Here is a 48,810-nt window from a genome sequence, read left to right on the forward strand (position 1 = left end):
CCAATCAGCTGTTTTTGCTGCGGTTCAGGTAATCGCTCGAGCATGGTAACGATCTGTTCGCGGGAAGCCTTTTCCAGCGGGATCAGAATTTCACGCCCGAAGTCGGTGAGGTGTAATTGCGCAGCGCGAGCGTCCGTGGGCGACGGGACTTTCTGGATCAGGCCGCGCTTCTCGAAACCGCTGATGATCCGGCTCATGTAGCCGGCGTCCAGGCCGAGCATCTGGCGCAGATCAGCGCTGGTCAGGTCACCGCGCGACGCCAGCTCATACAAAATGCGCAACTCGGTCAGCGAGTAATCGCTTTGCAGCAGATGCTCCTGCAATACGCCGATCTGATGGGTGTAGAAGCGGTTGAAGCCGCGCACAACGTCGGCTTGTTCGAGGAGATGGCTGCTGGACATGGCAGATACTCAAGTAGTTGCTTAAGGCAACTATATATTTGCCTGAAGCAACCATGTCAACAGAAAGCTATCGGCACTTGGCCAACACCACCTGACAGGTATCCGGCGTGCCTCCAGAGCGACCGGCATAGCGGATGCAGTTGTTCATCGATTTCTGCCGGGCCATGTTCAAACTGGAGCCCCAGGCCAGACCGCCCTCGCCGACCGACGGCAAGGCTTTGGCGTAGCAGGCGTCCCCGACACCGGAGGGTGGAGAGTGTTTGCGGCTTGAGCAGCCTGCCGTCAGCGCCAGGCTGAGGGCGATCAAGGTGAGTAAAACCCCACGCGAGCATCGGTTGAGCATCGTATTTCACCTGTCGCCAAAGGGGTCGTAACCTGCTGAGTCTAGCCCCCTCACCTGCACAAATCTTCTAAACGTCGATGGCCATTGCGCGGTATTTTATCGGGCCGCACCTTTCAATGGCGAACTCTGGAGCCTTCGTGGATAAACGCAACTGGATCGAGCTGTCCCAGGATGTCGACACCGGGATTGAATCGATTCGCGCTCACTTTGAGGGCCATGCCTACGATCCGCACTGGCATGACAGTTTCCTCGTCGGCATTACCGAGCAAGGAGTGCAGCAATTCAATTGCCGCCGTGTGCGCCATCGCAGTACGCCGGGCAACGTGTTCCTGCTGGAGCCGGGGGAAATCCACGATGGGCAAGCGCCGACCGAGGAAGGTTTTACCTATTCGATGCTCTACCTCGATCCGCACTGGCTGGAGCGTGAAATGCACGCGCTGTTCGAAGACGCCCCGGCCGACAGCCAGCCCGGTTTTGCCGACACACTGAGCCAGGACCCGCGTCTGGCCACAGCGATCAGTCACGCTTTCCATGCGTTGCATGACGGTGATCTGCGCATCGTCCGGCAGACCGCCATCGATGGTTTGCTGAGCTCGCTCACGCGCCATCTCGACTGGCGCAAGCGGCAGGTTTTCGATCCGCGCCTGCCATTGGTGGCACAACTGGCGCGGGATTATCTGCACGCGCACACCTATGAAGATATCGGTCTCGATGATCTCGCGCGGGTCTGCGGAGTGGATCGTTTTCGTCTCAGCCGCGCCTTCAAGTCGGCTTTTGGCCTGGCCCCGCACGCGTATCTGATCCAGTTGCGCCTGGCCAAGGCGCGGCAGTTGCTGGCCCGAGGTGAAACGCCGGCGCAGGTGGCCAGCGTGCTCGGTTTTGCTGACCAGAGTCATCTGGGCCGCTGGTTTCGTCGAGCTTACCAACTCACCCCCGCCGACTACCGCAAGCGCTGCTCAAACCTTCCAGACTGACGAAAGCCGACTGGTGATCATGGATGCCTGTTTTCATTTTCAGGAAATCCGGATCATGGCGTCATTACTGCCCTTTCTGCTGTTTGCTTTCGTTGCCTCGATCACGCCGGGGCCGACCAATATTCTGGTATTGAGCCACAGTTCGCGCCAAGGCTTGCTCGCCACTCTTCCAATCATTTTTGGCGCCTGTGCGGCGGCGGCTTTGATTGTATTGGTGGTTGGCCTCGGGGCCGGCGAAACCTTGCTGCGCTACCCGCGCGTGCAGCAAGCCATGGCCTGGGGCGGTGTGCTCTGGTTGAGCTGGCTGGCGTGGCAGATCTTCCGCAGCACGCCGCCATCGCTGGACCCGACGGGTACGCAGGAAGAAGGTTTCAGCGTGCTGGGCGCGGCCCTGTTGCAACTGGTCAATCCCAAGGTGTGGATGATGGCCGTGGCGGTGGTCAGCGTGTTTGTCGGCGGTGGCGACAAGACCTTGCGACTGCTGGTGCTGTCGCTGGCATTCCTGTTGGTGTCGTTGCCGTGCATGACGTTCTGGGCGTTACTGGGTGTGGGCAGCGCGCGGTTGATGGGATCGCCGAAAGCGTTCAAGCGGATGAACGCGACGCTTGCCTTGTTACTGCTGCTCTCGGCATGGCTGACTGTCCTGGCTTAACGCCCTCGTAGGAGCTGCCCAAGGCTGCGATCTTTTGATCTTGATCTTAAAAAACAAAATCAAAAGATCGCAGCCTTCGGCAGCTTCTACATTGCTTCTCAGTGCCATTTCATCAGGGTGAGGTGGCCTGCCGATACTCGCGCGGAGTAAACCCGGTCGACGCCTTGAACTGGCGGGTAAAAGCGCTGTGATCGGTGTAGCCGCATTGCAGCGCCACGTCGGTAATCGGCAGGTCGGTGTGTAGCAAGCGGTGCGCGTGTTCGAGGCGCACTTTCTGGATCATCTGCCGTGGCGTCAGGTGGAACACGCGTTTGCAGTAACGCTCCAGTTGCGCAACTGAAATACCGGCGATTCGCGTCAGTTCACCGAGGGTCACGCGGCGATTGAAATGCGCGCGGATGTGCTCATCGACGGCCGCCAGCCGTTCAAAGGCCGGATGGGTTTCGCTGGCCGATTGCAGGTCCACCGAGATCCCCGCCAGGCCAATGATCACCCCATCGCGGTTGTACAGCGGCTGCTTGTGCGTCAGGCACCAACCCGGTTCGCGGCTGCCGTACAGATGCAGTTCAAGCTGATCCTCCAGCACAAAGCCCTCCTCCAACACTTTGCGATCCTGCTCGGTGTAGCCCGGCCCGAGTTGCGCCGGGAACACCTGCGCGCTGGTTTTGCCAAGTAGCGGACGCAGATCCTTCAAGCCACAGCGTTGCACCAGCGTGCGGTTGGCGAGCACGTAACGGGCCTGCACATCCTTGATGAAAATCGCCGCGTTAGGGATCACATCGAGCATCGGCAGCAGCAGCGCCGCGCCGGCCAACAGCTCCTCAAGTGTCTGCGGACGATGCCCATCAATGCCTTGAGACAGGATCGAGAACGCCTGCTGCATCAAACAATCCCCTCGTAACGTGGATGGACGAAGCGCCCGCCATGCGGCCTTCGCGTGCAGATTGCAGCATGGCTCAAGGCATGTCGAGGGCCACGTTTACTCAGCGCGACTGTGCTGATTTCGTCATCGAAGCCGCCGCAAAACATCAATCGCCACAGCGTCGACACGTTCAAAGTCTGGGCGTCCCAGTGACACAACTGCCTATCCAATAACTCACAAGAAGGCGATGCCATGTCAGGCCAAGGCAAGTTCAAAAAACAGCTTTCACTGATCGACCTCACATTTATCGGGCTCGGTGCGATTTTCGGCTCCGGCTGGTTGTTCGCGGCCAGTCATGTGTCCGCCATCGCCGGGCCGGCGGGGATTTTCTCCTGGCTGCTGGGTGGTTTTGCGGTGTTGTTGCTGGGCATCGTCTATTGCGAACTCGGCGCCGCACTACCCCGTGCCGGCGGCGTGGTGCGTTATCCGGTTTACTCCCACGGGCCGCTGCTCGGCTACCTGATGGGCTTCATCACGCTGATTGCGTTTTCCAGTCTGGTGGCGATCGAAGTGGTTGCCTCGCGCCAATACGCGGCGGCATGGTTTCCCGAGCTGACCAAGGCGGGCTCTGGCGATCCGACGATCCTCGGCTGGCTGGTGCAGTTCGGCCTGCTCTGTGTGTTTTTCCTGCTCAACTACCGCAGCGTGAAGACCTTCGCCAAGGCCAACAATCTGGTCAGCGTGTTCAAGTTCATCGTGCCGCTGCTGGTGATCGGCGTCCTGTTCACCTTCTTCAAACCGGCCAACTTCCACGTGCAGGGCTTCGCCCCGTTCGGCTTGTCCGGTATCGAAATGGCGGTGTCGGCGGGTGGCGTGATTTTCGCTTATCTGGGGCTGACGCCGATCATCTCCGTGGCCAGTGAAGTGAAGAATCCACAGCGCACCATTCCCATCGCACTGATCCTCTCGGTGCTGCTGTCGACGTTGATTTACGTGCTGCTGCAAATGGCCTTTCTCGGCAGCATCCCGACCGAAATGCTCGCCAATGGCTGGGCCGGGATCAGCAAGGAGTTTTCCCTGCCGTACCGCGACATCGCCCTGGCACTCGGTGTGGGTTGGCTGGCCTATCTGGTGGTCGCCGACGCGGTGATCTCGCCAAGCGGCTGCGGCAACATCTACATGAACGCCACCCCACGCGTGATCTACGGCTGGGCGCAGACCGGGACCTTCTTCAAAGTCTTCACCCATATCGATGAGAAGTCCGGCATCCCGCGACCGGCGCTGTGGCTGACCTTCGCCCTGTCGGTGTTCTGGACCCTGCCATTCCCATCATGGGAAGCACTGATCAACGTGGTTTCCGCTGCGCTGGTGTTGAGCTACGCCGTGGCGCCCGTAACGGTGGCCGCGCTGCGCCGCAATGCGCCAGACATGCCGAGGCCGTTCCGGGTCAAGTGCATGGGTCTGCTCGGGCCGGTGTCGTTCATCATCGCCGCACTGATCGTTTACTGGTCGGGCTGGAACACCGTGTCGTGGCTGCTCGGCCTGCAAATCCTGATGTTCGTGGTCTATCTGCTCTGCGGTCGTTTTGTGCCGACCGCCCACCTGAATCTGGCGCGTCAGGTGCGCTCGTCGGCGTGGCTGATCGCCTTCTACGCGGTGACCATCGTCCTGTCGAAACTCGGCACCTTCGGCGGCCTCGGCATCCTCGCCCACCCGTACGACACCCTCGTCGTCGCGGCCTGTGCCACCGGTATTTATTACAGGGGCGCGGCGACCGGTGTACCGGCGCACCTGCTGCGTTTGGAAGAGGACGATGAGGAAAGCGAAGTCTCCGCCCCGGCCTCGACCGTGTCTGCGCGCCCTGCCGGCGCCTACTGAAATCATCCAACGGGATCTATTCATGAAACAACTACACGTCATCGATTCCCACACCGGCGGTGAACCGACGCGCTTGGTGATGAAAGGCTTCCCCGGCCTGCCCGGCAACAGCATGGTGGAAAAACGCGACGCACTGCGCACTCAGCATGATCAATGGCGCCGCGCCTGCCTGCTGGAACCGCGCGGCAACGATGTGTTGGTCGGCGCCCTGTATTGCGAGCCGGTCTCAGCGGACGCTACCTGCGGGGTGATCTTCTTCAACAACGCCGGTTATCTCGGCATGTGCGGCCACGGCACGATTGGTTTGATCAATTCGTTGCAGTACTTGGGAAAAATCCAACCGGGCATCCACAAAATCGACACGCCAGTCGGCACGGTCAGCGCCACGTTGCATGACGACGGAACCGTCACCTTGGGCAACGTCCCCGCTTATCGCCACCGCAAACAGGTGCCGGTGGAGGTGCCGGGTTACGGCCGCGTGTTGGGCGATATCGCCTATGGCGGCAACTGGTTCTTCCTCGTGTCCGAGCACGGCCAGACATTGACGATGAACAACGTCGAACACCTCACCGCGTACACCTGGGCCATGCTCAAGGCCCTCGAAGATCAGGGCATTTTCGGCGAAGACGGTGCCGTCATCGATCACATCGAACTGTTTGCCGATGACGACGAAGCCGACAGCCGCAACTTCGTCATGTGCCCCGGCAAAGCCTACGACCGCTCACCGTGCGGCACCGGCACGAGCGCCAAACTCGCCTGCCTCGCCGCCGACGACAAGCTGCAACCCGGCGCCACCTGGGTGCAGGCGAGCATCACCGGCAGCCAGTTCGAAGGCCGCTTCGAATGGGACGGCGAGCGCATTCGCCCGTTCATCACCGGCCGCGCTTACATGACCGCCGACAGCACCTTGCTGATCGACGAAGCAGACCCGTTCGCGTGGGGCATCTGAGTCACCGCGCTGACTTTTCACCTTACTTTGAATGATGTGCCAAGGAGTTAAAACAATGAGCGACAACATCTTCACCGGTTGCATGCCGGCCCTGATGACCCCGTGCACCGCCCAGCGCAAACCCGACTTCGACGCATTGGTGGCCAAGGGTCGCGAGCTGATCGATGTCGGCATGAGCGCCGTGGTTTATTGCGGCTCGATGGGCGACTGGCCGCTGTTGACCGAAGCCGAACGTCAGGAAGGCGTGGCGCGTCTGGTCGCCGCCGGGATTCCAACCATTGTCGGAACCGGCGCAGTGAACTCGCGCGAAGCGGTTGCCCATGCAGCGCACGCAGCGAAAGTCGGCGCGCAAGGTTTGATGGTGATTCCGCGTGTACTGTCCCGTGGTGCTTCGGCGACCGCGCAAAAAGCCCACTTCGCAGCGATTCTGCAAGCCGCACCAAACCTGCCGGCAGTGATCTACAACAGCCCCTACTACGGCTTCGCCACCCGCGCCGACCTGTTCTTCGAACTGCGTCGCGAGCACCCGAACCTGATCGGATTCAAGGAATTTGGCGGTGGTGCCGACTTGCGTTACGCCGCCGAGAACATCACGTCCAAAGATGAAGACGTGACCCTGATGGTCGGCGTTGATACACAAGTGGTGCACGGTTTCGTCAACTGCAACGCCACCGGCGCCATCACTGGCATCGGCAACGCCCTGCCCCGCGAAGTGCTGCAACTGGTGGCACTGAGCAAGCAAGCGGCCAAGGGTGATGCCAAGGCCCGTCGTCAGGCGCGAGAGCTGGAATCGGCGCTGGCAGTGCTGTCGTCGTTCGATGAAGGCTGCGACCTGGTGCTGTACTACAAGCACTTGATGGTGCTCAACGGCGACAAGGAATACACCCTGCACTTCAACGAAACCGATGCGCTGAGCGACTCGCAACGGCGTTATGCCGAGAAGCAGTATTCGCTGTTCCGTCACTGGTACGAGAACTGGTCGGCGGAACAGAATTTCGCCTGACATCGCAAGCCTCACCTGCCGCGATGCGTTGTGCTACGCGGCAGGTATTTCCCTCTTTATCAGGAAGACACCATGACTCTGAAGGGCCACATGCTGATCGGGCAGCACACGGTTGCGGGCCATCGCGCCGCCATTCGCGGGATCAATCCGGCTACCAATGAAACGCTGGAGCCAGCGTATGGCGGTGGAGCGGCCGAGCATGTCGAACAGGCCTGCGCGCTGGCCTGGGCAGCGTTCGATGTTTATCGCGAGACAGCACTGAATCTCCGCGCCGAATTTCTGGAAAGCATTGCTGGAGAAATCGAAGGGCTCGGCGATGAACTGATCGAGCGTGCCCACGCCGAAACCGGGCTACCGCGTACACGTTTGCTAGGCGAACGCGGGCGTACTTGCCAACAATTAAGAATGTTCGCCCGCACCGTGCGCGCCGGTGAGTGGCTGGATGTGCGCGTCGATAGCGCGCAGCCGCAACGCCAACCGCTGCCGCGTGCCGATCTGCGTCAACGGCAGATTGCACTGGGGCCGGTCGCGGTATTTGGTGCGAGCAATTTCCCGTTGGCGTTTTCGGTGGCGGGCGGTGACACCGCTTCGGCCTTGGCCGCCGGTTGCCCGGTGATCGTCAAGGCGCACAGTGCCCATCCCGGCACCAGCGAACTGGTAGGTCGCGCAGTGGCGCGGGCAGTGAAAGCCTGTGGTTTGCCGGAAGGCGTGTTCTCCTTGCTGTACGGTTCCGGCCGTGAAGTGGGCATTGCGCTGGTCACTGATCCACGGATCAAAGCGGTGGGCTTCACCGGTTCGCGCAGTGGTGGCCTGGCGCTGATTCAAGCGACGCAAGCGCGGCCCGAGCCGATTCCGGTGTACGCGGAAATGAGTTCGATCAATCCGGTGCTGCTGTTTCCGGCGGCGCTGGACAATCGCACGCAAGCGTTGGCCGAAGGGTTTTTGGCTTCGCTGACGCTGGGCGCGGGTCAGTTCTGCACCAATCCGGGTTTGGTGATTGCCTTGAAAGGACCGGCGCTGGACAAGTTTGTCGCCGCCACCGCCGTAATCATTCAACGCAGTTCGGCGCAAACGATGCTGACACCGGGCATCTTCAGCGCTTACCAATCCGCGGTGAATGCACTGGCCGAGAATGCCGCAGCACGCCTCAGCGGTGTAGGTCAGATCGGCAACGGCCCGAATCAATGTCAGGCCCATGTATTCGTGACCGAGGCCGCTGACTTTCTCATCGATCATTGCCTGCAAGCGGAAGCATTCGGGGCGGCGGCGCTGATCGTGCAATGCAGCACTGATGCCGAGATCCACCAAGTCACCGAGCATCTGGAAGGCCAATTGACCGCCACGTTGCACCTGGATGATTCAGACATTGAGCAGGCACGCGCATTGCTGCCGACGCTGGAACGCAAGGCCGGTCGCTTGCTGGTGAATGGCTGGCCGACCGGGGTCGAGGTGTGTGACGCGATGGTGCATGGCGGGCCGTTCCCGGCCACCTCGGACGCGCGCACGACATCCGTCGGTACGGCGGCGATCCTGCGTTTCCTGCGCCCGGTGTGCTATCAGGACTTCCCCGACAGCTTGTTACCTGACGCATTGAAACAAGGTAATCCGCTGCAATTGCGACGCCTGCTCGATGGGCAAAGGGAAGCGCAGCACCATGACCAATAACGTCTCCCACGACATCGCCGTGGTCGGCGCCGGCATCATCGGCGTCGCCTGCGCACTGCGTCTGGCTCGCCAGGGATTGCACGTGGTGGTGATCGATCAGCAGCCACCCGGCCACGGCGCCTCGTTCGGCAATGCCGGGCATCTGGCGACCGAGCAGGTGTTTCCAATTGCCGACGCATCCATCCTCAAGCGCCTGCCCGCCATGTTGATGGACCCGATGGGGCCGTTGCGGCTGGACTGGAAATACCTGCCGCGCGCCTTGCCGTGGTTTACGCGCTTGTTGCTGAACCTGCGCCCGGCGCCGTTTCAGAACACCGTGGCAGGCTTGCGCGCGCTCAATGAACGCAGTCTGGAGGCCTGGCAGCGCTTGCTCGGCGACATCCAGCGGTCTGAGCTGCTGAAGGTCGATGGCTCATTGCTGGTGTTCGAACGCCCCGAATCGCGTCAGGCAATTCAGGCATTACAGGCTCGACTGCATCAGCAGCAGGTGCCGGTCGATTACTGGCAGGCCGGCACCCTACGCGACACCGCGCCGCAACTCAGCGAACAGATTCAGGGCGGCCTGTTCTTTCCGCGCACCGGGCATTTCATCGACCCGTACCGCGTAGTGTGTGAATTGGTCGAAGCTGCCAAGGCCAGCGGCGTGAGCTTCGTACAGCAGCAGGTTCAGGGTGGCTATGTGCAAGAGCACGGGGTGACGCTGACCACCGGCGATGGCAGCCTGGCCGCCAGCCGCGTGCTGATTGCCTGCGGCGCACACTCGGCGAAACTCACCGCCGCCCTCACCGGCAAAAAAGTACCGCTGGACACCGAGCGCGGTTACCACCTGATGCTGCCTCAGGAACACGACCGACTGCCCTTCCCCGTGACCTCGCTGGAACGCAAGTTCATCATGACGCCGATGTCCGAAGGGTTGCGTCTGGCCGGCACCGTCGAGTTCGCCGGGCTGGAAAAGCCACCGAGCATGGAACGCGCGTGGCAGTTGCATCGGTTGAGTCAGGGCTTGTTTCGCAAGGATCTGAGCGCTGAAGCGGCGACGCCGTGGATGGGCTTTCGACCGTCGTTGCCGGATTCGCTGCCGGTGATTGATCAGGTGTGTGAGGGCAAGGTGTTGCTTGCGTTCGGGCATCAGCATCTGGGGCTGACGCAGGCGGCGGTGACGGCGGAGATGGTGGTGCGGATGGCTTTGCCTGCGACTGCAAAAGATGCCTGCGGGCTGCCACTCAACGAACCGTACAGGCTCGATCGTTTCTGAAAGGAAGTCTCTGACCCACAAGCCTGCTTTCCGGCGCAGGCTGGTGGCCGCGCACTGGCAGATCGGCAGGCGCTACAAAGGGATTAACCAGTGGCGCTCAGTGGTCCACCCCAGAAAAATCCTCGCGCCCTCATCTTTCTGGCGACTCAACGTCAGCCAATGCCCGGCAGCGGCAACACGCAAGCCAATCACGGCAGGCAGAAACCTTTCGCGGAATTCGCTGGATTGCGCTGCGAAATGAGACTCGAGGCTGTCGAGCGCAGGACGCAACAGCTCGCCATCCAGCATCGACAAGTAAAACATCATCTGACGCCAGGCATACGCCGTGTTCTTCAACATCACCAGACGCGCATGGTAATGCGTGATGTGCATTTGTTGCCGCTTGCAAATCCACTCGAAGCACGCCAGCGCCAGCGCGCTCAAACGATGATGCAGCAGTGTTTTCAGGTTCAATTCGCCGAACAGGAGCGCGAGGTTTTGCGTCGTCAGAATCTGCTGCTGTTCGAGTATCGTGCCGTTGACCGCTGGCCGCCACGTGCCAAAGGTGGCGTTTGCCCGCTGTGCGCACAGCGTCGCCAACGCATCACGGCTGTTGCTTCTGCGCCGAGATCGGCGCTGATCGGGAAGGCCTGCCAGGCGATCCGTATCAATGTCGTAATAACGAGCGTAAAGCGTTCCGGCTATAAATCTGGCCGATTGCCTGGCGGCTCTCGTGAACTTGTTCGAGAATGCCCCCATAAAAATGTCAGCCGCCACCTCATCGACGAAAGGAAGATCCAGCTTCGCCGTTTCAGCCAGTGAAACAAATTCCTGTAGCAGCTTGTTCGGAAGAATGGCCTGCGGAAACGCCGACAGGGTCATTGCAGAGGCCTCGACCAACGCTTGCCTGGCACCCGTGGCGGAGATAGCACTCGCCTCACGCTCACCCTCTACGGCCGCGACCCACGGCAGCTCGGCAATTTTGACCTGACTTTGCAGGTTAAGCAGCAGCAACGAGCGCCGACGACGGAAGGCGCGATACGTTGCACCCGCCAACGACTGCAGCATCCCGTCCCGGTATACGCTGCTACAGATTTGCGCTGTCATTGCAGGCAGAACCTGCGCCACGGTATCGGCGGATGAGATCAAGCCATGATCAATCAACTCGGCAATGGTCCCCTTGCGGCAACGCTCGAGACGGCGGCGAACCGCAGGCGGAATCATCACACCAAGGGTCAGCTGGTGACGCTTCGCCTCCTCATCGGTGATCGGTTCAAGCAACGGCGAAAAGTCACTGACGCCGTCCGAACCCGGGTAACTAGCCAAACGTGCCGAGACAGCCCGAGCGATCAAATGATGCCCGGGGGCCGCCACATGTTGGCGCTGCTCTGCTCGTTTAAGGGAATGTGCGGCGGAATCGGGATGCCCGTGTTTGGCCACAAAGTCATCAACAATGCGCCGGATGCGACCGACTTGGCGGCCCGTCAATGATGCTTGATCGCGCAAACACTGACCGAGCAACGCAAACAGTTCCGCCGCCCGGGTTTTGAAGGAACCGTTGCTGCGGCGTTCAACACTACAGTTCCGAGCGATCTGCGCCTCGAGTGCCGTTGCGCGTTCGAACCAGCCTTCAGGATAGTGTCTGCAAGGCCAGCCATCCTGACAGGTCAAAAGAAACAGTGAGACCGCAGCGTCGTAGAGAGGCAGACGATTTTCAATCACATGCTTTTGGATGGCCAGACGCGGTTGAGCCAATTGCCGGTTCAGCCGTTGCCTGACACTGGCGCTATCAAAAACATGCACCTCAGCCGTGGAAATCGGCGGCTCGTCAACGGCAGTTGGGAAGAAACGCAGGCGATCGAAGAAAGGTACGATCTGCTCGATCAGCGTTCGCGCCTCGTCAGTACGTTGATGCCGCAAAAGCCATGACACTGTCAGCAGTGCGGCTTCCTCCGGAACATCAATTTGATAGGTGCCGCTCGCTAAACGCTCTTGCAGCGTTGCGACGCCCACATCGGAGAGGTGCCAGACGTTGAGATCGAACCGTTCATGCCCGGCACGAATGCCGGGGATCGACACGGCTAACTGGCGCTCATAGGCAGTCAAAGCGCCACCGGCCAGAAGTTGCCCGGTGGCAAATCCACCCATCGCCACGTCCAGCGTGATCCACGGCGGCAAATCGGCGAACGGCACGCGTGAACCGAATTGTGCGCTGCCCTGCATCAGGTGTTCGACCACCCGCTGCCAGCGCTCGACTCGCTTGCGTGCCTGAGGATCAGCGTCGCGCTGTGTAGCGATCAACGCTCGTGAGAGCTGGAACACTGCATAACCTGCATTCACGCCATCGTGCTCGCCGAACTCACCGTCGTCCCTGGACATACTTCCTTGTGACCCTGCAATGTAATGGGTCCGGGGGCTGGATTCGAACCAGCGCCCACCCGGTTAAGAGCCGAGTGTTCCACCGCTGAACTACCCCGGAACAGAGCGCGCATTGTCGACCAGCCACGAAGGAATGTGAAGCCTGGTGTCTGTTGCGAGACAATTCGCGCACACGAGCTGAAACGAGCACGCCGTTACTCTCTTCGGGGACCGGTCCTGTCACTCTTGACCACGTATCGAGGCGCATCCGTCATGGCAGTCTTTTTCTGTTTAATGGCGTCCGTCGTAGAAGTTCAGCCTGATAGGAATAGGCAATGCTCAAAGATAAACCGGCATAGGTGCGCCGTTTGTTGATCGCTACCATGGCCTCAGACCTGACCCAATGGGAGCTCGACATGACTCACACTAAAACCCTGTTCATCACCGGCGTCAGCAGCGGTTTCGGCCATGCACTGGCCAAGGAAGCCCTTGCCAACGGCCACCGCGTGATCGGTACTGTGCGCAATGAAACCGACCTGAAAAACTTCCAGGCACTGTCCCCGGACAACGCTTGCGGCGTGCTGCTGGATGTCACTGATTTCGAGCGGATCGACAGTGTCGTTGCGCAAGTCGAAGCCACGCACGGTCCGGTCGATGTGCTGGTCAACAATGCCGGTTACGGTCACGAAGGCATTTTTGAAGAATCCCCGCTGGAGGACATGCGCCGTCAATTCGACGTCAATGTGTTCGGCGCGGTCGCCATGACCAAGGCCTTCCTGCCCTACTTCCGCCAGCGTCGCGCCGGCCATATCCTTAACATCACCTCCATGGGCGGCACCATCACGATGCCCGGCATCGCCTATTACTGCGGCAGCAAATTTGCGCTTGAAGGGATCTCCGATACCCTGAGCAAAGAGCTGCGCCCCTTCAATGTCTTTGTCACGGCGGTGGCCCCTGGCTCGTTTCGCACTGACTGGGCCGGCCGCTCGATGCAACGCACCGCGCGCACCATTGCCGACTACGACGCCAGTTTCGACCCGATCCGCCAAGCCCGGGAAGCAAAAAGCGGCAAACAGCTCGGCGACCCGCAAAAGGCTGCGCAAGCGATGCTGCAGATCATCGATTGTCCCGAGCCTCCCGCCCATTTGTTACTCGGCAGTGATGCGTTGAGACTGGTGCGTGACCGACTGCAACAGGCGCTTGACGAGATTGATCAATGGCAAGCGCTGAGCTGCTCCACCGATCACTGAGAGAGAAAAAAATGACGCCGGCCGATCGCAGCACCGCGCGCATGGTGCAACTGATGGAAGCCCTCGCGCCGGTCGAGGGCTACAACCTCAGCGCGCTCGATGACGTGCGCTTCCTGCGCTCGAATCGCCCACTGACCCGCACCCCGGTGTTGTACGACCCCGGCATTGTCATCCTCTGCCAGGGTCGCAAGCGCGGTTATCTGGGTGAGGACACCTACGTCTATGACGCGCAGCATTATCTGGTGGTGTCCGTGCCCATCCCCTTCACCATGGAGACCGACGCCACGGCAGCCGAGCCGATGCTCGCGATTTACATGCAACTGGACTTTCAGTTGGCCAGCGAGTTGATGTTGCAAGTCGATGAGGTGCATGGCGTCAGCGATGCTGAGCCAAAAGGCATGTACGCCTCGCCGATGGACGACGCGCTGCGCACCACGACCCTGCGTTTTCTCGAGACGATAAGCGTCGCCGGTGAAGCGCAAATTCTCGGGCCGGCGCTGGTACGTGAGATCTATTACCGCATTCTCACAGGCGAGCAAGGTGGATCAATGCGTGCTGCGCTGCATCGTCGCGGGCATTTCGGCAAGGTGAGCCGGGCGATCCGCAAGATTCACAGCTGTTATCAGCAGCGCCTCGACGTCGAACAATTGGCCCACGAAGCGAGCATGAGCGTACCGAGTTTTCACCTGCACTTTCGCAGCGTGACCGATACCTCGCCGATGCAATACCTGAAGTCGACACGCCTGCATCAGGCGCGGCTGCTGATGCTGCGCCAGGCCATGAGCGCATCGGCGGCAGCGTTCGACGTCGGTTATGAAAGCGCCTCGCAATTCAGTCGCGAGTTCAAACGGTTTTTCGGCCGGACGCCGCGAGCGGAGCTTGAATGGATGAAGGCGACGTACTCATTGCCGCCGCCGACAACGCCTTCCGAATTCGTTTCGTCGCACTAGACCAGTCATTTCACGGGATGAAGCGCCGCGCTATGGTGCATCGCCAAATGTCCGGTCTTGTCACTTTTGACTTCGTACTGCGGCTCGTCCTTTGAAGCAGGCCGATGACGGCCCATGAACTCGACATCCCGGGTGTGCACCTTGACCACCTTGCCGCGAATCTCGCCAGCCTCGCTGTTCCAGTGAACCGCGTCGCCGACCTTGAATGACGTGCTCATGGCCTGTCCCCCACACTTTTCAATCCGGTCATTGCGACTCGGGATGCTCGCTCGACACCGAGTTGTTGGCCGCCACATCCGTCATGTCTTCATCGACCGGCGACTCTTCATCGGCGGGCAATGGAACCTCGGGCGGGTTGCGTTTCGGATCATGCCCCGTCTCATTGTCCGTCGTCCGTGTCACGTCTTGCTGTGACCGGTTGCCCGGTGCATTTTCATCGATGTCCATGCTTGTTTCTCCGTTTTTGTACGCGGGATATCCGCGCTTAAACGTGAGAGGCAACGGCACAGCGCAAGTGCCGGGCAATGGACGAACGGTGCTCCAACGAAAAAAGCCTGCCGTTCAAGGGCAGGCTTTCGCTTGGCGACTGAAATAACCGTGCCGGGCCAGCCGGCCTTTAATCGTAAAACGCCTCAACCAACACCCGACTGCCGACAAAAAAACTGTCCGCCACCAAGCGCAACGGCTGCACATCCAGATCGCTGGCCTTGTCGCCAATCAACTGCTGAAAATGCCGATACACCGCTGCGTACTCGCCCTCCTCCGACACGGCCTGGCGCACACCGTCAATACTCAACAATGCGCCGCCGTTATCCAGGCGCAACACGCCTTCAGCGCAACGCACCTCGATACTCCACAACTCATCATGTCCATGGTCGAAGTCGAACTCCGCACGCACATCGAGTTGATGCGCATCAGCCATTTTGATCGACGCAGCGATTGGCGACTGGCAGTTGCTCGGCACGCGCAGTTCAGCGGATTCGACAAACAGCGGCAGCGCCAGCAGGTGGGTGACGATCGACAAGGCATTGATGCCCGGATCAAATACGCCGAGGCCGCCGGGTTGCCAGATCCAGGTCTGACCGGGGTGCCATTTGCGCACGTCTTCTTTCCAGTCGATCCGTACGCTTTGCAGCGTGCGCGAGGCGAGCCAGTCGCGGGCGGCTTCGATACCGGGCGCGTAGCGTGAATGCCAGGCAAACAAGGCGCTGACGCCGTGCTCTGCGGCCTGATCGACCAAGGCCAATGCCTCACCCAACGTGGCACACGGCGGCTTTTCCACCAGCACATGTTTGCCGGCGGCCAACGCTTGCTGCACCAGTGCAAAACGCCCTTGCGGCGGCGTGCAGAAGGCAATCGCATCCACCGGTGGACCGTTTTCCAGCAACTCACTCAACGATTGGAAGTTCTCCACGCCGGCGCAGGGCTTGCCTTGAGTGGCGACGGAGACCAACTGGAAAGCGGGATTGGCGTTGATCGCCGGAACGTGTTGATCCTGGGCAATCTTGCCGTAGCCCACCAGACCGAGACGGATTGGTTGCATCAATGACTCCTGTTTTGATTTTGTTGTCGTCAGTGAACCGGGAGATTACCTGCAAACGCCACGAGCGTCTGTCCGCGCAATGTCACAACAACGCACAGGATCAGGCAAGGATTGCACAGGAATGCACTAGTGCCCGAAGCGCCGGAAAAGAAACAATGCCTTACGACAAACCGATCGAGGATGTTCCCATGCTTGTACAAGCCTACGGCGCCCACGCGGGCGACAAACCCCTTGAACCGATGCAGATAAACCGCCGCGCGCCGGCCGCCCATGATGTGCAGATCGATATCGCCTTTTGTGGCATCTGCCATTCGGATCTGCACCAGGTGCGCGCGGAATGGGCCGGTACACAATTCCCATGCGTACCGGGGCATGAAATCGTCGGTCGCGTTTCCGCCGTCGGCGCACATGTGTCGGACTATAAGGTCGGTGATCTGGTCGGCGTCGGTTGCATCGTCGACAGCTGCAAACATTGCGATGACTGCGAAAGCGGTCTGGAAAACTATTGCGACGGCATGATCGGCACCTACAACTTCCCGACCCCGGACGCACCGGGCTGGACGCACCGGGCTGGACGCTGGGTGGCTATTCGCAAAACATCGTCGTGCATGAACGCTACGTGCTGCGCATCCGTCATCCCGAAGCGCAACTGGCCGCCGTCGCGCCGCTGCTGTGTGCCGGTATTACCACCTACTCGCCGCTGCGCCACTGGAACGCCGGCCCCGGCAAGAAAGTCGGCGTGGTCGGCATCGGTGGTCTCGGCCACATGGGCATCAAACTGGCCCACGCCCTGGGCGCTCACGTGGTTGCATTCACTACGTCAGAATCCAAACGCGAAGCGGCCAAAGCGCTGGGCGCCGATGAGGTGGTGGTATCGCGCAATGCCGAAGAAATGGCCGCGCACGCCAAGAGTTTCGACTTGATCCTCAACACCGTCGCCGCGCCGCACGATCTCGATGCATTCCTGGTGCTGCTCAAGCGCGATGGTGCCTTGACGCTGGTCGGCGCACCGGCCACCTCGCACCCGTCGCCGAACGTGTTCAACCTGATCATGAAGCGCCGCACGATTGCCGGTTCGATGATCGGCGGCATTCCGGAAACTCAGGAGATGCTGGATTTCTGCGCTGAGCACGGCATCGTCTCCGACATCGAACTGATCCGCGCCGACCAGATCAACGACGCCTACGAGCGCATGCTCCAGGGCGATGTGAAATATCGTTTTGTGATCGACAACGCAACGTTGGCGAGCTAAGCGCAAACGGCTGATGGGCAGCCCGGCGTTGCCAATCAGCCGTTGGATTCCGTCGCCGGGATTTGACAGGCCCGACGTTGCTCGCCAGAGTCGCACCCCTTTGCCTGCCATCGGGCCGCAGGATTGTGTTGAACAGGGGTTGCCGTTGAACGAACATTCATTGTCCATGCGCCTTGAGCGCGTGGCTGCCCACGTGCCGGCCGGTGCGCGACTGGCGGATATCGGCTCGGATCACGGCTATCTGCCGGTGGCCCTGATGCGCCGTGGCCTGATCAGCACGGCCGTGGCTGGCGAAGTCGCGTTGACGCCGTTCCACGCGGCTGAACGCACCGTGCGCGAGAATGATCTGCAGCAGTGCATCAGCGTGCGCCGGGCCGATGGTCTAGCAGCAATCAAACCTGACGACGGCATCACCGCCATCACGATCTGCGGCATGGGCGGCGAAACCATCCGCGACATCCTCGACAGCGGCAAGGCCCACCTCAACGGCCAGGAACGCCTGATCCTGCAACCCAATGGCGGCGAACAACCGCTGCGCCAATGGCTGATGGAAAACGGCTACCGCATCCTCAGCGAAGAACTGCTGCGGGAAAACCGCTTCCACTACGAAATCATCGTCGCCGAACGCGCTGAACCGGTGATCTATACCGACCAGGAACTGTACTTCGGCCCCTTGCAGATGCAGGCCCGTAGCCCCGAGTTTCTGCGCAAATGGCAGCACAAACTTCACCATAAGCAGAAGACGCTGAGCCAACTCGCCCATGCGCAGCAGGGTTTACCGGATGGAAAGGTGCAAGACCTGACGCAACAGACACGCTGGATTAGCGAACTGCTGGCCTGAGCGCCGGCACTTCGCTGGAAAGGCGCGCGCCTCATTTGATACACCACATCACAAATGAAGTACCTCAAACCCCATTTATCAACTCCCACCCCTGCTCTTAAAGTTCTCTCCAACGGCCGCCCTTCACTCCGACGGGCCGGCGACTGGAGAGTCCTCAAATGCCTTTCATCAGCGTACGCATCACCCGTGACGGCGTGACCCGGGAACAGAAAGCCCAAGTCATCAAGGAAATCACCGAAACGATGGAGCGGGTGCTGCACAAGGACCCGAAACTCACCCACATCGTGATCGAGGAAGTCGACACCGATAACTGGGGTTATGCCGGCATCACCACCACCGAATATCGCCAACGGTTGGCGGACTCGCAGTCATGAGCCGCACCGTGAAAATCGACTTTGTGTCGGATGTCGTTTGCCCCTGGTGTGCTTTGGGCGCCACCGCTCTGGAGCAGGCGATCAAGAACCTGGCGGGCGAAGTCGACGTGGAACTGACCTACAAACCGTTCGAACTGAATCCGGACATGCCCGCCGAAGGTGAACACGCCATCGAGCACATGATGCGCAAATACGGGCGCAGCGCTGAGCAAGTGGCGGATCGCAACGCGATGATCATCAAACGCGGCGAGCAGATCGGCTTTCACTTCGACCTGGAAAAACGCAGCCATTTCCACAACACCTTCGATGCCCATCGATTGTTGTTCTGGGCCGCCACACAAGGACGTCAGCGTGAGTTGAAGCAAGCCTTGCTCAAGGCCTACTTCACTGACGGCAAGAACCCGAATGACCACGCCACGCTGCTGACACTGGCAGAAGCAGTCGGACTCGATGGCCCGCGTGCGCAAGAGGTGCTGGCCAACGCGGAGTTCAGCCAGGCCGTGCGCGAGCTCGAACGGTTTTATCAGCAACGCGGAATCGACTCAGTTCCGGCGATGGTTCTCGATGACAAACAGGTCATCCCCGGTTCCCAGTCCATCGCTTATTACGAGCAAGCATTACGTCAGGCCGCGCAGGTTGCGGCGCACGCCTGAAAACCGAAATTCGTTTATTCAAACCATCCAGATTGCATGAGGAAACATCATGAACACGTCCAAAAAAGTTGTAGTGATCACTGGCGCCTCGCAAGGCATTGGCGCAGGCCTGGTCAAGGGTTTCCGTGAGCGCGGCTATCAGGTTGTCGCGACCTCGCGCTCGATCAAACCGTCCACTGACCCGGATATTCTCGCCGTCGCCGGTGATATCGCCGACCCGCAGACCGCCGAGCGCGTGATTCGCGAAGCCGTTGCACGTTTCGGGCATATCGACACGCTGGTGAACAACGCCGGGATATTCGTAGCGAAACCCTTCACCGAATACAGCAAGGAAGACTACGCACAGGTCGTGGCGACCAACATGAGCGGCTTCTTCCACATCTCGCAATTGGCCATTGCTGAAATGGAGAAAAACGCCAGTGGCCACATCGTCAGCGTCACCACCAGTCTGGTCGATCACGCGATTGACGGCGTGCCGTCGGTGCTCGCGTCGCTGACCAAGGGCGGCATCAATGCAGCGACCAAATCCCTCGCCATCGAGTACGCCAAGCGCGGCATTCGGGTCAACGCGGTGTCGCCGGGCATCATCAAAACGCCGATGCACGGCGAAGAGACGCACGCCGCCCTCGGCAGCCTGCACCCGGTCGGCCATATGGGTGAGATCGATGACATCGTGCAAGCGATCCTTTACCTGGACGGCGCGAACTTCGTGACCGGCGAAATCCTCCATGTCGACGGTGGTCAAAGCGCTGGGCATTGATACCTCCCCGCAGCACTGCCGGTGTGTACCGGCGGTGCCGCTTCATGAGATAAGCCTGAAGATGAACCCTCAGTTGATCCTCAGGCTTATCCCATGAAGCGCCACTTTGAAGACTTGCAGTTGGGCAGCATCGAACTCTTTTGCCTCGCCGCTGAAGCCGGCAGTTTCACCGCCGCCGCCCAGCTCGCGGGCGTGACGCCGGCCGCCGTGAGCCGGTCGATTCTGCGTCTGGAACAACGCTTGGGTTCGCGCCTGTTCGCGCGAACCACGCGCAGCATTCGCTTGACCGAGGCCGGCAGAAACTTTTTCGTCCAGTGCAGCCAGGCCCTGACCCAACTGGTGGAAGCGCAACAAGAAGTCATGGGCGCACAGTCGTCACCTTCAGGGCTGTTGCGCATCAGCCTGCCCACCACTTACGGGCATCACCGTATCCTGCCGCTGTTGCCGAAATTCCGCGCGCTCTATCCCGACGTCACCGTCGACATTCATTTGGGCAACCGCAATATCGACTTTGTCGGCGAAGGCTACGACCTGGCGATCCGCGTCCGCGCGCAACCGGACTCGACCATGGTCGCGCGACTGCTGGAGGACGCAAAACTGGTGGTGGTCGCCTCGCCCGACTATCTGAAAAAGGCTGGCACACCGCAGACGCTTGAGGATCTGGTGCAACACGAATGCATTCAGTTCGAACTGCCGAGCAGCGGGCGGCGAATATCTTGGCTGTTTCAGGAAGACGGGCAGGATCGTGAAGTGTTTTCCGACGGTGGTTACTCGTGCTCCGACGATGTACTGGGCGGCGTCACGCTGGCCAAACATGGTGCCGGGGTCTTTCAGACTTACAAGTTCATCGTCGAAAAGGAGCTGGCCGACGGCAGCCTCGTCGAAGTTCTCCAGCCGTACGCCGGCCGCTCGCGTCCCTATACATTGTTGTACCCGCACGGCCGCTATGTGCCGCAACGGGTCAGGGCGTTTGTTGATTTTCTGCTGCAGTTTCGTGATGAGTGGGCCGGGAATTAGCGCTGAAGCCCACGTGGTGGCAGTCACTGCAGTTCAGTGCCGCAGCAACTTGCGCAGCGGCACGCCATCCTTGAGTACGGGCGATTTGATGACGATGTAACTGAAGTACTTGGAAATGCCGATATTCTTGTCCAGCAAGCTTTCGATCACCTCCTGATAATGCTGGATGCTGCGGGTCATGAAACGCACCAGATAATCGTAGCCACCGCTGATCAAATGACATTCAAGCACTTCGTCGACCAAACGAATATTGGATTCGAATTTGGCGAAATCCTCGCGTTTGTGATCGCTCAAGGTGATTTCGGTAAACACCGTGACCGAGTCGGTGATCTTCGCCAGATTCAGGTGCGCTTTGTAGCTGGAAATATAACCCGCCGATTCCAGTCGCTTGACCCGTTGCAGACAAGGACTGGCCGACAGCCCGACGGCATCGGCCAGGCTGACGTTGGTCATGCGGCCATCCTTCTGCAACTCGACAAGAATGCTGATGTCGATCCGGTCCAGTTTTACTATCCCTTCCATTGCATACCTCTGACTGCCATTTGTAGGACAATCTTCTAGCAAAATCAGCGCCGTAATGACAGCTGATGCTGAGTCACCAGGTCTGCCATGCTGTTGATGCAGTATTGCGCCGAGCAGGGCGTGGGTTGCCTGCCCCGATCACGACTGATCAGGCACACGTCATTCTCCGACCCTCGGCGCGCACCTGCGCGCGTGATATGGAGAATGTCGCCCGGTGCCAGTGCGTTGGCGATCAGCCAATTGGCGTCCTGCAACGGTGCGTCGGCCAATGAAATGAAGTCGTCGGCATTGATCCCCAAACGCTCGCACAGCGGGCCACGATCTTCGGCATCGCGGTCACCCTGGACCAGCAGGCGGTAGAACTTGCGCAGGTACAACATCGCACCTGGCGCGTCTTCAAACAATGACCATGCCGCCACCGACCGGGCGAAGCTCATGCCCTCCTCCCAACTGGCATTCAAGCACCAGCGTTCGGCGAGTTGACGATGGGCGAAACACAACATGCCACTGAAGCCTAGCTCAGCGAAACGCGGATACAGCGCATGCAGCACTTCGCGGTATTCAGCCAGCACCTGATCCTTGTCCGGCTGACCACCCCGACTGACCAGCAGCGGTAGCAATGCCGTCCAGACCCCCGAGTCGCGGTCGACCAGCGCTTCATCGCAATCAATGAGCAACGCTCGATAATCAATCAGTCCCATGGCGTGCGAAGCCTCCAATGATGCATTCCATCCGTCCATGCTCCACAAATGCTCACAAGCGATGCGCTGGCGCACCGCCGCGAGCGCACAGGCACTCAGTTCAAGACGCGTGCCAAGGCGCTGTCGAGAATCTGCAAGGCTTCGTCGATCTGCGCCGGCGTGGCCACCAGTGGCGCGAGAAAACGCAGAACATTGCGGTGCACACCGCACTTGATCACCAGCAAGCCGCCCTTGCGCGCCTCATCGATCAAGCGTTGATTCAGATCCGCGTCGGGTGTACGTGCGTCGTCAGGCTTGATCAACTCGATCGCCAGCATGAACCCCGTACCGCGCACGTCGCCGATTTGCGCGTAGCGGCTCTGCAACTGCAACAAGCCTTGACGCAAGTGCTCGCCCAGCGCCTCGCCGCGTGCCAGCAACTGCTCCTCCTCAAAGGCCTCGATCACCGCCAGCGCCGCTGCGCATGACAACGCGTTGCCGCCGTAAGTGCCGCCCAGACCTCCGGGCAACGGCGCGTCCATGATGGCCGCTTTACCGACCACCCCCGACAGCGGCAAACCACCGGCCAGACTTTTCGCCACGGTTACCAGATCCGGCTGGATGCCCGCGTGCTGGAAACCGAACCATTTGCCCGTGCGGCCGAACCCCGTCTGGATTTCATCAAGAATCAGCACGATGCCGTGTTTTTCGGTCAGCGCGCGCAGGGCCTGCAGAAACTCGGACGGTGCCGCAAGAAAGCCGCCGTCGCCTTGCACGGGTTCGATGATGATGGCAGCCACCCGCTCAGGCGCCACTTGCGTTGCGAACAGTTCCTCAAGGGCCTTGAGCGCCATGTCACTGGTCAGGCCGCGATAGGCATTCGGGTAAGGCGTGTGAAAAACCTCCGGTGCAAACGGGCCGAAGTTCTGTTTGTAAGGCTGGCTCATGCCGGTCAGCGTGGTGCCCAGCAAGGTACGACCATGGAAGCCGCCACGAAAGGCAATCACCGCCGAACGGCCGGTGTGAGCCCTGGCGATTTTCACTGCGTTCTCGACCGCTTCGGCGCCGGAGGTGAAGAACGCGGCCTTATAGGCTTGCTGGCCACCGATCATTTCACACAGACGCTGGGCCAGATCCAGATAAGGTTGATAGGCGACCACCTGGAAGCAGGCGTGCGAAATCTTGTGTAATTGCTGCTGCACCGCCGCCACCACTTTGGGATGGTTGTGACCGATGTTCAACACGCCGATGCCGCCGACAAAATCCAGGTAGCGCTTGCCGTCCACGTCCCACAACTCGGCGCCCTGGCCGCGATCAATCACCAATGGGTGAGCGGTAACCAGGCCACGCGGCACGAATTGATCGCGCTGACGGAGCAAATGAGGGGTGTCGTCGACTTTGCTATTCATGGCATTTCCCATCGTGAGTCCGGCAACCTGGAGGTGGTTGCAATGGTGTTCAGATTAAGGCTTGTGCGAAACGAACTACGCCGAACTTCCCCCCTGAGAAATTCGGATCGACTGTTTTGACCCTGCCAAACGGCAGATTCCTTCAGCCCGACGAATCTGCCGCCGTTGCGTTCATCGAGCGTGACGCAGACCGTTTGCACCGACGCTTTCGACAGATCCTGCGCCGGCATTGCGCGATCATGAAAGCACCTACCCCTTTCAGGAATTGCTCATGGCCCTGCTTTATAAAGCTGACCCTGTACGCGGCGAACAGTGGCAAGCGTTGTTCGCCGAACACGCCCCGGACATCGAATGGCGCGCCTGGCCAAATATCGGCGATCCGGCCGACATTGATTACCTGGCTGCGTGGCAAGCGCCGGACGATCTGGCTGCGGTGTTGCCAAACCTGAAAGTGTTGTTCGCGCTGTCGGCCGGTGTCGATCAACTGGATCTGAGCCGCCTTCCACCCAGCCTGCCGGTGGTGCGCCTGCTTGATCCCGGCATCACCCGTGGCATGTGCGAATACGCCAGTTTCGCCGTGCTCAGCCTGCACCGCGACATGTTGCGATACCGTCAGCAACAAAACGCGCGTTGCTGGCAGGCGCACATGCTGCAACCGGCGCACACGCGGCGGGTCGGGGTAATGGGGCTCGGTGCGCAGGCGCAACAGATTCTGGCGACGTTGCAGCCGCTGGGGTTCGCGTTGAAAGGCTGGGCACGCAGCCGCCATCAAATTGCCGGTGTGGATTGCTTCGCGGGTGACGCGCAACTGTCGGCGTTTCTCAGCCAGTGCGACATTCTCCTGTGCGTGTTACCGCTGACCGAACAGACCCAAGGGATTCTTGATCGTGACGTGTTCCGGCAACTGCCCCACGGTGCGGCGCTGATCAATATGGGCCGTGGTGGGCATCTGGTGGAAAGCGATCTGTTGCAAGCACTGGACAGCGGACAGCTCAGTGGCGCGGTGCTTGATGTATTACAGGAAGAACCAGCTCCGGCGGATCATCCGTTCTGGGCGCATCCAAAGATTCTGCTGACGCCGCACATTGCGGCGATGACGCAACCGCAAACCGCATTTGCGGTGTTGCTGGAAAACATTCGCCGGTTTCAGCGCGGGGAGCCAATGGCGGGCCAGATCGACCGCCAGCAGGGTTACTGAAAACATCAATAACCCAAGTGTGCGAGCCTGCTCGCGATGTGCATCGTCAGTTGATCATCTCTGGGCTGACACCGCTTTCGCGAGCAGGCTCGCTCCCCCAAGCGGAATTGATGTGGGCTCAAAGGATGTCGGCGATGGCTTTACCGACGTCTTGCGTCGCGCCTTTTCCGCCGAGATCCGGGGTAATCGGCCCGTCGGCAATCACCTGCTCGATTGCCCGCAATATCCCGTCATGCGCAGCCCGATAACGCTCATCACCGTTGCCGAGAAAATCGAGCATCAACGCACCGGACCAGATCATCGCAATCGGGTTGGCAATGTTCTGCCCGTAGATATCCGGCGCCGAACCATGCACCGGTTCGAACAACGAGGGAAAACGGCGCTCAGGATCAAGGTTGGCCGAAGGCGCAATGCCAATGGTTCCGGCACACGCCGGCCCCAGGTCGGACAGGATGTCACCAAACAGATTAGAGGCCACGACCACATCAAATCGATCCGGTTGCAAGACGAACCGTGCGCAGAGGATATCGATGTGTTGCTTGTCCCAGGTAACTTGCGGGTAGTTCGCCGCCATCAACGCGGTGCGCTCGTCCCAGTAGGGCATGCTGATGGAAATGCCGTTGGACTTGGTCGCCGCCGTCAGACGCTGGCGCGGACGGGTCTGGGCCAGATCGAAGGCGAATTTCAGAATTCGGTCGACACCGCGACGAGTGAACACTGACTCTTGCAGCACGAACTCATGCTCGGTGCCTTCGAACATTTTTCCGCCTACCGAGGAATACTCGCCCTCCGTGTTCTCGCGGATCACCACGAAGTCGATGTCGCCCGGTTCGCGCCCGGCCAGCGGGCACGGGACACCGGGAAACAGGCGCACCGGACGGATATTCACGTATTGGTCGAAATCGCGGCGAAACTTCAGCAGTGATCCCCACAGCGAAATGTGATCGGGCACCTTGTCTGGCCAGCCGACGGCGCCGAAATAAATCGCGTCGAAGCCCTTGAGCTGCTCAAACCAGTCATCGGGCATCATCTGCCCATGCTCCAGGTAGTAATCGCAGTTGGCCCATTCAAGAACTTCAATGTTCAAGTCCAACTGCCATTTGCTCGCAGCCTTCTCCAGCACCCGCAAACCTTCGGGCAACACTTCCTTGCCAATGCCGTCGCCGGCAATCGCGGCGATCTTGAATGCCTTGCTCATTGAACCTGCCTCCCCGTGCATGTGAATTACAGCCCGCCGATGTGGAAGGCTTTGACTTCAAGGTATTCATCCAGGCCGTACTTGCTGCCCTCGCGGCCCAGCCCTGATTGCTTGATACCGCCGAACGGCGCGACGTCCATGGAGATGATTCCGGTATTGAGGCCGACCATGCCGAACTCCAGCGCTTCGCCGAACCGCCAGGAGCGGCGCAGATCCTGGGTGAAATAGTAGGCACCCAAGCCATACGGCGTGGCATTGGCCAGGGCGAGCGCTTGCGCCTCATTGTCAAACCGCATCAACGGCGCCACCGGGCCGAAGGTTTCTTCGTTGGCCAGCAGCATGCCGGCATGGGCATCGCCCAGAACGGTGGGTTGCACGAACTGACTGCTGGCATCAGGCATGCCGCCACAGAGCAATCGCGCGCCCTGGGTCAGCGCATCGTCGATGTGCCGCGCGACTTTGTTTACTGCGGCCGGGTTGATCAGCGGGCCAATCGTGACGTCAGCCTCCAGGCCATTACCGACCTTGAGCTTGCCGACCTCTTCCACCAGTCGCTGAGCGAAGCGTTCATAGATGCCGTTTTGCACAAGGATGCGGTTGGCACACACGCAAGTCTGGCCGGCATTGCGAAATTTGCTGAGCATGACCCCGGCCACGGCCTGCTCCAGATCGGCGTCATCGAAGACAATGAAGGGCGCGTTACCGCCCAACTCCAGACTCAAGCGCTTGATATGCTCGGCGCTCTGGCGCATCAGCAAACGCCCTACAGGGGTCGAGCCGGTAAAGGAAATCTTGCGAACTGTCGGGTTGCCGGTCAGCTCTTCGCCAATGCCGGCGGGCATTCCGGTCACCACATTGAACACACCGGCCGGAATACCGACACGCTCTGCCAATACCGCCAGCGCCAGCGCCGACAACGGTGTGAGATCCGACGGTTTGACAATGATCGGGCAACCCGCCGCCAGCGCCGGCGCGCATTTTCGGGTGATCATCGCATTGGGGAAGTTCCACGGCGTGATCGCCGCGCAGACGCCGACCGGTTGTTTCAAGGTCAGCAGCCGACGGTCGCCGCCAGGTGCCGGCATGGTTTCGCCGTAGACACGGCGGGCCTCTTCAGCGAACCACTTGACGAACCCGGCACCGTAGCGGATTTCGCCTTTGGCCTCGTTCAGCGGCTTGCCCTGTTCGCAGGTCATGATCAGTGCCAGATCATCGAGGTTGTCGACCATGGCCTGATACCAACGCTCGAGCAAAGTGGCGCGCTCGGCGGCCGGGCGCGCACGCCAGGCGGGCCAGGCCTTGTCGGCGGCCTCGATGGCGCGGCGGGTCTCCGCGCCTTGCATGGCCGGCACCCGGGCAAGCAACTGACCGCTGGCCGGATCAATAACGTCAATGGTCGCGGCGTCATCGGCGCCGATCCACTGCCCGTCTACATAAGCGAGTTCTGCCAAAAGGCTGGAGTCTTTCAAACGATTCTTGAGCATGGTCGAGTCCTGATTCGAGACAGGCTCCAGTCTAGGGAGGTACTGCGGGGGAGGATGCTGAAAGCGCTTTGAGGACGGCGTCGGATGCTGAAATTTTCGCCGCAACAGCAGATCAACACAAAATCCTGTAGGCGCGAGCCGCGCTCGCACCTACAGACACCGTCATTGTTTCAGCGACCCCAGCAAACCCTGAAGAAAGCGTTCCCCGGCCTCCATCTGACTGACCTCGATAAACTCATCGGGCTTGTGCGCCTGCTCGATCGAACCCGGCCCGCACACCACCACCGGCACATCCAGACGCTGCTTGAACAAACCGCCTTCCGTGCCGAAAGACACCTTGGACACACCGGTATCCGGCGCGGCGAAGTTTTTCAGAAAGCGCACGGCTTCGACGCTCGGATGCGTGTCGAGCCCAGGATAGACGTTCAGCGTTTCGATCTCGATGGCGGCGACGCTCGACAGTAAACGCGCCTCGCGCACGATCAGCTCGGCGCGCTCCTGCATCTGCGCGAGAAACTGGTCCAGATCATCGGCCGGCAAGTTGCGCACCTCGAAGTCCAGAGTGCACAGATTGGGCACGATATTCAGGGCCCGCCCGCCACCAATCTGACCGACATGCACCGTGGTGTAAGGTACGTCGTAATCCGTATCCTGTGCGCCCTGCTCCTGCAATTGGCGCTGACTGTCGCGCAGTGCGGCGATAAAGTCGCAAGCCACGTGAATCGCATTGACCGAGCGAGGCGCCAGTGAGGAATGCGCTTCCAGGCCACGACAGTAGGTGCGATAGGAGCCCTTGCCCTTGTGCCCGAGTACGAACTGCATGTTGGTCGGCTCGCCAATCAGGCACAGAAACGGGCGCACCGGAGCCAGATGCAAAACGTCGAGCAAGCGCCGCACACCGACGCAGCCGGTTTCTTCGTCGTGGGACAATGCCAGTTGCAAAGGCCGGTTCAGCGAATGGTCGGCAGCGTCGAGCATCGCGTCGATGGCCAAGGCAATGAAACCCTTCATGTCGCAACTGCCGCGCCCGTAAATTCGCCCGTCCTGCAGCGTCGCCTGAAACGGCTCAAGCGTCCACGCCTGCCCTGCCGCCGGCACGACGTCGGTGTGCCCGGACAGCAGGATACCCGGCAAGGTTTGCGGGCCGGTGCTGGCGAACAGGTTGGCTTTCTTGCCGGTTTCGTCTTTGACGATCAGCGACTCGATGCCCTTGCTCAGCAGCAATTCGCGGACGTAGTCAATCAGGGCCATGTTCGACTGCGAAGAGACTGTGTCGAACGCCAACAAACGCTTGAGAATCTCCAGTACGCGCGGCTTCATGAGGCTTTGCTCCGTTGCTCGGTCAGGGTGGCGAACCGGCGGATGGAGAACGGTTCAATCGAAGTGCTGGTGCTGCCGGTGCTGATCAGTTCGGCCATGACGTCACCCACGCCAGGGCCAAGCTGGAAGCCGTGACCGCAGAACCCGAAGGCATAGAACAAACCGTCAACCGTGCCGCTCGGTCCCATGATCGGCAAGGAGTCCGGCAGATAACCTTCAATGCCACTCCAGACGCGGATGATGTTCAGATTGCCGACACCTGGCAGCAGGCGCCGCATCTGTGCCATCTGATTGAGCAGACTGCGCGGCTCGAAATAGGCGCGGCGATTGAGCATGTCCGGCTTGCTGCGGTAGCCGCCACCGATGACGATGTTGCCGCGCGGAATCTGCCGAAAATAGATCACTTCCTCGGCGATCTTGGTGTAAACGCCAATCACCGTCGGCAACGCGTACGGCACCGGCTCGGTCACGGCCATTTGCGGGCCGTGGGTGTCCAGCGGCACCGGTTCGCCGAACTGTTGCGACAGCTTCTGTCCCCACGCACCGGCAGTAATCAACAACTGTGCCGCGCTGAACTGGCGGCCATCGGTGGTGCTGACGCGAAAATCGCCAGCAACCTTTTGCACTTCGGCCACTTCAGTCTGTTCTTCGATCCGCGCCCCCAGACGCCGTGCTGCCCGGGCAAAGGCCGGTGCCGCCAGGCGTGGATTGGCGTGACCATCGTGCGGAGCGTAAGAGCCGCCCTTGACGTCCGGACCAAGGAAGGGAAAGCGCTCATGCAACGCTTGGCCACGGTAGATTTGCAGATCCAGCTGCGCTGCTTCCGGCGCGTCGGCATACGCCTCCAGTTCGGCAATTTCGTCGTCGCGATAACACACGCGCATGTGCCCGCTGGCGATGAACTCCAGGTCGTCATCAATCAGTTCCGGCAAGCGCTTCCACAATGCCCATGAACGGTTGGCCAGTTCCAGTTGCCCCAGATAGCGGCCCTGACGACGGACATTGCCGAAGTTGACACCGCTGGCGTACTGGCCGATCTGGTCACGCTCAAGCAGGATCACCGAGTGCCCGCGACGACGCAGGAAAAACGCTGCCGCCGAGCCCATCAAGCCACCGCCGACAATCACCACATCAGCTTTTTCAACAGTCATGGCGACACCTCCTCGGTGAACATCGAAAGCGGTTTGACCGGCGCCTGGCCGCGTTGTCGACCGACCTGCTGCACGCTGACCCCCGCCGCTGCCGCGATCACCTCGGCCCCGGCCTGGGAACAATAACGGCCCTGACAGCGGCCCATGCCGACCCGGCTGAACGCTTTGGCACGGTTGACCTCACAGGCGCCCTTCTCGCTGACAGTGCGGCGCAGCTCACCGGCGCTGATCATTTCGCACCGACAGACAATGGCAGCGTCCGGCAACGCCGCGGCTTGCTGCGCAGGCCAGGGAAAGGCTTGCGCCAGGCCAAGACGAAACTGATCCATCACCACCAGCGCCTGCCGTTGTTGGTCACGCAGACCGGCGTTTACCGGTTGGTTCAAATCTTCCAGCAAGGCCATGGCCACCAGTCGCCCGGCGTGCTCAGCCGCATCGGCACCGCGAACCTTCGCGCCGTCGCCGGCAGCGTAGACACCGCTGACCGACGTGCGCCCCGCGTCGTCGACCGCCACCCACCACTGGCCGGACGCCTGGTCAAACACCATCCGGCATCCCGCCAGATCCGCCAGTTGAGTTTCCGGACGCAAGTGATAACCCAGCGCCACGGCGTCGCAATCCAGACTCAGCGTTTCACCTTTACCGGTGCGTATCCGCACGCCGCTGACGCCGCTGGCTGCATCACCCAGTACCTGCAACGGCTCGACGCCGAGATGCACCGGTATCTTTGCCCGATACAACTGCGCCAACAATTTCATCCCGGTCCACAGCACGCCGGGGCGCGCGAGCAATTTCGGCAGTGCGCCGATACGCTTGTGCAGCGGCGAGGTGTCCAGCACCGCGGCCACCGTCGCCCCGGCTTTCACATACTGACTGGCCACCAGATACAGCAACGGCCCGCTGCCCATGAACACAACGCTGCGACCAATCGACACCGCTTGCGACTTGAGCGCAATCTGCGCCCCGCCAAGGCTGTAAGTGCCCGCCAGTTGCCAGCCTTCAATCGGCATCAGCCGGTCAGTGGCGCCCGTGCAGAGCAGCAACGCGTCGTAATCCAGCGTCGAGTGCCGGCCCTGACTGACGCAGCACAATTGTCCCGGCGTGAGGTTCCACACCAGGGTGTCCGGGCGATAGTCGATCCGCTCGCGCAGGCGATCAAAGCTCTCATGCAGGTCTTGCGCCTTATGCGCTTCGCTGCCGTACAGCGTGGCGTAATTGCGGGTGAATCCCTCGGGCTGGCGACGATAGATTTGTCCGCCGTCGCGGCGATTTTCATCGATCAGCGTCGGTTTGAAACCGGCCGCCACCAGCGTTTCGGCACAACGAATGCCCGCGGGCCCAGCGCCGACAATGACTATGCGTGCAATGGCCATTTTGCCTCCGGTTGCGTGGTGACAATGTCCAGGCCTTCACGCACTTCATTGGAACAGGCGCGCAAACGCTCGCCGCTGCGCGTCCAGACCCAGCAATCCTGGCAGGCGCCCATCAGGCAAAACCCGGCGCGTCGACCTGAATCAAACTCCGATTGACGCAAGGCATTGCCGTGAGTCAGTACGGCAACCATCAACGTGTCACCCTGCAACGCTTGCACCTGCGCACCATCCACCGTCAGGTTGACGCTAGGTCGCCCCTGTTCGGCCAGCCTTACAAAACGCCCGCTCATGCATAGGCTCCCTGACTCAGATTGATGACATCGCGCTGGGTTTTCAGCAGTTCGACGCTGTCGTGGTGACAGAGAATTTCACTGCCGCCGTCAATGCTGTGACGCGGCGGCGCGCTGCGATTGCACAGACCATCGACCCGCACCGGACAGCGGTTCAGGAACGTACACAGTTCCGGTTCGTCGGATCTGGCCCCCACCGGCGGCAGTTCCCCACACGTCGTGCCGCAGTTCTCCAGCCAGCCCTGGCGCAGTTCCGGGACAGAATGAATCAGCAAGTCGGTGTAGGGGTGAAACGGCGGCTGGGCAAACGCCTGACGCGTTCCGGCCTGAACTTTGTGGCCGCTGTACATCACCACAATGTCATCGCACAGCGCGCGCACGGTGGAGATGTCGTGACTGATAAACAGGTACGAAACGCCCAGTTCCTGACGCAGATCGCGCAACAGTTCGAGAATCGCCGCACCCACCACCGTGTCCAGTGCCGAGGTCACTTCATCGCACAGGATCAAGTCCGGTTTTGCCGCCAGCGCACGCGCCAGGTTGACCCGTTGTTTTTGCCCGCCGGACAGTTCATTCGGCCGACGTTCGGCCAGGGTTCGGGGCAGACGCACCAGATCGAGCAGTTCGCCGATTCGTTCGTGCAACGCCGCGCCCTTGAGGCCGAAATACATTTTCAGCGGCCGACCGAGGATGGTGCTGACACTGTGCATCGGGTTAAGCGCGGTATCGGCGTTTTGAAAGACCATCTGTATCCGTCGAAACTGCTCATCGGTGCGCTCGGACAGGCAGCCGCCGAGTGGCTGACCATCGAAGGTCAACGCGCCCAGCGCCGGACACAGCAACCCCGCCACCACCCGCGCCAGCGTCGACTTGCCGGAACCGGACTCACCGATCACGCCGATGGCCTGCCCGCGACGCACGGTCAGATCAATGTCTTCCAATACGCGGATCGCCGGCATGCCGTGCGTGTTCTTGTTGCCGTAGCCTGCGGTCAGGCCTTTGATGGTCAGCAGCGGTTGCTCTTCGGCAATGCCGCAGGGTGGCCGGATCGAAGTGTCCGGGCGCGCGGCGGCCAACAAGCTGCGGGTGTATTCATGGGACGGCCCCTTCAACAACGGCGCGGTAGCGCTCTGTTCGAAGATCTGGCCGCCATTGAGCACCACAATCTGGTCAGCCATTTGCGCCACCACCGCCAGATCGTGGGACACGTAGACAGCGGTCGCACCCCGTTCGCGAACCACCCGCTTAAAGGCACGCAACACGTCGATCTGGGTGGTCACATCGAGGGCGGTGGTCGGTTCATCGAGGACCACCAGCAGTGGATCGCTGATCAGCGCCATCGCCGCCATCACCCGTTGCAATTGCCCGCCCGACACCTGATGCGGATAGCGTTGGCCGATGCGCTCAGGGTTCGGTAATGCGAGGTCGCGAAACAACGCGATGGCTTTGGCCTCGAGCACCGCACGGGTGCCCAAACCGTGAATCAATGCGCCCTCCACCACTTGATCGAGCAGTCTTTTGGCCGGATTGAACGCCGCCGCCGCGCTTTGCGCGATGTACGACACACGGTTGCCGCGCAGTTTTTGCAGTTCTTTTTCGCTGAGGGCCAGCATGTCGTGCTCACCGACCTGCACCACGCCGCCGGACAACCGGCAGCCACGCCGGGCGTAACCGAGCAAGGCCAGGGCGATGGTGGTTTTGCCCGACCCGGACTCACCGATCAGCGCCAATACTTCGCCTTTTTCCAGGGCGAAACTCACGCCTTTGACGATTTCGCTTTCACCGCGCTCGCCACACGCGACCACCCGCAGGTCTTCGACTCGAATCAATTGGCTCATTTCAATGACCTCCCGAACGGCGACTGCGGCGAGACGACAGCCTGTCGATAAACAGATTCACGCCAATGGTCAGGGTGCCGATTGCCAGTGCCGGAATGACGATGGCCGGGGCGCCCTGATTGAGTCCACCGATATTTTCGCGCACCAGCGAGCCAAGGTCGGCGTCGGGTGGTTGCACGCCCAACCCAAGGAAGCTCATGCCACTGAGCAGCAACACAATAAAGCCGAACCGCAGGCCCAGATCGGTCAGCACCGGGTTGAGCATGTTCGGCAGGATTTCCACACAGGCAATGTACAGACGCCGTTCGCCACGGGTACGCGCCACTTGTACGTACTCCAGAGCCTCGATGTTCACTGCCATGCTGCGGGCAATGCGAAAGGCCCCGGGGGCGAAGCTCAGCACGGCGGTGCATACCAGCAACATCACCGACGAACCAAACGCCGAGACCATGATCAGCGCGAGCATCTTGCTCGGGATCGAGATGAACGCGTCCATCAGGCGACTGATCACTTCGTCCAGCCATTTTGGCGACACCACCGACAGCAGCGCGCAACTGGTGCCCAGGCCACTGGCCAATATCGCCGCAATCAACGCCAGGCCCACCGTGAAGCGGGCGCCGACGAGCACGCGGCTGAGCATGTCACGGCCCAGATAATCAGTGCCAAACGGGTACAGGGCACTGATGCTGTCAAAGACATTGTCCGACACCACTTCGCCCACCGGGTGGGGTGCCAGCCACGGGCCGAACATTGCCACCAGCAACCACAGAAGGCACATCGCAGCGCCGATCAGACCTAGCCAGGCCGGGCCATGGGACACCTTGCCCACCGACAGGTCGGGCGCTGAAGGCGTCGATTTCACAATGAGATTGTTCATTGGTTTCTCAGCCTCGGGTTGGACAGGATGGCACACAGGTCAGCGAGCAGCACCAGCCCCAGATACGCTGTACAGAACAACATGGTGCAGGCCTGAACCAGTGCCATGTCACGGTTGGTCACGGCATCGACCATCAGGCTGGCGATACCGGGATAGTTGAAGATGGTCTCGACGATGACCACCCCGCCCAGCAGGTATGAGAGGCTCAGGGCGATGGCGTTGGCAATCGGCCCAATGGCGTTGGGCAAGGCGTGCCGCAGTACGATACGGATCGGGCTGACCCCTTTGAGCCGGGCCATTTCCACGTAAGGGCTGTCGAGTTGATCGATCACCGCTGCGCGGGTCATGCGGGCCATTTGCGCGACGATCACGCAACACAGGGTCATCACCGGTAAAGCGTAAGTGCGCATGAATTGCCACGGTGAAGTGATGTCGCTGGCATAGGACAGCGCCGATAACCAACCCAGGTTTACCGCGAAGATCAACACCGCCAGGGTCGCCACCAGAAACTCCGGAACGGCGACCATGGCCAGGGTGAAAAAGCTCAGCAGGCTGTCGAGTCGCCCGCCCCTACCCATCGCCGAACCGATGCCCAGAATCAGCGCCACCGGTACCGAAACCAGTGCGGTAGCGCCGGCCAGCATCAAGGTGTTGGGGACGCGCCCGGCCATCAACTCACCCACCGGCATGGCGTTGGAAACCGACAGGCCCATGTCACCACTGAGCAAGTTCATCAGCCAGTGCAAGTAGCGCAACACGCCGGGCTGATCGAGTCCCAGTTTCAGGCGCAACGCCGCGACCTGCTCCGGCGTGGCGAACTGCCCCAGCGATTGTTGCGCGGCGTCGCCCGGCAATACCGCCGTGATCGCGAACACGACCATGGACACAATCAACAACGTCACGATCGCGGCGCCCATGCGCCTGCCGATCAACCACAAGGTGTTGCTGTTCATCGCCTGTCCTCCTGCACTGTTACTGCCGCTCAAACCGACGGCTTATCAAGCGTCCAGCCAGACCTGCTCGGCGAACATGTAACCCATGAAGCCGCCCAGCGGATTGCTGCTGTAGCCTTTGATGCGCTGGTCAACGCCATCGATGTTGCTGATGAACACTGGCACGCCGATGCCGCTGTGGTCGTGCACCAGCGTTTGCATATCGGCGTACATCTTGCTGCGCTTGGCGTCGTCGGTTTCGGCGCGGGCGAGCATCAGCAATTGGTCGAACTGATCGTTCTGCCAGCCGGACTCGTTCCACGGCGCTTTCGACTGGAAGAACTGCGAGAACATCACGTCGGCATTCGGCCGCGGGTTGATGTTGCCGAAGCTCAGCGGGTGCTTCATCCAGTGGTTGGACCAATAGCCATCGCTCGGCAGACGGTTGACGTCGAGTTTGAGCCCGGCCTGTTTCGCCGATTGCTGCAACAGCACCGCGATGTCCACTGAACCGGTGGCGGCCGGCGATGCGACCAGCGGCATGCTGATGTTTTCCATCCCGGCTTTCTTCAGCAGGAACCGGGCTTTTTCCGGGTCATAGACGGTTTGTGGCAGGTCGGCGTTGTAATAGCGCGAACCCGGCGCAATCGGATGGTCATTGCCGACCACGGCAAAGCCACGGAACACTGCCGATTTGACCTGCTCGCGGTCGAGCAGATACTTCATCGCCTGGGTGAATTCGGCGCTTTTGCCGGGCATCTGATCCTGACGAATGATCAAATCAGTGTAGTTGCCCGACGGCGCATCAACGACCCGATGCTTGGCACTGGCCTTGATACGGGCGGTAGAACGCGGATTGACCTCATTGATCATGTGTACGTCGCCGGAAAGCAACGCGTTGACGCGCGACGGTTCGTCACCAATGGCGATGAACTCGATTTCGTCGAGGTATGGCAGGCCTGGTTTCCAGTAACCGGTGTTGCGCGCAGCCACCGAACGCACGCCCGGTTTGAATTCCTTGACCTTGAACGGCCCGGTGCCGATGCCCTGATTGAAGTCGGTGGTGCCTTCGGGAACGATCAGCAAGTGCGACACCGCGAGAATCGACGGCAGCTCTGCGTTGGGTGCGCTCAGACGGATCTGTACTTCGTTGGTGCCGGTAGCCTTGATTTCGACGAACTGCTCCATCAGCGGCATGACTTTCGAACCGGTGAGCGGGTCCTTGTGTCGCGACAACGAAAACACCACGTCGGCGGCGCTCAGGGTCTTGCCGTTGTGGAAGGTCACGTCTTTGCGCAGGGTGATGGTCCACACGGTGGCGTCGGTGTTATCGATACGCTCGGCCAGTTCCAGCTGCGGCACCAGATGCGAGTCGAATCGGGTCAGGCCGTTGTAGAACATGTAGTGGCGCACATAGTCGGTGGACAACGCGCCTTTGGCCGGGTCTAGGGTGTCTGCCGTGGAACTGGACATCCCGGCGACACGAATGCGCCCGCCCGGCTTGCCTGTGCCCGGTGTTGCCGCTTCATCGGCGAACAGCTTGCCGGCGGCGCCAAACAGGCTGCCGGCGCCCGCCGCGGCAACACCCGCCACACCGAGCATTTGCAGGGCATGACGGCGTGACATGCCGCGATTGAGGCCCTCGAAAACCCGCAGGCTTTCTTCGCCGGAAATCAGGGGTGAGTCGTTTTTGTTGTCAGTCATATCAGTGCTACCTGTCGAAGATGAGAAGGCTCGAGTGTTCCGGTTGACCGGAACGTCCTGAAACGCAAACGACGGTGACGCCACAACAGCAACTCAATGCAGATAATCCTGAAAGCGGTAATACGCGCCCACGAACGGCAAAAACCATGGCTTGCCGAAATGCCCGGGGATGGCTGGCCATTCAAGTTCGCGCCACGGATTGGCCTCGACGTTACCCGCCATCACCTCGGCCATGACCTGGCCCATGTGCACCGACATCTGTACACCGTGGCCGCTGTAACCCATGGAGTGAAAAACCCCGCCATGCTGACCGGCCCGAGGTAGCCGATCGGAAGTCATGTCGACCAGTCCGCCCCAGCAGTAGTCGATCTTCACCTCGGCCAATTGCGGGAACATCTGCACCATGGCGGCTTGCAGAACCTTGCCGCTCTTGGCGTCGTTGACGCTGTCGGACATGGCGAACCGCGCGCGGCCACCAAACAGCAAACGGTTGTCCGGGGTCAGGCGAAAGTAGTTACCGATCATGCGGCTGGTGACATAGGCACGACGACATGGCAGCAATTGGTCGAGCAACGCGTCTGGCAATACCTCGGTAGCGATGACGAAACTGCCGACCGGCACGATGCGCCGCCGATACCAGCTCAAGCCGCCGTGCTGACAGGCGCCAGTGGCGAGCAGCACCTGCCCGGCGTGCAGCGAGCCCTTACTGGTATTGACCTGATAGCCGCCGGCCTTGGCCTTCCAGTCCAGCACCGAAGTGCCTTGATGGATCAGGGCACCGTGCCGCGCCGCCGCTTCGGCAAGACCGACGCCGAAGCGGCCGACGTGCATTTGCACGCCGTTGCGTTGCAGCAGAGCGCCGTGAAACTGTGCCGAATTCACTTCAGCGCGGGTCTGCTCGGCGGACAACAACTCGACATCGGCATCGACCTCACGACGAATCAGCTCACAAGTGCGCGCCAGGCCTTCGTAGTGCATGGGTTTGGCGGCCAGTTTCAGCTTGCCGTTGCGGATCAGGTCGCAGGCAATCTGCTCCTGCTCCACCAGTGAAACAACACTTTGCACTGCTCGCTCATACGCCTGGTAATAGGCGCGCGCCTTGTCCGCACCGAGGCTGGCACTGAGGCCAGCGTAATCCTGGGCCACCCCGGTGTTGCATTGCCCACCGTTACGCCCCGAGGCTTCGCCGATCACTCGCCCGGCTTCGAGCACCACCACACTGGCCCCCTTGAGCGCCAAGGCGCGGGCCGCCGCCAACCCGGTGAAACCACCCCCCACGACGGCCACATCGACCTGCGCGGGCAATGCGCCGAGTTGCCCACCGGTGAAGGCCGGTGCGGTGTCGAGCCAGTAGGATTCACTGCCCATGTCCGATTCGCCTATGCCAGAAAAAATGCCGATGCCGATGCAACTCAGAGTCCGACCAGCGCCGGCAGCCCGCCGATGTCAGTGATCTGCTGATAGCCGTAAAACGCATTGCCCGGGACTTCGTGACCGCGGGCGACGAAGGCCTTGTTCTTGATCTTCATGTCGTGTGCCGGCATCAAGTCGTAACGGAAGCTGGAGGACACATGCAAGATGTCTTCCGGGCCGCAGCCAAGGTTGTCGAGCATGAACTCGAACGCCGCCAGGCGTGGCTTGTAGGCTTGTGCCTGCTCAGCGGTGAAGACCTTGTGAAACGGCGCGCCGAGTTTGTCGACGTTGGACATGATCTGGCTGTCGCTGGCGTTGGAAAAAATCACCAGCGGGATCTTGTCGGCAATTTTCGACAGGCCGGCCGGCACATCCGCGTGTGGGCCCCAGGTTGGCACGGCGTCGTAGTACAGCTGACCTTCGTCGCGGTACTCGACGCCCCAACGCTTGCAGGTACGCGCCAGTGCTGTCTTGAGAATCTCGTCGTAAGGCATCCAGTCGCCCATGACCTGATCCAGGCGATAAGCCGAGAAATCCTTGACGAACTGGTCCATCTGCTCCGCTGGCACGCGATCGGCGAAGAGTTCGCGCGTCATGGTGCCCATGTGGAAATTGGTCAGCGTACCGTAGCAGTCGAACGTAATGAATTTGGGACGAAGAAAGCTCATTGGGTGCGATCCTGAAGTTCGTTGAGGTCATGGCGCGGCCAGCATTCGCTTGATTGGCAAGCGGTGATGCAACGCTGCAGCACACCGTCATTACAACACTGTGAATTCAGCAGATGGCGTTAAAAGCGACCTTTGCTCGATACAAACCACCGTTTTGGCCACCTGCCTCAGCAGACTTTGCGGCTCGCTCCAGCCTTGGGCAAACCCTGTATTTGTGCGCCCTTATGGACCTCTTTTGCCTGTTCACGCGCTGTTTTTCCGGCGATCACCGCAGAAACTGCGCCGAGCAAAACGAAAACGGGCGCGTCCCTAAGGAAGCGCCCGTTTGGCGGTTGATTCAAGCGTTACTGATGCCACTGGCATGGCCCGATCTCTGCGGGGCGAACCTGCTCGCAAAGCGCTGCGCAGGGCAACATCAATGTCCCGTCAGGCCCGCTTCGCGAGCAAACTCACTCCCATGGCTTGATCGGCATTACTGAACAATATCGATCAGCACACTCTTGAAGCGCAGGTTGGCCTCGAACGCCTCGCGCCCCAGGTCCTTGCCGATACCGGAACGTTTATAGCCACCGGTGGGCAGGATGTAGTCGTTACTGCGCCCGTAACGGTTGACCCACACCGTCCCCGCCTCGAGTTTGCGCACCAGGCGCAAGGCGCGATTGATATCGGCGGTGTGTACGCCTGCGGCCAGACCGTAAGTGGCGTGCGCAGCCAGACTGAGTGCCTGCTCCTCGTCATCGAACGCCTGCACCGTCAGCACTGGCCCGAAGATCTCTTCGCAGACCGCCGGATTCTGATTGTCGACCCCGGTCAGCAACGTCGGTTGATAGTAAGCACCGCCCATCTCTTCAAACAGTCCGCCACCGGTCAACACCTCGGCCCCGGCCTGGCGCGAACGCTGGACGATGCCATCGATGCGACTGGCCTGCAGGCGCGAAATGATCGGTGAGAGCGTGCTCTGCGACGACCAGGTAGGACCGGGACGCAGCGTCTCGAAGTAAGCCTGCAAGTGCGCCAGGAAGGGTTCCATGATCGAGCGTTCAATCAACAGCCGTGAGCCGGAGACACACACCTGGCCAGCGTTACCGGTAATTGCCAAGGCCACGGTGCGCGCAGTTTTGGCAATGTCGGGGATATCGGCGAAGACCAATTGTGGACTTTTGCCACCGAGTTCCAGTGTGACCGGTTTGGGCCCGACCCGTGCGCACGTCGACATGATGCTCGAACCGGTTGCCGTGGAGCCGGTGAACGTCACTTTACCCACGCGCGGATGCCGGCACAGCGCGTCGCCCGTCACACGACCATCCCCCTGCACGACGTTGAAGATGCCGGCCGGCAGCCCCGCGAGCAACGCCAGTTCAGCAAAGCGCAGACTGGAGAACGGCGTCAGCTCTGAAGGTTTGAGCACCACGGCATTGCCCGCAGCCAAGGCTGGCGCGACCTTCCAGGACGCCATGCTCAGCGGAAAATTCCAGGGTGCGATGGCGGCGATCACCCCATAGGGTTCAGCAATCTGCATGCCCAGGCGATCGGTCTGGGTGGCGGCAACCTGACCGCCATGCTTGTCCGCCAGCTCGGCAAAAAAACGAATGCCTTCGGCCACATAGGGAATATCCCAGGCGATCACATCTTTGTGCGGGCGGGTTGAGCCGACTGCTTCCAGAGGCGCAAGAATCTCCGCGTCCGCCTCAATCAGATCCGCCCAGCGGCGCATCACCCGCGCCCGCTCGCGCGGTGGACGGCTGGCCCAGTCGCTGCGATTGAAGGCCTGCCAGGCATTATTGACGGCTTCGTCCACCAGGTCGGCATCCGCCACCGGCAGTTCGGCATAAACCTGGCCGTCGGAGGGGCGAACCACTTCCAGCCCTGAATGCGCATCGCGGTATTGACCGTCAATGAAGTGGGCGCTGCGAACAGCGATAAGGCGGGGATCGAAGCTATTCATGGAGCACTCCAGAAGAGGGGCCGGCGAGTCATTACTCAGGCCTCCATCGTAGAAAAAAAGCCCAAGCATTTGCTGCCGACCTTGCCGTGCAAATAAGTAGTAAGTGTGGTCTTGCGGGCATCGTCTCGCCGAATCTGCCGAATGCGCGATCGCCCCTTGTCAGCGCTTCACACAGATGGGATACAGGCACCATCGCGCCGCAAAACCGGGCGCTCGCGCACATTGTTCAACGGAGACTCGCCATGTCCGCCTCACACCCGTCCGCTTATGTTTATCGCCCGATGACCGCCGCCGATATCCCCGCCGCCCATGCCTTGTCCGTGCAGCTGAAATGGCCGCATCGACTGGACGACTGGGCGATGCTGCAACGGGTCAGTGCCGGTTTCGTGGTGCTTGATGGCGAACGGTTGATCGGTACGGCATTCGCCTGCCCGCAAGGTGATTTCGCCACCATCGGGCTGGTCATCGTCAGCGACGACTACCAAGGTAAAGGCATCGGACGCCAGTTGATGGAGCAAGCCCTCGATGCCTGCCAGGCGCGAACGCCCATGTTGAATGCGACCCTCGCCGGTGCGCCACTGTATGCCAGTCAGGGGTTTGTCGAGTTTGGCAGGATCCAGCAACATCAGGGCCAGGCGCACGCACCGGCGCTGACCGCGCTGGCCGAGGGCGAAGCATGTCGTGCGCTGACGGCTGCGGATCAGCAACAACTGTTGACCCTGGCGAACGCTGCCAGCGGTCTGGATCGGCGCGCGGTGCTCGACGACCTGGCGCCGGTGGTGGAACAGTCCGTCGGCATTCATCGCGACGGCCAGTTGCGCGCCTTCGCGCTGATGCGCCCGTTCGGACGCGGCCGCTGCATAGGCCCGGTGGTTGCTGAAAACCTCGAACAAGCAGAGTACTTGATCGGCACGTTGTTGAACCCAGTGCCGGACGCCTTTGTACGCATCGACATTCCGGCCGATTGTGGCCTCGCCGAATGGCTGGAAACAGCCGGACTCAAGCAGATCGACACCGTCGCGCAAATGGCCCGCGGCACGCCTCCTGCGGCCGCCAATGGCATGCGCCAGTTTGCGCTGGTTACCCAAGCCATCGGTTGATTGCGCTGTTGCAGTGCCTCAACGTTTTCTAATGGAGTGTTCTTCGTATGTCGCAACCTACTGTTCTGCTGTTGGCTCGCGCCGACGGTGGCCGCATCGCTACGTCTTTCGAACAGATGGCGTTGAGCGCCAGAGATCCTTTTGCCGCCGGCCGACGCGTCGCTTGGCACGGTGCCGACGGCATCAGTGCAGGCATCGTTGAGGTTGGCGAGTCGATGGACATCGAGGATTTTCCGCACACCGAAACTATTGTCGTGCATGCCGGGCACGTGCGGCTGAAAGCCGGCGAACAGACATTGGCATTGGCTGTCGGCAGCAGCGCAGTGATCGGCCGTGGCACCTCGCTGCGAATAGAGGCTCAGGTCGGAACGCAATGGGCTTTCTGTGCAATGGCCACTGACACCCCGACACCCGGCCTCACCGGCCTCGATCCGTTGGCGATGCTATCGCCGTCGGCGGCGCCACCAGAACAGATTCTGATTGGCGCGACACCACAATGCCGCTCCCGCAATGCCTTCGAAGATCCGGTAACCGATCTGCGTGTCGGTGTGTGGGATTCGACGCCCTACGAACGCCGCGGCCGAGCACACCCACTCAATGAGTTGATGCACCTGATCGAGGGCAGCGTGGCATTACTCGCGCCGGACGGATCGAGCGTTATGGTCGATACCGGCGACAGCGTGTTCGTACCGCGCGGCGCATTCTGCGCGTGGAAGAGCACGCGCTATGTGCGCAAGGTTTACGCGGTTCGCTAGTGGCCTGTTTTTTCAGAGCCATGAGGATGACACCATGACTGTGGCGAGGGAGAAAGCTCCCTCGCCACAGGTTTTTTTCGCTCGTGCTATCGCTTGGTTGCGTCGGCCTACTTCTGCTGCGCGGTCAGCGCCGAGTAGCTGTTCATCAGGTTGCGGTAGTTAGGAATCCGCTGCGACAGCAGATTACCCAGACCTTCAATGTCGTTGCGCCAGTCGCGGTGCAACTCACATGCCACCGAGAACCAATTCATCATCTGTGCGCCAGCCTGAGTCATACGGCTCCAGGCGGCTTGTTGCACCGTGGTGTTGAACGTGCCGGAAGCGTCGGTCACCACAAACACATCAAACCCTTCCGCCAGCGCCGACAGGGTCGGGAACGCTACGCAGACATCCGTCACCACACCGGCAATGATGATCTGCTTGCGCCCGGTTGCCTTGATCGCTTTGACGAAGTCTTCGTTGTCCCACGCGTTGATCTGGCCTGGGCGAGCGATGTACGGCGCGTCCGGGAACATCTCTTTCAGTTCCGGTACCAGCGGGCCGTTCGGGCCTTGTTCGAAACTGGTGGTGAGGATGGTCGGCAGTTCGAAGAACTTGGCCAGATCAGCCAGGGCCAGCACGTTGTTCTTGAACTCGTTCGGCGAGAAGTCCTGCACCAGCGAAATCAGACCGGTCTGGTGGTCAACCAGCAGCACGATGGCGTCGTCTTTGTTCAGGCGGTTGTAGGTTGGAGTGGTCATGGTCTGCGTCCCTTTTGAGTTTTTGAAGTTGTTGTTGCGTTCAAGTTGGGTACAGATTACTGACGCACAGGGACGGGATAAATCGGCTGAAAAGCGTTTCACCGTCAACTCAAAAAGGACAATACCGATCAACCACTTTTACTGTCGGTAGAAACCGACAGTGAAGCGGTCATTTCAGCGTGACACACCGCGAGTATTTCATCGGCCAGCGCGGAATCAGCCGGGCAGGCCCGCGACAGGATAATCGCGCCAACCGCCCGCGCCAGCATGTCGATCATTTTCACCCGCCCCTCACCAGACGCCGCGTCGGGCCCTGTCGGGTACTTGTCGCCAAGCGTCTGCAGCGTGCGCTCGATCCCGTCGGCAAACGCCATTTTCACTTCGTCAGAATGGCGCGCAGCGTCGCCGCACAAAGCGGCCATGGTGCAGCCGCTGCCCCGCCCGTCCCGGTGTTCTTTCGACACATAAGCGTCGATGAAGCCCTGAACATCGAGCATTTCGGCACTGGCCAACGAGCGCGCAAGGCTGTTGGCCGAGGCTTCGGACATCAGGTCGGCCTTCGAGCCGAAGTGCTTGTAGAAACCGCCATGGGTGAATCCGGCCGCCGCCATCAGGTCCGCGACGCCGACACCGTCGAAACCGCGCTCACGAAACAACACCGAAGCGGTCTCGACGATGTGCTCGCGGTTTGCCTGCGCCTGGGCTTTGGTGACTCTCACGTGCAATACCTCCGCTGAAAAATCATGCGCAGATGATACATAGATGTCAGCCATAATCAAAACCGTTGACAGTTTAGATTTCGATCATCATCCTAATTGCAGAAGTTATCGCTGCTCACTCACAGGCACGGATCAACCCCCATGACCGATCAAAATCTGTTCACGCCGTACACGCTTGGCTCCCTGACGCTGGCGAATCGAATCGTTCTCGCGCCGCTGACCCGCAATCGAGCGGGCGAAGGCTTCGTGCCCAGTGAATTCGCGGCCACCTATTACAGTCAGCGCGCCTCCGCTGGCCTGCTGATCTCCGAGGCCACGCAGATCTCCCGACAGGGCCAGGGCTATCAGGACACCCCGGGGATTTACACGCAGGCGCAGATCGATGGCTGGCGCAAGGTCACCGCTGCGGTGCACGAAAAAGGCGCGAAGATCTTCCTGCAACTGTGGCATGTCGGTCGTGTTTCACACGTTGATCTTCAAGAAAACGGCGCCGCACCTGTCGCCCCCTCGGCGATACGCCCGACGACCAAAGTGTTCGTCAACAACCGCTTTGAAGACGTTTCCGCGCCACGAGCACTGGACATCAGCGAACTTCCGGGGATCGTCAACGATTTCCGCCAGGCAGCGGTCAACGCTATCGCCGCTGGGTTCGATGGTGTGGAAATCCACGGTGCCAACGGCTATTTGCTCGATCAATTCATCAAGGACGGCGCCAACTTGCGCACTGATGCCTACGGCGGCTCGATTGAAAATCGTGCGCGCTTGTTGCTGGAGGTGACGGCAGCGGTCGTCGCCGAGATCGGCGCAGATCGCACCGGCATTCGCCTCTCGCCGGTGTCGCCGGCCAACGGGGTGTCGAGCAGCGAACCGCAAGGGCAATTCGAGTACATCGTCGAGCAACTCGACGCGCTGGGCATCGTTTATCTGCACGTGGTCGAAGGCGCAACCGGCGGTCCGCGCGATGTCGCGCCGTTCGATTTCGGCGCTCTGCGCCAGCGTTTCAAAAACACTTACATCGCCAACAACGGCTACGACCTCGAGCTGGCGAACGTGCGGATTGCCGAAGACCACGCCGATCTGATCGCCTTCGGTCGCCCGTTCATTGGCAATCCGGATCTGGTCGAGCGCCTGGCGGCCGGTGCGCCGTTGGCCGGTTTCAACCCCGCCACCCTGTATGGCGGTGGTGCGGAAGGCTACATCGACTATCCGACCCTGGCGGAATGGAGCGCTGCTGCTCAGTAAGCCGAGTCCCAGCGCATTTACTGCTTCATGCATCAGTCCCTGATCGATTTTTCTGACGAAGAGATGACCCTATGAACGCCCACCCTACTGTTCTGATCACTGGCGCCTCTACCGGCATCGGCGCGGTTTACGCCGAACGTTTCGCCCAACGCGGGCATGATCTGGTGCTGGTCGCCCGCGATCTTCAGCGCCTGGAAACACTCGCCGCGAAACTGCGTAGCGAACACAGCGTCGCCATTGATGTGCTGCAGGCAGACCTGACCCAACTCAAAGACCTGACCACCGTCGAGACGCGCCTGCGCGACGACGCGCGCATTGGCATCCTCGTCAATAACGCGGGCGCCGCGCAGTCGGGCAGCTTCATCGAGCAGAGCACCGACAAAGTGGCCAATCTGGTCGCCCTCAACACCACGGCACTGGTGCGGCTCGCCAGTGCCATCGCTCCCCGTCTGGCGAAGGCCGGTGACGGCGCCATTATCAACATCGGCTCGGTGGTCGGTCTGGCCCCGGAGTTCGGCATGTCGGTCTACGGGGCCACGAAGGCATTTGTCCTGTTCCTGTCTCAGGGCCTGAGCCTGGAGCTGTCGCCACTCGGCGTCTACGTGCAAGCCGTGCTGCCGGCCGCTACCCGCACCGAGATCTGGGATCGCGCAGGCATCGACATCAACACCTTGAGCGAGATCATGGAAGTCACCGATCTGGTCGATGCAGCGTTGGTCGGCTTTGATCGTCGCGAGCCGGTGACCATTCCGCCGCTGCATGAAGGTGAGCGCTGGGATGCCTTGCAAACCGCGCGGCAGGGCCTGTTGGCGCAGATTCGCCAGTCGGCAGTCGCGCAGCGTTACCTGGCGTGAGTCCGATGGAACCAATGCCTTTCGTCAAAGCCGCCAACCAATCGATTTTGGTTGGCGGCACGCCCTTCGCCTATCGCGACCTCGGCCCAAAATCGGCGGTGCCGCTGATCCTGCTCAATCATTGGGGCGCAGCACTTGACGACTTCGACCCGCGAATCGTCGATGGTCTGGCGCGGAACCGGCGCGTGCTCGCCATTGACTATCGCGGCGTCGGTGGCTCAGGCGGCACCGCGCCCCTGACCGTCGCGCAGATGGCCGACGACGTCACCAGCCTGATCGCTGCGCTGGAATTCCGCAGCGTCGATCTGCTGGGTTTTTCCCTCGGCGGATTCGTTGCTCAGGACATCGCGCTCAAAGATCCCGCCTTGGTGCGGCGCCTGATTCTGACCGGCACCGGACCTGCTGGCGGCGTCGGTATCGCCAAGGTCGGTGCGGTTTCCTGGCCACTGATGTTCAAGGGCTTGTTGACCCTGCGCGATCCCAAGTTCCACCTGTTTTTCACCACAACCGCCAACGGACGGCGGGCCGCGACAGACTTCCTGCAACGTTTGAAAGAACGCCGCAAAGATCGCGACAAACGCCCGACACCGCGCGCGTTTCTGCGGCAGTTGAAAGCCATCAAGGCCTGGGGAAAACAGCTGCCGCAGAACCTTGACGGCCTGCAAATTCCGACGCTGGTGGTCAACGGTGACAGCGACATGATGGTGCCCACGGTCAACTCGATTGACTTGGCGAAGCGGATTCCCCACGCGCAATTGATCATTTATGAAGACGCCGGACACGGCGCGATTTTCCAGAACTACGCTGACTTTGTCAGCAAGGCACAGGCGTTTCTCGATAGCTGAACAAACCTGCTCAGGCAACGCTGCCCTCCCCCAAAAATTGCGAGAGCCGTCCCTACCATGAAAGCTTATTTTATCGATCGCTACGGCAAGCAGAACGGACGTCTGGGCGATGTCTCCGAGCCTGTACCCGGCGCCCATGACGTGCTGATTGAAGTGCATGCTGCCAGCGTCAACGTACTCGATTCGAAGATTCGCAGCGGCGAATTCAAACTGATTCTGCCGTACTCATTCCCCTTGGTGCTGGGCAACGATTGTGCCGGCGTGGTGATTGCGGTTGGCGCAGCGGTCAAGGGCTTCAAGCCCGGCGACGCGGTGTATGCGCGCGTGCCCGAACAGCGAATCGGCACGTTCGCCGAGCGAATCGCCGTCGAGCAAAACGCCGTGGCGTTGAAGCCCGCCAACCTCAGCATGGAACAAGCCGCCGGCATTCCTTTGGTCGCCCTGACAGCCTGGCAAGCGCTGGTCGACATCGCCCGTTTGCAGAAGGGTCAGAAGGTCTTGATTCACGCCGGTTCCGGCGGTGTCGGAACCATCGCCATTCAACTGGCCAAGCACCTCGGCGCGCTTGTCGCGACCACCACCAGCACTGCGAATGTCGAGTGGGTTAAAGCGTTGGGTGCGGACGTGGTGATTGATTACAAGCAGCAGCACTTCGAGGAGGAACTGCGCGACTACGACGTGGTGCTGAACAGCCTCGGCACCGACGTGCTGGAAAACTCGCTGAAGGTACTCAAGCCAGGTGGTCAGCTGATTTCCATTTCAGGCCCGCCGACCGCAGAGTTCGCCAAGGCGCAGGGCCTGGCGTGGCCGCTGCGGCAAGTCATGCGTTTGTTGAGCCTGAGCATTCGACGCAAGGCGCGCAAGCAGGATATCCGTTACAGCTTCCTGTTCATGCGGGCCAACGGCGCACAACTGCACGAAATCACCACGTTGATTGAAGCCGGTGTAATAAGGCCCGTGCTGGATCGCACCTTCGCCTTCGAGTCAGCGGGCGAAGCCCTGACTTACGTTGAACAGGGCCGTGCAAAAGGCAAGGTAATCGTGCAGATCAAATAGTTGCCTGCCTGTAATCATCTGGCGAAAGACCCATGGATAACCTTGCCTGCGACACCGAAAAGCCCCCCGCCGACGAACTGCAAGACACGGAGAACAAACACCCACCGGAACCCGCGAACCACGAAACGCCCGACCCTAAGCAGCACAACGCAATACTTGGTGTTGCTCCGATCGTCTGGCGGCCCTTGATGCTTGAGCCTTAGGTGTTCAACGCGCAAGGGTGAGAGGGTGGTGGCGAGTTTGCTGGACAGCTTTGCCGGGAAGATGCCGCAGGGTTGTGTCACTGGCTAAGTGGCGGGTGCCGAAACAGCGGCCCTCACCCTAGCCCTCTCCCCCAGGAGAGGGAACCGATTGGGGGATATTGGCGATGAGCGCCGACGTGCAATAAAGGCTGTGAATCCAATACCGCCGAGTACTGCGGATGGACCCGTAATCGACGCGATCTGTCAGGTCGATGCATAACGCCAGACACCTCGGTCGGCTCCCTCTCCCCCAGGAGAGGGAACCGATTGGGGGATATTGGCGATGAGCGCCGACG

Annotated in this window: 46 protein-coding genes, 1 tRNA gene and 1 pseudogene (1 of these 48 only partly in view); 22 read left to right on the forward strand and 26 right to left on the reverse strand. The window is 60.6% G+C overall.

Annotated elements, in window-relative coordinates:
• Nucleotides 1-401, reverse strand: the 5' end (the start) of a protein-coding gene (locus ACWR1S_RS06190) for a bifunctional helix-turn-helix transcriptional regulator/GNAT family N-acetyltransferase (protein WP_454562839.1). The gene continues 523 nt to the left of window position 1, outside the view; 401 of the gene's 924 nt are visible here — the first part of the coding sequence; it begins with the start codon at nt 399-401; its stop codon lies beyond the left edge, outside the window.
• A 67-nt stretch (nt 402-468) separates the two neighbouring features.
• A complete protein-coding gene (locus ACWR1S_RS06195; RefSeq protein WP_454562840.1) occupies nt 469-744 on the reverse strand; it encodes a hypothetical protein in 276 nt (91 codons plus the stop codon).
• 137 nt (nt 745-881) lie between these two features.
• Here ACWR1S_RS06195 and ACWR1S_RS06200 point away from each other — a divergent pair, with 137 nt between their 5' ends.
• Together ACWR1S_RS06200 and ACWR1S_RS06205 are read left to right on the forward strand one after the other, a co-directional pair.
• Nucleotides 882-1,718 (forward strand): AraC family transcriptional regulator, encoded by an 837-nt coding sequence (locus tag ACWR1S_RS06200; protein ID WP_454562841.1) that lies wholly within the window; start codon nt 882-884, stop codon nt 1,716-1,718.
• Nucleotides 1,719-1,773: 55 nt separating this feature from the next.
• Complete coding sequence (locus tag ACWR1S_RS06205; RefSeq protein ID WP_454562842.1) at nt 1,774-2,370, forward strand: LysE family translocator; 597 nt, start codon at nt 1,774-1,776, stop codon at nt 2,368-2,370.
• 112 nt (nt 2,371-2,482) lie between these two features.
• On the opposite strand, the gene ACWR1S_RS06210 is transcribed toward ACWR1S_RS06205, so the two are convergent.
• Nucleotides 2,483-3,253: a helix-turn-helix domain-containing protein gene (locus ACWR1S_RS06210; RefSeq protein WP_454562843.1), complete on the reverse strand. Its 771-nt coding sequence runs from the start codon at nt 3,251-3,253 to the stop codon at nt 2,483-2,485.
• A gap of 231 nt (nt 3,254-3,484) precedes the next feature.
• On the opposite strand from ACWR1S_RS06210, the gene ACWR1S_RS06215 reads away from it, so the two are divergent.
• From ACWR1S_RS06215 to ACWR1S_RS06235, 5 genes are all read left to right on the forward strand, one after another.
• Nucleotides 3,485-5,110 carry an APC family permease gene (locus tag ACWR1S_RS06215; RefSeq protein ID WP_454562844.1) on the forward strand — a complete coding sequence of 542 codons (1,626 nt, stop codon included), beginning with the start codon at nt 3,485-3,487 and terminating at the stop codon, nt 5,108-5,110.
• 22 nt (nt 5,111-5,132) lie between these two features.
• The gene (locus ACWR1S_RS06220; protein WP_454562845.1) at nt 5,133-6,059 is read left to right on the forward strand and encodes a 4-hydroxyproline epimerase; all 927 of its coding nucleotides are present in this window, start codon (nt 5,133-5,135) and stop codon (nt 6,057-6,059) included.
• A gap of 55 nt (nt 6,060-6,114) precedes the next feature.
• Nucleotides 6,115-7,062 (forward strand): dihydrodipicolinate synthase family protein, encoded by a 948-nt coding sequence (locus ACWR1S_RS06225; RefSeq protein ID WP_454562846.1) that lies wholly within the window; start codon nt 6,115-6,117, stop codon nt 7,060-7,062.
• Nucleotides 7,063-7,134: 72 nt separating this feature from the next.
• A complete protein-coding gene (locus ACWR1S_RS06230; RefSeq protein ID WP_454562847.1) occupies nt 7,135-8,727 on the forward strand; it encodes an aldehyde dehydrogenase (NADP(+)) in 1,593 nt (530 codons plus the stop codon).
• Entirely contained in the window at nt 8,717-9,982 is a 1,266-nt protein-coding gene (locus ACWR1S_RS06235) for an FAD-dependent oxidoreductase (RefSeq protein WP_454562848.1), read from the forward strand. Before ACWR1S_RS06230 ends, ACWR1S_RS06235 begins: the two co-directional genes overlap by 11 nt.
• A 72-nt stretch (nt 9,983-10,054) precedes the next feature.
• Here the strand turns inward: ACWR1S_RS06235 and ACWR1S_RS06240 are convergent, their stop codons facing one another.
• Entirely contained in the window at nt 10,055-12,340 is a 2,286-nt protein-coding gene (locus ACWR1S_RS06240) for a hypothetical protein (protein ID WP_454562849.1), read from the reverse strand.
• Between the two features lie 25 nt (nt 12,341-12,365).
• Nucleotides 12,366-12,440, reverse strand: a tRNA-Lys gene (locus ACWR1S_RS06245).
• Nucleotides 12,441-12,735: 295 nt separating this feature from the next.
• Here ACWR1S_RS06245 and ACWR1S_RS06250 point away from each other — a divergent pair.
• Entirely contained in the window at nt 12,736-13,569 is an 834-nt protein-coding gene (locus ACWR1S_RS06250) for an oxidoreductase (RefSeq protein WP_454562850.1), read from the forward strand.
• A gap of 11 nt (nt 13,570-13,580) precedes the next feature.
• Entirely contained in the window at nt 13,581-14,519 is a 939-nt protein-coding gene (locus ACWR1S_RS06255; protein WP_454562851.1) for an AraC family transcriptional regulator N-terminal domain-containing protein, read from the forward strand.
• A 5-nt stretch (nt 14,520-14,524) separates the two neighbouring features.
• Here the strand turns inward: ACWR1S_RS06255 and ACWR1S_RS06260 are convergent, their stop codons facing one another.
• The 3 genes from ACWR1S_RS06260 to ACWR1S_RS06270 form a co-directional block, all read right to left on the reverse strand.
• Nucleotides 14,525-14,737 (reverse strand): DUF2945 domain-containing protein, encoded by a 213-nt coding sequence (locus ACWR1S_RS06260; protein WP_454562852.1) that lies wholly within the window; start codon nt 14,735-14,737, stop codon nt 14,525-14,527.
• 28 nt (nt 14,738-14,765) lie between these two features.
• Nucleotides 14,766-14,966, reverse strand: a complete 201-nt coding sequence (locus ACWR1S_RS06265; RefSeq protein WP_102899126.1) for a hypothetical protein — start codon at nt 14,964-14,966, stop codon at nt 14,766-14,768.
• Between the two features lie 169 nt (nt 14,967-15,135).
• A complete protein-coding gene (locus ACWR1S_RS06270; protein ID WP_454562853.1) occupies nt 15,136-16,062 on the reverse strand; it encodes a Gfo/Idh/MocA family protein in 927 nt (308 codons plus the stop codon).
• Between the two features lie 188 nt (nt 16,063-16,250).
• On the opposite strand from ACWR1S_RS06270, the pseudogene ACWR1S_RS06275 reads away from it, so the two are divergent.
• The 6 genes and pseudogenes from ACWR1S_RS06275 (at nt 16,251) to ACWR1S_RS06300 (ending at nt 20,959) form a co-directional block, all read left to right on the forward strand.
• Nucleotides 16,251-17,314: pseudogene (locus ACWR1S_RS06275) on the forward strand (NAD(P)-dependent alcohol dehydrogenase).
• A 145-nt stretch (nt 17,315-17,459) separates the two neighbouring features.
• Entirely contained in the window at nt 17,460-18,155 is a 696-nt protein-coding gene (locus ACWR1S_RS06280; RefSeq protein ID WP_454562854.1) for a tRNA (adenine(22)-N(1))-methyltransferase, read from the forward strand.
• A 158-nt stretch (nt 18,156-18,313) separates the two neighbouring features.
• A complete protein-coding gene (locus tag ACWR1S_RS06285) occupies nt 18,314-18,529 on the forward strand; it encodes a tautomerase family protein (RefSeq protein WP_454562855.1) in 216 nt (71 codons plus the stop codon).
• Complete coding sequence (locus tag ACWR1S_RS06290) at nt 18,526-19,182, forward strand: DsbA family oxidoreductase (protein ID WP_454562856.1); 657 nt, start codon at nt 18,526-18,528, stop codon at nt 19,180-19,182. Before ACWR1S_RS06285 ends, ACWR1S_RS06290 begins: the two co-directional genes overlap by 4 nt.
• Nucleotides 19,183-19,231: 49 nt before the next feature.
• Nucleotides 19,232-19,942 carry an SDR family NAD(P)-dependent oxidoreductase gene (locus tag ACWR1S_RS06295; RefSeq protein ID WP_454562857.1) on the forward strand — a complete coding sequence of 237 codons (711 nt, stop codon included), beginning with the start codon at nt 19,232-19,234 and terminating at the stop codon, nt 19,940-19,942.
• Nucleotides 19,943-20,035: 93 nt separating this feature from the next.
• Nucleotides 20,036-20,959: a LysR family transcriptional regulator gene (locus ACWR1S_RS06300; RefSeq protein ID WP_212621736.1), complete on the forward strand. Its 924-nt coding sequence runs from the start codon at nt 20,036-20,038 to the stop codon at nt 20,957-20,959.
• Nucleotides 20,960-20,992: 33 nt separating this feature from the next.
• Here the strand turns inward: ACWR1S_RS06300 and ACWR1S_RS06305 are convergent, their stop codons facing one another.
• The 3 genes from ACWR1S_RS06305 to gabT all read right to left on the reverse strand — a co-directional run bounded on the left by ACWR1S_RS06305 (nt 20,993) and on the right by gabT (nt 23,570).
• The gene (locus ACWR1S_RS06305) at nt 20,993-21,481 is read right to left on the reverse strand and encodes an Lrp/AsnC family transcriptional regulator (protein ID WP_016987783.1); all 489 of its coding nucleotides are present in this window, start codon (nt 21,479-21,481) and stop codon (nt 20,993-20,995) included.
• Nucleotides 21,482-21,525: 44 nt separating this feature from the next.
• Complete coding sequence (locus ACWR1S_RS06310; RefSeq protein ID WP_454562858.1) at nt 21,526-22,182, reverse strand: 2-haloalkanoic acid dehalogenase; 657 nt, start codon at nt 22,180-22,182, stop codon at nt 21,526-21,528.
• 95 nt (nt 22,183-22,277) lie between these two features.
• The gene (gene gabT / locus ACWR1S_RS06315) at nt 22,278-23,570 is read right to left on the reverse strand and encodes a 4-aminobutyrate--2-oxoglutarate transaminase (protein WP_454562859.1); all 1,293 of its coding nucleotides are present in this window, start codon (nt 23,568-23,570) and stop codon (nt 22,278-22,280) included.
• Nucleotides 23,571-23,841: 271 nt separating this feature from the next.
• Here gabT and ACWR1S_RS06320 point away from each other — a divergent pair, with 271 nt between their 5' ends.
• The gene (locus tag ACWR1S_RS06320) at nt 23,842-24,768 is read left to right on the forward strand and encodes a 2-hydroxyacid dehydrogenase (protein ID WP_454562860.1); all 927 of its coding nucleotides are present in this window, start codon (nt 23,842-23,844) and stop codon (nt 24,766-24,768) included.
• A 118-nt stretch (nt 24,769-24,886) separates the two neighbouring features.
• Here the strand turns inward: ACWR1S_RS06320 and ACWR1S_RS06325 are convergent, their stop codons facing one another.
• From ACWR1S_RS06325 to ACWR1S_RS06385, 13 genes are all read right to left on the reverse strand, one after another.
• Nucleotides 24,887-25,966: a tartrate dehydrogenase gene (locus ACWR1S_RS06325; protein WP_137216568.1), complete on the reverse strand. Its 1,080-nt coding sequence runs from the start codon at nt 25,964-25,966 to the stop codon at nt 24,887-24,889.
• A 26-nt stretch (nt 25,967-25,992) separates the two neighbouring features.
• On the reverse strand, nt 25,993-27,450 hold the full coding sequence (locus ACWR1S_RS06330) for an NAD-dependent succinate-semialdehyde dehydrogenase (RefSeq protein ID WP_116029665.1): 1,458 nt from the start codon (nt 27,448-27,450) through the stop codon (nt 25,993-25,995).
• Nucleotides 27,451-27,612: 162 nt separating this feature from the next.
• Complete coding sequence (gene argE, locus ACWR1S_RS06335; RefSeq protein WP_212621733.1) at nt 27,613-28,770, reverse strand: acetylornithine deacetylase; 1,158 nt, start codon at nt 28,768-28,770, stop codon at nt 27,613-27,615.
• On the reverse strand, nt 28,767-29,921 hold the full coding sequence (locus tag ACWR1S_RS06340) for an NAD(P)/FAD-dependent oxidoreductase (RefSeq protein ID WP_175554056.1): 1,155 nt from the start codon (nt 29,919-29,921) through the stop codon (nt 28,767-28,769). The genes argE and ACWR1S_RS06340 overlap by 4 nt, the downstream gene beginning before the upstream one ends.
• A complete protein-coding gene (locus ACWR1S_RS06345) occupies nt 29,918-31,294 on the reverse strand; it encodes an FAD/NAD(P)-dependent oxidoreductase (RefSeq protein ID WP_077572464.1) in 1,377 nt (458 codons plus the stop codon). Before ACWR1S_RS06345 ends, ACWR1S_RS06340 begins: the two co-directional genes overlap by 4 nt.
• Nucleotides 31,276-31,584 (reverse strand): (2Fe-2S)-binding protein, encoded by a 309-nt coding sequence (locus ACWR1S_RS06350; RefSeq protein ID WP_016987774.1) that lies wholly within the window; start codon nt 31,582-31,584, stop codon nt 31,276-31,278. The genes ACWR1S_RS06345 and ACWR1S_RS06350 overlap by 19 nt, the downstream gene beginning before the upstream one ends.
• Entirely contained in the window at nt 31,581-33,422 is a 1,842-nt protein-coding gene (locus tag ACWR1S_RS06355) for an ABC transporter ATP-binding protein (RefSeq protein WP_454562861.1), read from the reverse strand. The genes ACWR1S_RS06350 and ACWR1S_RS06355 overlap by 4 nt, the downstream gene beginning before the upstream one ends.
• Nucleotide 33,423: 1 nt before the next feature.
• Nucleotides 33,424-34,299 (reverse strand): ABC transporter permease, encoded by an 876-nt coding sequence (locus ACWR1S_RS06360; protein WP_016987772.1) that lies wholly within the window; start codon nt 34,297-34,299, stop codon nt 33,424-33,426.
• The gene (locus ACWR1S_RS06365) at nt 34,296-35,252 is read right to left on the reverse strand and encodes an ABC transporter permease (RefSeq protein WP_077572462.1); all 957 of its coding nucleotides are present in this window, start codon (nt 35,250-35,252) and stop codon (nt 34,296-34,298) included. Before ACWR1S_RS06365 ends, ACWR1S_RS06360 begins: the two co-directional genes overlap by 4 nt.
• A 45-nt stretch (nt 35,253-35,297) precedes the next feature.
• Nucleotides 35,298-36,935, reverse strand: coding sequence for an ABC transporter substrate-binding protein (locus tag ACWR1S_RS06370; RefSeq protein WP_454562862.1), 1,638 nt, complete (start codon nt 36,933-36,935; stop codon nt 35,298-35,300).
• A gap of 93 nt (nt 36,936-37,028) precedes the next feature.
• Complete coding sequence (locus ACWR1S_RS06375; protein ID WP_454562863.1) at nt 37,029-38,303, reverse strand: NAD(P)/FAD-dependent oxidoreductase; 1,275 nt, start codon at nt 38,301-38,303, stop codon at nt 37,029-37,031.
• Nucleotides 38,304-38,347: 44 nt separating this feature from the next.
• Entirely contained in the window at nt 38,348-39,016 is a 669-nt protein-coding gene (locus ACWR1S_RS06380; RefSeq protein WP_016987768.1) for a haloacid dehalogenase type II, read from the reverse strand.
• A 472-nt stretch (nt 39,017-39,488) separates the two neighbouring features.
• Entirely contained in the window at nt 39,489-40,961 is a 1,473-nt protein-coding gene (locus ACWR1S_RS06385) for an aldehyde dehydrogenase family protein (RefSeq protein ID WP_454562864.1), read from the reverse strand.
• Between the two features lie 242 nt (nt 40,962-41,203).
• Here ACWR1S_RS06385 and ACWR1S_RS06390 point away from each other — a divergent pair, with 242 nt between their 5' ends.
• On the forward strand, nt 41,204-42,061 hold the full coding sequence (locus ACWR1S_RS06390) for a GNAT family N-acetyltransferase (RefSeq protein WP_454562865.1): 858 nt from the start codon (nt 41,204-41,206) through the stop codon (nt 42,059-42,061).
• A 47-nt stretch (nt 42,062-42,108) separates the two neighbouring features.
• Nucleotides 42,109-42,816 (forward strand): cupin domain-containing protein, encoded by a 708-nt coding sequence (locus ACWR1S_RS06395; RefSeq protein ID WP_077572457.1) that lies wholly within the window; start codon nt 42,109-42,111, stop codon nt 42,814-42,816.
• A gap of 107 nt (nt 42,817-42,923) precedes the next feature.
• Here ACWR1S_RS06395 and ycaC read toward each other — a convergent pair whose 3' ends face one another.
• Together ycaC and ACWR1S_RS06405 are read right to left on the reverse strand one after the other, a co-directional pair.
• A complete protein-coding gene (gene ycaC, locus ACWR1S_RS06400; RefSeq protein ID WP_007916011.1) occupies nt 42,924-43,556 on the reverse strand; it encodes an isochorismate family cysteine hydrolase YcaC in 633 nt (210 codons plus the stop codon).
• Between the two features lie 128 nt (nt 43,557-43,684).
• Nucleotides 43,685-44,275 carry a TetR family transcriptional regulator gene (locus ACWR1S_RS06405; protein WP_454562866.1) on the reverse strand — a complete coding sequence of 197 codons (591 nt, stop codon included), beginning with the start codon at nt 44,273-44,275 and terminating at the stop codon, nt 43,685-43,687.
• Between the two features lie 141 nt (nt 44,276-44,416).
• Between ACWR1S_RS06405 and ACWR1S_RS06410 the strand changes: the two genes are divergently transcribed.
• The 4 genes from ACWR1S_RS06410 to ACWR1S_RS06425 all read left to right on the forward strand — a co-directional run bounded on the left by ACWR1S_RS06410 (nt 44,417) and on the right by ACWR1S_RS06425 (nt 48,272).
• Entirely contained in the window at nt 44,417-45,517 is a 1,101-nt protein-coding gene (locus ACWR1S_RS06410) for an alkene reductase (protein ID WP_454562867.1), read from the forward strand.
• Between the two features lie 71 nt (nt 45,518-45,588).
• The gene (locus ACWR1S_RS06415) at nt 45,589-46,371 is read left to right on the forward strand and encodes an SDR family NAD(P)-dependent oxidoreductase (protein ID WP_454562868.1); all 783 of its coding nucleotides are present in this window, start codon (nt 45,589-45,591) and stop codon (nt 46,369-46,371) included.
• Between the two features lie 5 nt (nt 46,372-46,376).
• Complete coding sequence (locus ACWR1S_RS06420) at nt 46,377-47,216, forward strand: alpha/beta fold hydrolase (protein ID WP_454562869.1); 840 nt, start codon at nt 46,377-46,379, stop codon at nt 47,214-47,216.
• Nucleotides 47,217-47,273: 57 nt separating this feature from the next.
• On the forward strand, nt 47,274-48,272 hold the full coding sequence (locus ACWR1S_RS06425; protein ID WP_454562870.1) for an NADP-dependent oxidoreductase: 999 nt from the start codon (nt 47,274-47,276) through the stop codon (nt 48,270-48,272).
• Nucleotides 48,273-48,810: the final 538 nt, after the last annotated feature.

It is taken from the genome of Pseudomonas sp. AIG (assembly GCF_977020205.1).

What these genes read in the sequence shown, in the direction of transcription:
- ACWR1S_RS06195 (WP_454562840.1), bottom strand. Translation starts at nt 744, where the DNA reads ATGCTCAACCGATGCTCGCGTGGGGTTTTACTCACCTTGATCGCCCTC.
- ACWR1S_RS06205 (WP_454562842.1), top strand. Translation starts at nt 1,774, where the DNA reads ATGGCGTCATTACTGCCCTTTCTGCTGTTTGCTTTCGTTGCCTCGATC.
- ACWR1S_RS06210 (WP_454562843.1), bottom strand. Translation starts at nt 3,253, where the DNA reads ATGCAGCAGGCGTTCTCGATCCTGTCTCAAGGCATTGATGGGCATCGT.
- ACWR1S_RS06215 (WP_454562844.1), top strand. Translation starts at nt 3,485, where the DNA reads ATGTCAGGCCAAGGCAAGTTCAAAAAACAGCTTTCACTGATCGACCTC.
- ACWR1S_RS06220 (WP_454562845.1), top strand. Translation starts at nt 5,133, where the DNA reads ATGAAACAACTACACGTCATCGATTCCCACACCGGCGGTGAACCGACG.
- ACWR1S_RS06225 (WP_454562846.1), top strand. Translation starts at nt 6,115, where the DNA reads ATGAGCGACAACATCTTCACCGGTTGCATGCCGGCCCTGATGACCCCG.
- ACWR1S_RS06230 (WP_454562847.1), top strand. Translation starts at nt 7,135, where the DNA reads ATGACTCTGAAGGGCCACATGCTGATCGGGCAGCACACGGTTGCGGGC.
- ACWR1S_RS06235 (WP_454562848.1), top strand. Translation starts at nt 8,717, where the DNA reads ATGACCAATAACGTCTCCCACGACATCGCCGTGGTCGGCGCCGGCATC.
- ACWR1S_RS06240 (WP_454562849.1), bottom strand. Translation starts at nt 12,340, where the DNA reads ATGTCCAGGGACGACGGTGAGTTCGGCGAGCACGATGGCGTGAATGCA.
- ACWR1S_RS06250 (WP_454562850.1), top strand. Translation starts at nt 12,736, where the DNA reads ATGACTCACACTAAAACCCTGTTCATCACCGGCGTCAGCAGCGGTTTC.
- ACWR1S_RS06255 (WP_454562851.1), top strand. Translation starts at nt 13,581, where the DNA reads ATGACGCCGGCCGATCGCAGCACCGCGCGCATGGTGCAACTGATGGAA.
- ACWR1S_RS06260 (WP_454562852.1), bottom strand. Translation starts at nt 14,737, where the DNA reads ATGAGCACGTCATTCAAGGTCGGCGACGCGGTTCACTGGAACAGCGAG.
- ACWR1S_RS06265 (WP_102899126.1), bottom strand. Translation starts at nt 14,966, where the DNA reads ATGGACATCGATGAAAATGCACCGGGCAACCGGTCACAGCAAGACGTG.
- ACWR1S_RS06270 (WP_454562853.1), bottom strand. Translation starts at nt 16,062, where the DNA reads ATGCAACCAATCCGTCTCGGTCTGGTGGGCTACGGCAAGATTGCCCAG.
- ACWR1S_RS06285 (WP_454562855.1), top strand. Translation starts at nt 18,314, where the DNA reads ATGCCTTTCATCAGCGTACGCATCACCCGTGACGGCGTGACCCGGGAA.
- ACWR1S_RS06290 (WP_454562856.1), top strand. Translation starts at nt 18,526, where the DNA reads ATGAGCCGCACCGTGAAAATCGACTTTGTGTCGGATGTCGTTTGCCCC.
- ACWR1S_RS06295 (WP_454562857.1), top strand. Translation starts at nt 19,232, where the DNA reads ATGAACACGTCCAAAAAAGTTGTAGTGATCACTGGCGCCTCGCAAGGC.
- ACWR1S_RS06300 (WP_212621736.1), top strand. Translation starts at nt 20,036, where the DNA reads ATGAAGCGCCACTTTGAAGACTTGCAGTTGGGCAGCATCGAACTCTTT.
- ACWR1S_RS06305 (WP_016987783.1), bottom strand. Translation starts at nt 21,481, where the DNA reads ATGGAAGGGATAGTAAAACTGGACCGGATCGACATCAGCATTCTTGTC.
- ACWR1S_RS06310 (WP_454562858.1), bottom strand. Translation starts at nt 22,182, where the DNA reads ATGGGACTGATTGATTATCGAGCGTTGCTCATTGATTGCGATGAAGCG.
- gabT (WP_454562859.1), bottom strand. Translation starts at nt 23,570, where the DNA reads ATGAATAGCAAAGTCGACGACACCCCTCATTTGCTCCGTCAGCGCGAT.
- ACWR1S_RS06320 (WP_454562860.1), top strand. Translation starts at nt 23,842, where the DNA reads ATGGCCCTGCTTTATAAAGCTGACCCTGTACGCGGCGAACAGTGGCAA.
- ACWR1S_RS06325 (WP_137216568.1), bottom strand. Translation starts at nt 25,966, where the DNA reads ATGAGCAAGGCATTCAAGATCGCCGCGATTGCCGGCGACGGCATTGGC.
- ACWR1S_RS06330 (WP_116029665.1), bottom strand. Translation starts at nt 27,450, where the DNA reads ATGCTCAAGAATCGTTTGAAAGACTCCAGCCTTTTGGCAGAACTCGCT.
- argE (WP_212621733.1), bottom strand. Translation starts at nt 28,770, where the DNA reads ATGAAGCCGCGCGTACTGGAGATTCTCAAGCGTTTGTTGGCGTTCGAC.
- ACWR1S_RS06340 (WP_175554056.1), bottom strand. Translation starts at nt 29,921, where the DNA reads ATGACTGTTGAAAAAGCTGATGTGGTGATTGTCGGCGGTGGCTTGATG.
- ACWR1S_RS06345 (WP_077572464.1), bottom strand. Translation starts at nt 31,294, where the DNA reads ATGGCCATTGCACGCATAGTCATTGTCGGCGCTGGGCCCGCGGGCATT.
- ACWR1S_RS06350 (WP_016987774.1), bottom strand. Translation starts at nt 31,584, where the DNA reads ATGAGCGGGCGTTTTGTAAGGCTGGCCGAACAGGGGCGACCTAGCGTC.
- ACWR1S_RS06355 (WP_454562861.1), bottom strand. Translation starts at nt 33,422, where the DNA reads ATGAGCCAATTGATTCGAGTCGAAGACCTGCGGGTGGTCGCGTGTGGC.
- ACWR1S_RS06360 (WP_016987772.1), bottom strand. Translation starts at nt 34,299, where the DNA reads ATGAACAATCTCATTGTGAAATCGACGCCTTCAGCGCCCGACCTGTCG.
- ACWR1S_RS06365 (WP_077572462.1), bottom strand. Translation starts at nt 35,252, where the DNA reads ATGAACAGCAACACCTTGTGGTTGATCGGCAGGCGCATGGGCGCCGCG.
- ACWR1S_RS06370 (WP_454562862.1), bottom strand. Translation starts at nt 36,935, where the DNA reads ATGACTGACAACAAAAACGACTCACCCCTGATTTCCGGCGAAGAAAGC.
- ACWR1S_RS06375 (WP_454562863.1), bottom strand. Translation starts at nt 38,303, where the DNA reads ATGGGCAGTGAATCCTACTGGCTCGACACCGCACCGGCCTTCACCGGT.
- ACWR1S_RS06380 (WP_016987768.1), bottom strand. Translation starts at nt 39,016, where the DNA reads ATGAGCTTTCTTCGTCCCAAATTCATTACGTTCGACTGCTACGGTACG.
- ACWR1S_RS06385 (WP_454562864.1), bottom strand. Translation starts at nt 40,961, where the DNA reads ATGAATAGCTTCGATCCCCGCCTTATCGCTGTTCGCAGCGCCCACTTC.
- ACWR1S_RS06390 (WP_454562865.1), top strand. Translation starts at nt 41,204, where the DNA reads ATGTCCGCCTCACACCCGTCCGCTTATGTTTATCGCCCGATGACCGCC.
- ACWR1S_RS06395 (WP_077572457.1), top strand. Translation starts at nt 42,109, where the DNA reads ATGTCGCAACCTACTGTTCTGCTGTTGGCTCGCGCCGACGGTGGCCGC.
- ycaC (WP_007916011.1), bottom strand. Translation starts at nt 43,556, where the DNA reads ATGACCACTCCAACCTACAACCGCCTGAACAAAGACGACGCCATCGTG.
- ACWR1S_RS06410 (WP_454562867.1), top strand. Translation starts at nt 44,417, where the DNA reads ATGACCGATCAAAATCTGTTCACGCCGTACACGCTTGGCTCCCTGACG.
- ACWR1S_RS06415 (WP_454562868.1), top strand. Translation starts at nt 45,589, where the DNA reads ATGAACGCCCACCCTACTGTTCTGATCACTGGCGCCTCTACCGGCATC.
- ACWR1S_RS06420 (WP_454562869.1), top strand. Translation starts at nt 46,377, where the DNA reads ATGGAACCAATGCCTTTCGTCAAAGCCGCCAACCAATCGATTTTGGTT.
- ACWR1S_RS06425 (WP_454562870.1), top strand. Translation starts at nt 47,274, where the DNA reads ATGAAAGCTTATTTTATCGATCGCTACGGCAAGCAGAACGGACGTCTG.